This is a genomic window from Sinorhizobium sp. BJ1, from assembly GCF_002531555.1.
In the GTDB taxonomy this organism is placed as follows: Bacteria; Pseudomonadota; Alphaproteobacteria; order Rhizobiales; family Rhizobiaceae; genus Sinorhizobium; species Sinorhizobium fredii_B.
Genome location: NZ_NWTH01000042.1, coordinates 1 through 43,895, shown reverse-complemented (window position 1 = coordinate 43,895; position 43,895 = coordinate 1). Strand labels below are relative to the sequence as shown.

Genomic DNA, 43,895 nt, shown 5'->3' with positions numbered 1-43,895 from the left:
CCTGAAGATGACGGGAGTTTCTGTCTTGTCGTCGATCAGACAGGCAGCCGCGCGCATCCGATCTACATCGTTGAAATTGACACGACGACGAAGGTCAATCCTGTTGAGACTGTAGAGGTGGCGTTTTGACCCGCACGATAATGATAGCCCACGGCAGCGCAGCCGTTCAGGCCGCCCGCATCATTGCGGCGGCTGCGAGAGAGCGGGAGGAGTCCAATATATCTACACAAACATCGGACAGCCCGCCTGTTGCCGAGCAGCAGGTCGGCGAATGGCAGCCGATTGAGAGCGCGCCAGCAGTAGGAAGGAAGCGCCTCCTGTTCTTCACGAAAACAAGAATCGTGGTGGCTGGCTATCGCATCGCCAAGACAAGGCTAGTCGTCAGCGATTTCGGCAGGCAGATTCCGGCGACCCATTGGCAACATCTTCCCGCGCCACCAAGCCCCACTGCCACGCCCTAGCGCGCAGACGGGAAGACCACTTTTTGTATACAATCTTCAGTCACCACACCACACCCCGCCGTGCGCCACCAACGCGCGGTGAGACACCACGCCGCTACTGCGCGGCAATGAAGAGGAGACCATTGCCAATGGGCAATCTTGAGCCAACAGCTATTGTTGGCGGCGCACGGCTGTTCCATGCCGACTGCCGCGATGTACTCAGAAGCCTTCCCGACAATTCCATCGATAGCGTGGTCACAGACCCTCCTTACGCGCTCGTCAGCATCGTCAAGCGCTTTGGCAAGCCGAATAGCGCGCCAGCCAAGGGAAACGAGGCTTACCAGCGCGCGTCTGCCGGCTTCATGGGCAAGCAGTGGGACACTGGCGAAGTCGCTTTCAGCGAGGAATTCTGGGCCGAAGTGCTGCGCGTGCTGAAGCCTGGCGGCCACGTCGTCGCGTTCTCCGGCACGCGCACCTACCACCGCATGGCTGTTTCCATCGAGGATGCTGGCTTTGAAATCCGCGACCAGTTGGGGTGGCTGTATGGCTCGGGGTTTCCGAAGAGCCATGATGTGTCGAAAGACATCGACAAGAGAGGCGGCAACCCTCTAGCGTGGAAGGCTTTCTCCACAGCCTACGCGGCAGCGGTAAAGGCTTCGCGGTTCAATCATTCAGCCATAGACCGAGTTCTTGGGATCAAGTCGTCGTCTTGCTACTGGGCACGAGTTGACCACAGGGGCGGAATGCCGCCGAGACATCATTGGGAGCAAGTTCGCGACCTTCTGGCGTTACCAGAAGAAATGGAGCGGCTATACGATGCGGCAGAACGCGAAGTCGTTGGCCAAAAGACCAGTGGGATTGCGAACAAGGCAGAAGGTCAAAGACACACAATCGGTGCATCCTCATCCGTAGTAGTAGACATAACCGCACCCGCTACAGAAGCGGCCATCAAATGGCAGGGCTGGGGCACGGCCCTCAAGCCAGCATGGGAGCCCATCTGCCTGGCGCGCAAGCCACTCATCGGAACTGTTGCTGAGAACGTGCTGGAGCATGGTACTGGCGCAATCAACATTGACGGCTCGCGCGTACCGGGCGGAAACGAACACGAGCTCGGCCGCTGGCCCGCCAACATCGTGCACGACGGCAGCGACGAGGTGCTGGCGGCGTTTCCTGACACGAAGAGCGGCAGCCTTATGGGCTACCACGGTGCTGACGCAGCGCCGATGCCGGCGATTGAAGGCGATTCCGGCTCCGCCGCCCGCTTCTTCTACTGCGCCAAGGCCAGCCGCAAAGATCGGGATGAGGGGCTTGCCGATTTTGACACGAAGACGGTCGACGTGCTAGCGGGCCACCGTTCGCGCCGGATGGAAGAGGTGAAGCGTCCAGATGGCGCTACGCCCGCCGTCGGTAAAAACACCCACCCAACCGTCAAGCCAACCACCCTCATGCAGTGGCTATGCCGCCTCGTCACACCACCCGGCGGCGTCATTCTGGATCCCTTCATGGGGTCGGGCTCGACGGGCAAAGCAGCCGTCCTTGAAGGCTTTCAGTTCGTCGGCTGCGAGCGCGAAGACGAATACATGCCGATCGCCACGGCGCGCATTGCATGGGCCACCGGCGCTGCGTCGACAGACGAGCGACCCGCGGTTGCGCAGCAACAGCCCGCCGCAGCGAACGACAATCTACCCGTCGACCTGTTCGCAGGTGCCGCATAATGGTGAAACTCCCCGGCAAGCCCGCCCTCCCATTCACGCCCACGACCGACGAACGCGGCAACCCAACCACCTGCCGATGCTGTGGGATGTTGGCTTTTGGCATTGGACGTCCAGACCCCACCGACCGACGCCGCCCACCCGATCCGGGCTTCATGTGTCGCCCTTGCCTAGTCGCAGCAGGAGATTTGACGAAATTGGACAGAGTTTCGCTTTATGAAGTCAAAGCCCTAGAAGCGGGCGTCGAGGCGGTTGGCCGGTGGCTGCAGGAGAAGGGGATCACCGACCTCGCCCTGATGGATGAACTAGACGCCAAGCTGCTTGTGAGGGCGGCTTGGGAAGGGTGCGCGCGTGGGGTGCGTGAAGCTCTGCGGGAGGCGCCTTTCTAGCGTGCAGGTCGCTACCACAACCGGCACAGCAAAACCACCAGGAGACTGAATTGACATACAGAATCAAAGCAATCCCCACTGTTTACAATCATGTGCAGTTCCGCTCGCGTCTTGAGGCGAGGTGGGCTGCATTCTTCGATTTGTGCGGGTGGGAATGGGACTACGAGCCGTTTGATTTGGACGGCTGGGCGCCGGACTTCTTGCTCAAGGGCAAGACGAAGGCGCTTGTCGAGGTGAAGCCGATCGATTTTCGGGGAGATGACAAGCAACTAATCAGACAGGCGAAGGCGAAGGCCAAGAAGGCTTTCGATGCGGCCGAGGCAGTTGCTGGCATCAAAAAGCCAATTGATGAAATGAACGGGGAGGAGTTCGAAGGGTACCTTGCGGGAAGAATCTATCCTCCTGAATACGAAATCCTCGTCATAGGCAATGGTCCGTTTAAGACAGACTGGTGGGCCAAGTGGTCCCTTGGGGTGATGGCACTTCAAGAGTGGAACGTAGCCGATGACATAGCCGATATGTTTTTCGGGGCGGATGGAGGGCCGCATTTCGATTATGCGGCGCGGTGGGGAAGCTACGCATACCGCATTGGCGGCCAGTACGATGGCGATCATCACCTTCATAGTATTGGGAGCGATAGACCAGAAGAACTTTGGCGTGAGGCGGGGAACATCGTTCAGTGGCAAGCAAAGAGGGCGGCATGAAACCTGTTGAAATCGCACTTGAGTACGCATCCAACAACTGGCCCGTCTTTCCTTGCCGCCCCAGGCACGAAACCGTAGTAAATCACGCAGGCAAGCCTGAGGAAAAGAAGCCTAAGAGCCCGCTAACTAGGTTCGGCTTCCGGGAGGCGACAAAGACCTCCCGCATCATCGAGAGGTGGTGGCAAGACAATCCTGATGCATTGATTGGCGTGCCATCCGGCGCGCTTTCTGGCTTTTGGGTGCTTGATATTGATGTGCCAGGCCAAGAGCACGACCATGATGGGAATGTGTGGTTAGCCGAGATGGAGAAGCTGCACGGCAAGTTTCCTCCGACGCGCATGGCGCGCACCGCAAGCGGCGGGACACACTACTATTGGCGACATACAGAAGGAGTTCGCAATAAGGCGGCGATTGCGCCAGGCGTGGACACGCGAGGCGAAGGCGGATTCGTCTGCGTGCCTGGAAGCGTGCTTGACGACGGCACATTCTATGAGTGGCTGAACGACCTGCCGATCGCACCCGCTCCCAAGTGGCTGCTCGATCTCGTCTTGCCGCCACCAGTCACGGCAACCGCCGCGCAGCCGTTCTCATACAAAGCCGGCACCAATGACAGCTACGTCAATGCTGCCGTCGACGACGAGCTGCGCAGTCTGGCCAGCACAGGCAAGGGCGGCCGAGGCTACCAGCTCAACGCAAGCGCGTTTTCGCTAGGGCAGATCGTGGCCAGCGGTGCGCTGTCACGATCGGATGCCGAAGACGGCCTGTACAGGGCCGCGCTGTCCAACGGCCTCGTTGCTACCGACGGCGAACGGGAAGTGCGCGCCAAGATCCGCCGCGGGCTGGAAGCAGGCATGAAGCAGCCGCGTGATATTCCAGAGCCGGAATTCCAGCAGGACAACACGAGGCTGGTGGACATTACGCGGATGATTGCCAACGGGTTGGCGAAGGGCCGCTCGAAAGAGGCGGCAGCCGACGAGCAGCGGGAAGACGTGCCGCCTGCGGATGAGCCCGCAGTCGACCAGCCAGCCGCTAACGACAGCGAACCGCAGCAGCAAGAACCGCAGCAACCGCCCGCCGCCAATGACAACGCGCCTCCTGTTGTTGCCACCGCGTTCAAGTGGATCGATCCTGCCAGCCTGCCGCGGCGCGAATTCGCCTACGGCAGCCACCTGATCCGCAAATACGTGTCGGTCACAGTCTCTCCTGGCGGCCTCGGCAAAACATCACTCAGCTTGGCCGAAAGCCTAGCCATGACATCAGGGAAAGCGTTGCTTGGCACGAAGCCGCCGCAACGTCTGCGCGTGTGGGTGTTCAACGCCGAGGATCCGCGCGACGAAATGGAGCGGCGCATCATGGCTGCGTGCATTCACTACAAGCTGCGTCCGGAGGATATCGAAGGCCATCTCTTTCTGGACAGTGGCCGAGAGCAAGAGCTCGTCGTGGCGGTCGAGGATAAGAAAGCCGGCGTACGCATCCAGCAGCCGATAGTCGAGGCTGTCGTTGAGCAGATCGAGCGTAACAAGATCGACGTCATGATTGTCGACCCGTTTGTGTCAACACACGGCGTCAACGAGAACGACAACGGCGCGATCGATAAGGTGGCCAAACTCTGGGCGCAGATCGCCGATTACACCAACTGTGCGATCGACATCGTGCACCACCTGCGCAAGGTGGCTGACCGCGAGGCGACGGTTGAAGACGCTCGAGGCGCGGTGTCCCTGATCGGCGCGGCGCGATCAGTGCGCGTGCTCAACCGAATGTCTGTCGACCAGGCGAGTGAGTCTGGCGTGTCACAAGAGGAGCGTTTCGGCTACTTCTCCGTCACCTACGGCAAATCCAACCTCACGCCGCTCAGCAGCAAGCTTGACTGGCGCAGGCTCGTCAGCACGCCGCTAGGGAACGGCCGCGGGCTCACCAAGCCGCAGGACTTTGCGCCTGTCGTGACGGAATGGAGATGGCCCTCGGCGGAGGAGGTCGCCAACGAGCTCACCGCAGAGCAGGTGGAGCATATCCGCTCGCTGGTCGATAACGGTCAATACAAGGAATCGCCGCGTGCCAAGAACTGGGTTGGCGGCGCGATAGCTTATGCGCTCGGGCTTGATCTCGATGACGAGACGAACAAGCGACGAGCAACGACCATTACGAAGGCTCTGATGAAAGAGGGCACGCTTGTGAAGGTCGAGGAGCACGATCCTGTGCGGCGTGAAATGGGCACGTTTATCCGCTCTGCGGCGGCATAAAAATACAACCAAATCCGTTCGAAAAATACAACCTGTGATACTGCACGGTAATGGCTGCACAGTAGCGTAAAAATTGCCCATTTATCCGGGCAAACACGCTCTGCTCATTTGCACAGTAATACACCTTGTTACTGTGCATGATGAGCGTGCGGCGCACAGTTGGCCCAGTAGTCTAACTGTGCAACTGGGCACCTCAATCGGCCACCAACCGATGCAACCTGAAACCACCACAGCAGGAGACGGCATGACCAAAGCCACCACCAAGAAAACCACCCAAACGACCCGCGTTAACGGCAAGCGCGTCCGCATCGTCACCACGACATCAGCCAACGGCACGAGCGTCAAAGTCACGGACGCAGCGCCGAAGGAGTGGGAAGGCCAAGCCGCCCAGGTCCGCCGTCTGCGCGCCATGCCCGAATACGGCAAGCTGTTCCTGCTGGCTGGCGACCAGAACAGCGCCAAGCGCGGCCCGCGTGCACAGCAGGAGGCGATCGCGGCAGGCATGACGCCAGGCGAGGCGGATCTGCGCCTGTACCTCATTGGCGGCCAGCTACGCATGATCGAGAACAAGGTTGGGCGTGGTCGCTTGTCGCCAGCGCAGGTCGAGCGACATGCGGCTCTGGCACGGCTGGGCTTTGTCGTTGAGGTGGTTCGGTTCGATACGTGCCACGAGGCTGCGGACAAAGCCGAGGCGTTGGTGCGGGGATGGTTGGCGGAAACTGTGCAGAAAGTTGCATGAGTGGTATTGACAAATTTGTAGAACTACAGTACAAAGATAATCACCAAACGGCACCACAACAGAGCACGACGGCTCGCCGATCTGCTCAGCAAGAGGAACGAGATGATGGCGACGATCAAAGAACTGAAGCCGATGGACAGCCCAGCCTTCAAAGAAGGCGACAAGGTCATTGTCACCGTCGGTCACGAACGCCGCTTAGGCACAATCATGTCAGTCGACAAGATGGGTTACGGCGTCGTGTTCCAGAACGGGCGACGGGAAATCTGTTGGCCTGACGAAGTCTCCGCCGCCTAATCCCCTTCGACCCCCACCCCACCAGAGCAGACGCAAGCCGACTGCTGAAACGAGGCCGCCTAGCACCCGCTAGCGCGGCCTTTTCGTTGTCCTGCACCTTGACAAATTTGTAAAACTAACCTACATTTAGCATCCAACCGCCGACCCACCCACCACATCTTGAGGAGGCCGACTTGGCCAGACATGCGTCGCTTGCCGAGCAACTGTCCGCTTTTCGTCGCTACGTCACAACGCCTGACCACGATCCAGAGCCTATCTCCACCAATTGGACGGTAACTCCTGCCAACGACAACAACCCGGAAGAAGTTGCCGAACTTCGGCACGAGCGCAAGCGCATCGTGACGCCCTCAGTTGCTGAAATTATGCGGCACGTCAAGGAAGGCGATGTGGAGCGCAACGACGCAGGTCAGATCGTGCGTATTGGCAAGCTACGCTTCAGCGACGGAAAACAGACGGAGAAGGCGTACAGGCTGACAATCGACGGCAAGATAGAGCAGTACGATGCCAGGATGCCGACGGGAGCCATGCTAGGAACTCGTGACAAGGTCGATACGGCGCTTGGCGGCGCTGAAAATCCGCAGGAAGTAACCGAGAGTAATATCTACTTTGCCGAAATGCTCGACACGCGCCAGCATAAATACGTTACCGGCAAGAAGTTCAGAGGCGAGCGTGTAAAAACCACTCGCGAAGAAACCAAGCGGGAACTGGCCGAAGCGTACTCCAATACCGACATGACGAAGGTGACGTTCATACACTACCCAGATGGCTTGCCGTGCGGATCGGCGAAGGTTGCCGACAGTTTTCTAGGCATGCAGAAGACGACCTGCTCTGGTGGCGGATCCACGATGTGGCAGGACATCGTAAGCGAGCGGGAAGAGCGCAAGGAGTGGTTAGACGCGGTGGGCAACATGGCAAACGATCACCTGGAAATCCTTACCATGTCAGCCAAGGCCAGCAGCCTGAAGCAGATCGGAATCGCCAGAGGCTACAAAGGCCAATATGCAATTGAGGCTGGCAGGCGCCTTCTTGTTGCGGCGAATGATAACTTCCAACAGGCCATGGAATTGGCCAATTACGCAAAAGACCCCAAGACGACCTGACTTTCTGCAATCTCGGAGAGAGTACAGCGAAGGGGTTCAACAACTATGTTGCTGTGCCCCGCACTGTTCCGTGCGCTATGCGACGGACGCTCGCACATGCTGCACTTCGTTGCAGCCTCTGAGGTGGGCGTAACTATAACGCGGGGTAGAGAAGCGGTCATCTCGCCAGCCTCATAAGCTGGAAATCATGGGTTCGAATCCCATCCCCGACACCAATTGGCAGTTCTAGGGTCTAACCCGCGACATCGCCTCGTTGACCGGCTTCGGTCCTGCGGTGGCTGCCAATCCCCATTGCCGCAGCGCGCCTCCTCTCGCGACGTGGCAATCATGCGCCAGGTTGAGCGGTCTATCTGCTCCCTGGCGCTTTCCTTTTTGCGTGGTGTGTATGGCTGACCATCGCAGCGAAGAAGCAGCACGCTATCGCAAGCTGTACAAGACAGCACGCTGGCGTGCACTGCGCCACTACCAGTTATCGATGCAACCCTTATGCCAATGGTGTCTCGAGCGAGACGAAGTGACCGAGGCGAGGGAAGTTCACCACGCCACCCCACATAGGGGAAACGAAGAGTTGTTCTGGTCAGGCCCATTCGTGTCGACCTGCACCCCCTGCCACTCATCGAGAGGCCAGCTAGAGGATCACGGTAAGACGGTCGTGGTCTATGGGGCAGATGGTTGGCCCCTCTGATGGGGAGGGGTATAGCAGATCGCTAAAAAGCGCGCTTGCAGGGGACCGGCGCGGGCCATTCTTGCACATTTTTTCAATTCAAATGTTGAGGGTATCGCATGGCTAGGCCGCGGACGCCGAAGGCCAAGGCGAAAATTACTGGCCACGCCGACAAACAGAAAACGAAATTCGAGGAGCGCCACGAGCCGGATGTCGCCGAGACCGTCGGCGAGCCATTCGAGTGGCTGAATGAGCACGCGCAGCAGGCGTGGCGCGAAATTGCATCTGAGGTGCCCTGGCTCAACTGGAGCCACCGCGGTCACCTGGCGATCGCTGCGAATATCCGCGGCAGGATGATGAAGGGTGATGACGTTGGCGTGCAAGCCATGAACCTTCTCCGCCAGTGCTACGGCCAAATGGGGGCGACGCCGGCTGATGCCAGCAAGGCTGGAGCTAAACCGGATGGCGAGAGCAAAGACCCAGCGGACGAGTTCTTCAACGACTGACCTGCCTGCACACTTCAACCCGCCATATCCTACTGGCCCGGTGGACGAGTACGCCGAGAAGGTCATCAACGGCACGATCATTGCTGGCCCGCATGTGCGGAACGCTTGCCAACGCCACAAGGATGATAGGCTTAACGGCCCAGCGCGCGGAATCCACTGGGATCCCTTGGCGGCCGATCGTGTTTTGCGTTTCTTCCCTGCGGTTTTGCGGCTCAACGGCGGCCAGTTCGAAGGTCGTCCGTTTCATCCACACCTCTCGCAGCAGTTCAAGATCGGCTCCATCTTCGGGTGGAAGCGCGTTGAGTCTGACGGCGCAATTCTGCGACGTTTCCGGCGCGCCTACATTGAAGAGGGTAAAGGCAACGGCAAGTCGCCCCTCGCGGCCGGAATTGGCCACTATTGCTTGACGGCCGATGGCGAGGCTGCGGCCGAAATCTACGCTGCCGCTGCGAACAAGGACCAGGCTTTCGTTCTGTTCCGCGACGCGGTCGCGATGTACGAGCAGTCACCGGCACTGAAGTCGAAGTTGACGCCATCCGGCGGCAACCCGGTATGGAACCTTTCGTACCTAAAAAAGCGGTCGTTCTTTCGTCCGATCTCGCGCGAAGGCGCGCACTCTGGCCCGCGTCCGTACATCGCTCTCTGCGATGAGATCCACGAGCACCCCGATGGCAAGGTCATCGAAATGCTCGAGCGCGGCTTTAAGTTTCGCCGGCAGCCTCTGCTGTTCATGATCACAAACTCCGGCTCGGATCGTAACAGCATTTGCTGGGACGAGCACCAGCACGCGGTGAAGGTGGCGGCCGGGACGCAGACGCCCGATGACGATTTCACGTACGTCGGCGAAGTCGTTGATGACACGACGTTTTCTTACGTCTGCGCGCTAGACAAAGACGACGACCCGTTTACGGACCCGACTTGCTGGCAGAAGGCAAACCCGCTCTTCGGCGTCACGCTGAAGCACGACTACCTCGCCGGTGTTGTCAACCAGGCTAAGGACATTCCGTCGAAGCGCAACGGCATCTTGCGGCTGCACTTCTGCGTATGGACCGAAGCCGACACAAGTTGGATACCGCGGCCAATCCTTGAAAAGGTGATGGTCGACTTCGACCCTTACGTCGAGCACAAGGGAAAGCCTATTACGGCGGCTGGCCTAGATTTGTCTGGCGCAAAGGATTTGACCGCGGCGGCATTCATTATTGAGACCGGAACCAAGCGCGTGCAGCGCGAGGACGGTACCGAGGCGGACCTGCCAACCTACGATCTATGGATTGAGGCTTGGACGCCGAGAGAGACGATGGACGAGCGGTCCAAGCAGGACCACGTGCCGTATCGTCTCTGGAATGAGACGCATTATCCCGGCACGACATGGCCTTACATCCATGCCCCGGACGGAAAGCGAGTTCGCTACGACCATGTTGCTGCACTTTTCGCACGCCTCAATACCGAGCATGGTATTGGCGTTTTGGCTTACGATAACTACGCCTTCGACAAGTTCGCGGAAGAGCTCGACGCCTATGGCGTGGATATACCGACCGTAAGCCACCCGCAGGGCGGCAAGAAGCGCGCGCAGCCGTCGGCTGAGAAGGTTGCGGCCGCAGAGGCGGCGGGCCTTCCGAAGCCGCTAGGGCTTTGGATGCCTGGCAGCGTTTCGGCGCTGGAAACGCTCATTCTTGAAGAGCGTATCAGGCTTCGCCGGTCTCCGGTTTTGCTCGGTGCCCTTATGGGTGTGGCGATCGAAACTGACCCCCTCATGGGTAACCAGTGGTTCAGCAAGAAGAAATCGACGGTTCGAATCGACCCGGCGGTCGCCGCGGCGATGGCGGTAGGCGCGGCGGTCGACGGAATGCCTGAACCTGTAGTCGTGGCGTCCCCCTGGGAAGATCCTAACTTCAAGATTGCGGTGGTTTGATGTGGCCATTTAATAAAAGGCAGGCCGCCGCGGAAACGCGAGCAAGTCTGGAAAACCCAAGCGTTCCGCTATCAGACGTGGGCGCTTGGCGCTCTCTGATGGATGATTGGCACGGCGTCGCCGGAGTTGTCGTAACGCACGAGACAGCACTTGAGGTGCCCGCTGTGTGGTGCGCAGTCAACTTCATCGCCAATACTATCGCCAGCCTGCCTCTGCAGGTCTATCGGAAGAGCGACGACGGTCGCGATACGGTCGAGAGCGATCCGCTTTACGGCATCCTGCATGACGCGCCGAATGACGAATTGACGTCGTTTATGTGGCGCAAGGGCATGATGATCAGCGTTCTGCTGCGTGGCCGCGGCGTTTCGTTCATTGAGCGGAACAAGGCCGGCCGGGTGATGAACATCTGGCCCCTTGACGCAGACAAGTTGACCATTGAGCGCAAGAACGGCCGCAAGCTTTATCATTATGAGGACGGCACGCGGAAAGTCACATACACCGCAGGCGAGGTCATCGATCTCACCTTCATGCTGAAGCCCGACGGCGTTTCGCACGTCGACCCGGTTACGAAGTTGAAGGGTGCTGTAGGCCTTGCGCTCGCGCTTGACGAGTACGCCCGCAAGTTCTTCGCCAACGGCGGCGTGCCTCCTTTGGCGCTTTATGGGCCGATGCCATCGCCAGCAGCAGCCGCGAGGGCGTCGCAAGATGTCGAGAAGGCTGTGCGAGACGCAAACGCCGAGCGTCGAAACGTCATGATCATGCCTACAGGGCATGAGTTGAAGGCTGTAGGTGTAGATCCGGATAAATCGCAGATGGTGGAATCCCGCCGGATGCAGATCGAAGAGATCGCACGTATTTACGGCCTCCCGCCAGTCTTCCTGCAGGATCTGACACACGGCACATTCAGCAATACGGAACAGCAAGACCTGAACTTGGTCAAACACCTTATATCTCAGTGGGTTAAGGCGTGGGAGCAGGAGTTGAATCTTAAGCTGTTCTCGGCGCGAAATCGCACCAAGTTCTGCGAATTTAATATCGACGGCTTGCTCCGCGGAGACTTCAAGACGCGCATGGAAGGCTACGCCAAGGCGATTCAGAACGCGATCAACACCCCAGACGAGGTGCGCTCCATGGAGAACTGGCCGAAGCACGGGGGAGAGGCCGAGAAGCTTCATATCCAGGGCGCCACGGTGCCTCTCGGCATGCAGAGCACGGCAGCAAAGCCGGCTCCAGCCAACGACAACAATAACGACGAGGCCAACGCCGCATGACTAAGATTGAGAAACGAGGCGGACTCCTCGGCGTAGAAACTCGTGCCGAGGACGAGAAGCGCACGCTAGTCGGCTATGCGGCCGTCTTCAATTCTGACGCTGACATCGGGGGCTGGTGGGTTGAGCGCATCGCCCCCGGTGCATTCTCCGGCACGATCGGCGGCGATATCCGTGCGCTCGTCGACCACGACATGGGCCGCGTCATTGGTCGCACGAAGAGCGGCACGCTTAGGCTGTCCGAAGACAGTAAGGGATTGCGCTGTGAAATTGACATTCCCAACACCACCGACGGCAACGATCTTTGGGAACTCGTCGAGCGAGGCGATATTTCGGGGATGTCGTTTGGCTTCCATGTGACGAAGCAGGAATGGGACGAGACCGTTGATCCGCCCGTTCGCACAATCCAAGCCATTGACCTTGTGGAGGTCAGCGCGGTCGCGTGGCCGGCATATGACGACACGACGATCGGCAAGCGGTCGCTGCAGGAATGGCGCGACGCTCGCTCTGCGGAAGAGCAAGAAATCGAAGATCCGGCGGCAGCGCCGGTAAGCAAGGCTACGCTCACGAGAGCTCGCCTTAAAATGGACCTTGATTTGAAGGTCCGCAGCATGCGCTGACCAAGCGCTGTCACCCACCAGAAACAACCACATCGAACCCGCCGTCGCGGGTTTTTTCGTATGGAGACTCCATGTCCAAAATTACAGAACTGCGCGAAAAGCAGCAGAAGCTTGTCGCAGACGCCCGCTCACTCCTTGCCGACATTAAGGATGACACCGCAGAGGCTCGAGTCGCCGAGCTCGAATCCCAGCACGACGCCGCTATGGCCGAGTATGATCGTCTCGAGGCCCGCATCAAGCGCGAAGAGGCTCTTGAAGAGCGCGAGCGCGAACTGAATGCGGCTGATGAGCGCCGCCCGAGCGCAGATACCCGCGCAACTCCTGGCGTCACTGAAAAGACTGACGCCGAGAAGTATGCGGACGCCTTCCGCACCTTCGTTCGCGGCGGCCGTTCGCAGCTTTCCGCTGAACAGCGCGGCATCCTGAAGTCCTACGAAGAGCGCGCACAGTCGGTCGGCACCAACACCGCCGGCGGCTACCTCGTTCCGGTTATCTTCCAGGAAGAACTGGTCAAGTCGCTTAAGGCTTGGGGCCCGATGATGGATCCGGGCGTCACTCGCATGCTGCAGACCGCAACCGGCGCAGCCTTGACGTTCCCGACGATGAACGACACCGCAAATGTCGGCGCTCTCATCGCTGAAAACACGCAGGTTTCGCTTGCTGAGATCGCGTTCGGAACGAAGACGATCGACGCCTTCAAGTACACCTCCGGCGTTGTTCTCGTCTCTGACGAGCTCCTGCAGGATGCAGTTCTTGACGTCGAGTCGATCATCCGCGACGCCATGGCTGAGCGCATTGGTCGTATCGCCAACACGCACCTGACCACTGGCGACGGCTCGTCTAAGCCGAACGGCATAATCACGGCCGCGACCGCCGTTGAGTCCTCCGACGACGTGACCATCACGTTCGACGACCTCATCGACCTCGAGCACAGCGTCGATCCGGCCTACCGCGCCGACCCGTCTTGCCGCTGGATGTTCAACGACGGCACGCTCAAGTCGCTGAGAAAAATCAAGGATTTGGAAGGAAACTATGTCTGGCAGCCCGCCGATGTGAAGGGCGGCGCCCCGGCGACCATCCTTAACTACGGCTACTCGATCAACCAGGCTATGGCCTCGATCGCAGCATCTGCCAAGCCGGTAGCCTTCGGCGCCTTCAACAAGTACCTCGTGCGCAAGGTGAAGGAATTTGCCATCAAGCGCCTTGTTGAGCGGTACGCGGACTACGGTCAGGTCGGCTTTATCGGCTTTACCCGTTTCGACGGGGAACTGCTCGATGCCGCAGCCGTCAAGGTTCTGCAGAACAAGGCTTCCTAAGCCTAGTTTGGGGCGTCCTTAGTGGCGCCCCACTTTTATTTCAGGAGATCGCCATGCGCGTCAAAATGCTGAATAGCCGTGTTGGCGTCAACGTGACGTTTGATGGCGGGAGCGAATACGACTTGCCTGAAGCGCGCGCTTTGCGCTGGATTGCGGCTGGTTTTGCGGTTTCAGTTGAGGATGTTGCGGAGGCCGCTCCGGCAGAGGTGGAATTCGAGCCAGTGGATGCGGCGCCAGAGCCGGAGACGCCTGTCGCCACCGCACCCGCACCAAGACGGGGCCGCCGTAAATGAACGAATGGACACGGCTGGTAAGAACAGTCGCGCCAGCGGCTCCCGTCGTGACGTTGGTTGAGGCAAAGAGACAGCTTCGCGTAACTTTCGATGACGATGACGCGGAAATCGAGGCGATGGTCTCGGCTGCCACGGCCGCAATCGAAGGTCCGAGCGGAATCGGGATCGCGCTTAGCCCGCAAACGTGGCGCCTGTCGCTTGATCACTTCCCTTGTGAAATCGTTGTGCCCCTTGGCCCAGTCACGTCGATTGCCAGCATTGCATACACGGACGCCAACGGCGACCCGGCCACGGTAGCTTCGTGGCGCGCCGATCTCGACGCGCAGCCGCTCCGCATTTGGCCAGCGCGCGACACCAGTTGGCCTGCCATCGTGTGCGAGCCTGGCGCGGTCAAGGTCACGTTCGTTTGCGGATATCCGACGCTGCCGGTTGACCTAAAATGGGCAGTTTTGCTGCTCGTCTCGCATTTCTACGAGAACCGCGAAGCGGTGACTACCGATGTTAGTGCGGCGGAACTCCCGATGGGCGTCTCGTCGATCTTGGAACGATATAGGGTCGGCCGTGTGGCCTGACTTGGGAGAACTACATGCCGATTCGTGAAATCCACAATGACATCCATCCTGTCCCGCTATTCGCCCCGAAGGCGGCCGTAACTGACGATACGGCGCAGGTCTCTGCCATCATCGACACGCTCGGCTTTGAAGCCTGCGAGCTCGTCTTTGTTACCGGCACTAATGCCGACGCGGACGCAACCTTTGCTGTGCTTGTTCAGGACGGTGACGCCGCCAACCTTTCCGATGCCGCCGCAGTCGACGACGCATACCTCGTCGGCACTGAGGCGCAGGCAGCATACACGTTCGCTGACGATGGCGAATGCCGCAAGATCGGTTATCGCGGGTCCAAAAGGTATGTGCGCATGACAATCACGCCAACCGGCAACACCGGCAACATCTTTCTCGCTGGTGTGGCCGTCCTCGGCAAGCCGGTGAGCACGCCGACCGCGACGCTTTCGTAAGGAGTCTGACTAGTGGCTGATTTGACCATAACCGCCGCAAACGTGGTTTCCGGCGCTGGCGCTGCGATTGAACACGGCACTGCCGGCGCAACCGTGACCGCTGGCCAGATTGTCTATCTCGACAGCACCACCACAGGGAAGTGGCAGCTTGCTGATGCGGACGCCGCAACGGCTGCCGCACGCGGTCAGGGCAAAATTGGTGTCGCCCTCCATGGCGCGGCACTCAACCAGCCTCTAGCGGTACAGACGGCTGGCCCTATCACGATCGGCGCCACTGTCGTGGGTGGCACGGCTTACTACCTGTCTCCGAATCCTGGCGGCATCGCACCGCTGGCCGATATCCTGACGGGAGATTACGTGACGCTGATCGGCATCGCTACGAGCACGTCGGCCATCAAACTCGACTTCCAGTATAGCGGCGTGGCTCTTTGATCTGAGAGACGTTTCGCCTATATAGAAGTTGCTCGGCTAGGGTCGCCCCCGAAAAGCGGTCATCCAGCCGCCTGCCGAGCGCCACATCTGGATAGCAAGAGGGATACTTGCATGAGTGATTTCTATGTGTACGCATGGCTGCGTCCGTGCGGAACTCCTTTCTATATTGGGAAGGGTAAGGGCGACAGGGACCGTGAGACGAAGCGGGCCAATCCCCATTTCAAGCGCATCGTCGATAAAATAAAGCGCTCCGGCAACGAGGCTATCGTCATTAGGGTGTTGGAAAACCTTGATGAAGATGAGGCATTCGAGTTGGAGAAGGCGCTTATCCGGAGTTATGGTCGCAAGAACAACCGTACCGGCATCCTCGTCAACATGACAGACGGCGGCGAAGGTCCGCAAGGTCGCGCGCACAGCGAAGAATCTATTGCCAAAATGAGGCTGGCACACAGCAACATAAGCGAAGAAACTCGCGCCAAGATGAGTGCCGCCCAAAAAGGCAAGAAACTCAGCGAAGAGCATCGCGACAGCATATCAAGCGGGATGATTGGTCGAGTGCTTAGCGATGCGACGCGCGCGAAACTAAGCCGGTCACATACAGGCAAGAAAATGAGTTCTGACGCCCGCGCAAAAATGAGCGAGGGGCGTAGGGGAGTGTCCTTGAGCCAAGCGCATCGCGAAAAGCTAAGCGCGGCTCAGGTTGGGAAGAAAAACAGTCCTGATGCAATAGCCAAAATGGCATCTGCCGCTCGCCTCGCCCCGGCGAAAAAGGGAAAGTTTAAGGGTGTCAATTTCCAAAAATCGAGTGGGAAGTGGCATGCGCAATTATACCTCGACGGCAGGAATAGACATATTGGTTACTTCCAAGCGCAGGAGGATGCGGCAAGGGCGTATGACGCAGCGGCGTTCGCTTCGTTTGGGTTTGATTGCTATCTGAACTTCCCTGCTGAAATTGCATCAAATGACAACGGAGGTGCGGGCCTTGCCAGCCGGGAAGCTAACTGAGTGCGTCTCCCTATACCGACGGGGCGAACTCGACGACGGTTACGGAAATACCGTAACAGATTGGATCCTTCAATTCGATGCCGCAGCCGGTTACACGCATCTGCGCGGCGGCGAGACGGTGATGGCAGCCAGATTGACCAACAGGCATCCGGTTGTCATTAGGATCCGCACCAGCACTGCGGCTCGGCCTGTTACCGCCGAGTGGAAGCTTGTCGATAAGCGGTCTCTCGTTGAGTACGCAATCAAAGACGTTACCCACGACGTCGACCGCAAGTATATAGACTTGCTTTGCGAGCGAGGCGTCGCGGTCTGATGGTTAAAGGCGTATCCGAACTGAACAAAGCACTGGCCTCCATGCCAAAGCGCGTCGAGAACGCATCAAAAAAGGCCATGGCCAAGGGCGCCGACGAACTCGTCTCAATGATGAAGCGCCTGGTTCCGGTAGACCAAGGCGACTTGCGGAACTCGATCGCATGGAAGTGGGGCGAGGCGCCGAAAGGCGCTGTTGTCCTGGCGCAGAGCGAGCCGACCGAGCGCGGCCTTAAGATCACGGTCTATGCGACAGACTACAAGGCCCGCTGGCTAGAATTCGGTACGGTCAAGATGCGCGCGCAGCCTTACTTCTTCACGTCCTACCGATCGCTCAAGAAGCGCATCCAGTCGCGCATCAAGCGCGATATGAAAAAGGCTATTCGTTTCGTCGGGCCGCCTGTAAGGGGTGACGCATGAGCGCATCGGCTGAACTGCAGAAACTGCTTTTCGACACGCTTACCGGCAACGGGCAGGTAATGGCCTTCGCGGGCGGTGTGTACGACAGGGTGCCGGCGGATCCATACAAGGCCAAAACAGCATACATCAGCTTCGGACCATCCGACGTTGTCGATGACAGCGCCGAATGCGTCACATCCGGCGAGCACACATTTCAATTGGATGTGTGGAGCAAGGCAGTGGGCCAGGTCGAAGCCAAGCGGCTCGTCGATCTGATCTACGGCGCGCTGCACGAACAAGAGTTGACGCTCACCGAGAACGCGCTCGCTGAGATCCGCGTCGACTTTCGGCGCGTGTTTCCGGATCAGGATCCGTTGATAACCCACGGCGTCGTCACGGTTACGGCGTTCATTGAGGAATTGTGATGGCTTGGATGCTGGTTCGCAAGGAAGTGAACTGGTCTCGGCCTAAATCGAAATTCTCTTTCAATGCGAAGCCGAAGCCGGATCCGCAATGCTTCCCGCGCGACTTCGTTGAATATGCCGTTTCGACAGGCAGGGCCGAGAAGGTGCCGCCGCCGAGGCGGCAGGACAAACCAAACTAAATCACCGCGATTCACAAGACACAACCGAACCGCCGCAGAAAGTGCTGGCGGTTTTTCTTTGCCATGAAAGGAAAACCAAATGGCGGCACCAGTAACTGGCGCATTCCAGCACCTTGTCGTTGAGATCGAGACGACCCCCGGCTCCGGCGTTTACTCGAAGATCTGCGGCATCACGTCAAGGGGCGTGAATCGCACGAGCAATCTGAGCACGACCGAGGTTCCCGGCGACTGCGACGACGAATCTGTACCTTCGAAAATCGAAAAAGCGGTTCAGTCACAGGAAGTAACCATCTCTGGTTCTGGCACCTGGGCTAGGCAGTCCCATGAGGTAATGCTGGACTGGTGGTATGGGGGCCAAACGCTCAACATCCGTGTTCAGCATGTAAATGCCGCCGTAGGCGATACTGAGTATGAAAGTGGTCCCGCGATCTTGTCCCAGCTTAACCACCAGGTCGAGAAGGGGCAAAAAATCCAGGCTGAAATTCAAGTAGAGTTCGACGGCGTCCCGACCCGCACGGCGAAAGCGTAGTTGGATCTAGGCGTTAATTCGCTTATATAGAAGTTGTTCGGCTAGCTCGACGGAGCGAAAAGCGGTCATCCAGCCGCCTGCCGAACGCCTCATCTGGATAGCAAGAGGGATACTTGCATGAATAATTTCTATGTGTACGCATGGCTTCGTCCATGCGGAACTCCCTTCTATATCGGCAAGGGCGTTGGCAAGCGAGATAGGCAGGTTAAGAATAATCCTATCTTCAAGAATATTCTCAGCAAAATAAAGCGTTCTGGAAATGAGCCAGTCTTGATCAGGATTTTAGAAAATCTTGATGAAGACGAAGCCTTTGAGATGGAGAAGGCGCTCATCAAGAGTTACGGCCGTAAAAACAACGGCACCGGTATACTGGCCAACATGACAGATGGCGGGGATGGCGTGTCTGGATGGGTTGCCAGCGACGAAACTCGCTCAAAGATGAGTGAGTCGCAGAAGGGTAAGGTTTTTAGCCCAGAAACTCGAAAGAAAATAGGCGACGCAAATAAAGCCCGCAGGCAGTCCGAAGGGACGCGAGCAAAACTGAGTGCTTTGCGAACTGGCACAAAATTAAGCGAGGATCATCGCAAAAAGATAGGTGAATCGCTTAAGGGGCGCGAGCGGAGTGAAGAGCACAGGGCTAAGTTGAGTGTTGCCCTCATGGGCAACAAGAACGGTTCGTTTACTAACTTGAACATTTCTAGGGTTGGTCGGCCGCTCGGTGATGAGCATCGAGCCAAGATGACGCTTGCACGCAGGATGGCTCCCGGTCGTCGTGGTTACAAGGGCGTATCTCAGCGTAGCTGCGGGAAAAAGTGGCGCACAGAGATAAACGTCGATGGGGCCATAACTTACTTGGGGACGTACACCAATCCCGAAGACGCTGCGCGCGCTTACGACAAGGCGGCTTACGAAGCTTGGGGATTCAACTGCTACCTTAATTTTCCAGAAGAATTTGCAGTAAAGGAAGCCGCATGAGAGGCGCAGAGGAGATAACATGGGCGGGCGGAACCAACCAGTTCCGCCTCGCCATCGGCGAATTGCGCGCCATCGAGAGCAGGTGCAATGCCGGCGTCTCTGTCGTGCTGATGCGCTTGCTCGGCCAGCAGTGGGGCACGGACGACGTTGTGCAGCCGATCCTACTCGGCCTGACTGGGGCCGGCATGTCGGAAGGCGAGGCCAAACGCTGCCTGGACCGCGCGTACAGCACGTCGAACCTATACGGTCTAGCCATCAACGCCGCATCCATCCTGCAGAAGTTCATCATGTGGGATCCAGACGGTGATGTGCCGGGGGAGTCGCGGGCGGGGGCGGAAAATCAGACCCAAACCCGCTCCCAAACGGACGCACCAAGTGGTCAACCTACGTCGGCACAGGAGCCGTTCTAGGCTTCACCCCTAGGGACGTCGACGACATGACTCTCTGGGAGTTTGCCGTGTGCATGCATGGCTACCAAGAGGCGCACCGCACAGAAGACGCTCCGCCACCTCCGATGCCTGACGACAAACTGGCCGACTTGGGGATCGTGGGCTTCTAGCACTTGAACCGGAATTCATAGAGCGGCTTGCTGAGAAGTTGGCCGCTCGCGATCCTGCAACCGCTGCGGCCAGTATTCGCAAGATGCTGCTGCGCGGCTGCTTTCATTCGAGCCTCCGGCGTCATGCTGTTTGCGAGCCCGAGCGTCGCGCCTTGCACCATGCCGACGGTCATCGTCTTGCCGAGGCTCGGCGCAACCATCAGCGAGTTTTCGGTTTTGTGATCGTACACGCGGTACGTATCGTCGGCCATCCGCACATGATGGACCGGGAATTTGTAGGTAAGCATGCGCGATGTGCTTCCTGCTGTTGCGCACGACGATACGGCGAGCGTTGCGATTGTCAGGGCTGCGGTTGTCTTCAACGTGATTCCTCCTTCGCGGTTAGTTGGCTGCGCCTCAGCTATCGTATAGTTTAACAAATTTGTCAAGGGTGACTAATGGCCGGTGAACAGGACACGGCTCGCCTGCTGGTGAGCATAGAAGCTACACAGGCCAAATTTGAGAAGCAGTTGGCGGCCGTGGCTAAGGCTGCAGAGCGAGCGGCGCGCAACACCGAAAGCGCGTTCCAGAGCGCAAACGACAATATCGGCAAGTCTTTCGAAGGCGCCACACGTAAGGTCGAGCGGTCGACCGGAGCGCAGCGCGCGGCGGTATCTAACCTCTCTGCACAGCTAAACGACATCGGCATGCAGTTGGCCAGCGGCACTTCACCATTTACGGTGATGATACAGCAAGGCAGCCAAGTATCGCAGGCCCTGCAAGGAAGCGGTGGCCTAGTTGGCGCGGTAAAGACGCTCGGCGGCGCGTTTACGCAGTTGGTCAACCCTGTTTCTCTTGCCTCGTTCGCGTTGATCGGTCTAGCTGGCTACGCGGTTCAATATTTTACCAGCGTCAACGATGGCGCAGAGACTTCCGACAAGGCGCTTAAGGCGCATGCAGACCTGATTGCCGCCGTTGCCAAGGAGTGGGGCGACGCCGTCCCGGCGCTTCAGGCTTACGCCAAGGCGGCGCAAGAGGCGCAGAACATCGCGCAGTTGCGCGAAGCAACTGATCTGCACATTGACGACATCTTCAAGCAGGCGCGCGAGCAAGTTACGGGACTTACTGTGGATTTGGTCGACGTGGTCGACCAGTTGCGGGCTGCCGGCGCGAACGAGGAGAGCATTCTTCGGATCCAAGACGCGTTCACCGCCGTAAAGACGGCGATCGACAGCGGCAAGGATTCGACGAAAGAGACGCAAGAACTCACCGCCGCTCTGATTAACGAGTGGCTGAACAGCGGCGTCACCAGCGCGCAGGCTTTTGCCGGTCAAGTCCATAACATTGCGCAGGCATTCGCAGAATATGCGAAGCAGGCGGAGGAGGCCCGGAAGCAGGCGGAGGCCGCCATTCAGGCCCGCCGTGTTGAGGAGATGCAGAAGACGCTGCCTGGCAATCTTGGGCAATTGTCGCCGATATTCTCGGGCGGCGGACGCTTCATGAATGAGGCGGAGGCCATGAATGCGCGGGGTGCCGGCGAGCAATCGCAGTTTCAGCAGGAGCAAGCACGAGCGGCCAGCGCTGCCGGCAAGGTTGCCGATTCGTTCGAAGGGCTGGACGGCGCCGTAAAGCGATACGTCGACAACGTCGTAAAGTCGGAAAGCGGCGGCAACGCCAGCGCCAAGAACCCGAACTCGAGCGCGACCGGGCTTGGTCAGTTTATTGAGAGCACCTGGCTGCGACTGTTCAAGCAGAACTTCCCTGACCGCGCACAGTCGATGGCTGATTCAACCATCCTGGCGTTGCGCAACGATGCGGAAATATCGCGCGGCCTGATCGAAGCGTACGCAAAAGAAAACGCCTCGCTGCTGCGGCAGGCTGGCGTTTCGGTCAATGAAGCGGCGCTGCAGTTGGCGCATTTCCTTGGACCAGGCGGCGCTATTTCGGTGCTGACTGCCAAGAGCGGCACACCAGTTTCGCAAGTGCTCGGAGCGGACGCCATCAATGCCAACCCGTCCATTCTGGGCGGAGGCGCCACGGTCGACGACGTCATTGCGTATGCGCAGCGACGGACGCAGGCAGTGCAGGGCGAGACTGCGGCCGTGCATTCGTTGAATGATGCGTGGGCTGGATTGCGCGCGCCGACAGATGCACACACGCAGGCCGTTAACCAACAGGCGCAGGCATATGACCAATTCGGCCAGATAGCGCAGACCGCGTTCCAAGGACTAGCCAACGCGCTTGCCGACGGCAAGCTTGAAGGCAAGGAGCTTCTGCAGATCGTAATGCAGATCGTGCAGCAGTTGTTCAGCATGCCATCTGGAGGCGGAGGCGGAGGCGGGCTGTTCGGAGGCGGTGGATTCGGCGGCATTCTGTCTGGCATCTTCGGTTCGATCTTCCATAAGGGCGGTGTCGCTGGTGGCCCCGCACCCCAGCGTATGGTTAGTCCATCTGTCTTCGCCGGTGCCAAACGCTACCACACAGGCGGCGTTGCCGGCCTGCAGCCTGGAGAAGTGCCCGCAATTTTGCAGCGCGGCGAAGTTGTGCTGCCACGCGGCACGAAGATGGGCGGCGGGCAGCAAGTGCACGTCACGGTCGGCGTGTCGGCGGACAACAATGGCAACCTCATGCCCTTTGTCCAAGAGGTAAGTCAGCAGACCGTGAATAGCGCGGCGCCCAAGATCGTATCCGCGGCCAATCAGCAGGTTGTCCCGACTATGGCGGCTCATCAAAAAAACAAGGCGGGTGCTGAATGGCGTTGATAATCGAATGGCCAATTTGCGTCCTTCGCCCGCAACAGGCCTCCGCCAATCTCGTGCCATTCACTCGTTCGGGTGGGCGCACGCTCGGCGGTGTCGAGCCGTCGACGCGCACCGACCTCGGCTTTTGGTCGATCGACTACGGCAATATTGTCGTCTCCAACAAAAACCGCGACCAATGGCAAACATGGAACGCGATTCGGCAGAAACTCGGCGGACGCTCCGGCCTGATTGCTGTGCGCGTTCGCTCCAGCCTGTCGGCTCCTTACGCCTCCGGCAAATTCGAGCCGGTTATCGAGACGGATCACAGCGACGACTCGCCTTTTGACGACGACACGCCGTACACGCAGGGCGCCATATCGGTAGTAACCGACGGCGTGACTGCTGTGGGCGCAACGTCCATCAGGCTGCGCATTATCAACGCTGACGCCAACCTCGTTGGGGTGCGATTTTCGTACAATCATGCGCTCTACGAAACGGGGCCGGTCACGTCGATAAGCGGCGATATCTGGACCGTGCCGATTTCGCCTTCGGTGCGCGAGCTCATTCCTGCCGGCGCAGATCTCGAATTCGACCAGCCGACGTGCCTTTGCCACCTGGCGGAGGACCGCGGCATGGATATTGATCAGAACGCTGTTGGGAAATTCTCGTTGCCGTCTGTCTCGTTTGTCGAGGCGGTTGATTATTGGTCGAACCTCTGAGGGAGGGCGCATGTACAAGGTCGTTGATCTTATCGAGGACAAGCACACCACCGTAGAGGCCACCCTGAATGAGTGGGTTGCGAAGGGATATGAGCCTTTCCAAGTGATAAGGCGCGCCACCTATAGCTGGCGGCTGATCTTCCGCCGCGCCGACGAGGCGAACGTCGGGTCGGTAGCCGATGGCAATTAAATCTCTGCGCATCCTGTGCGATGTGGAACTCCCCGACGATACCATTCGCATTTGGGATGGCTCGGGCGGCTCTTTCATCGACATAGAGGGCAACATCTATCGGCCGGCGCAGTTCACGGAGGACGCGCTGCAGTCGATCGAGGCAGCCATCAACGGCGAGGCATTCACTCTTTCGCTTTCGCTGATTTCGATTAGCCAGTCGGCAGCCGACAGCATCTGGGACTACGACGAGACGGCCAGCGTGCAAGGCTCGCCTGTCGTCATCAAGTTGCAGATTCTCGACGAGGACGAGCAACCCGATGGCGACGCGATTGTCGTCTTTACCGGCGAAATCGACAACCTCGACGTTGTGGATGAATCTACCGCGGAGGGCATTCGCTCGATGGTCAATCTGGAAGTGACCAACCGCTTTACGCTGCGCACCGTCACCAACGGCGCTGTTTTGTCTGACGTCGACCAGCGGGCGCGATCTGCCGTGCTCAATCCGTCTGCGGCCGACGACGAGTTCTGCAAGCGGGTGCCGCTGATGCGGGATCAGACGATTAAATGGCCCAACTGGTAGCGGCCGACGAGCTTTTTGCGGATACTCTTGCCGCCTTCCTCGCCGACAACAACACCCGGCCTTGGCAACCAGGCCACGTCGACTGCTGCATGGTCCTTGCGGACTGGGCGATGTGGCTTGGCCATTGTGACCCAGCGCCGCACTTGCGAGGCGTCTACGACAGCGACGGCGGCTTCCGCGCCATCATAGCGGCCCACCAAGGCGCTGTGCCGCTGGTGGCTAGCTGCGCGGCGAACATAGGCGGCAAGCGCGTCCAGCAGCCACAGCGCGGCGACATCGGCGTCATCGGCAGCCCAATCAACATTCATCGCCAGTTCGGCGCCATCCACGACGGCAGTGGCTGGCTTGTCCGCATGCACGGCGGCTTCGGCCGGATGACGGCACGCACGCTAGCGGCTTGGAGAATCTGAATGCCTGGAGTTATTGAGTCGCTGGCGTTGATCGTATCTTCGTTGGCGACAACGACCCTTGCCGCCAACGCCCTCTATCTCGGCACGTATGCGCTCGCGACGGCAGCCTTGGCGTTCGGCGCATCCGCGCTGCAAGGTATGTTCGTCGACAAGCCGAAGGTGCCGAGGCCCGACGACGGCAGTTATAACCTGAAGCAGAGCGTGCCGTCTCTCGCCTACGTGCTTGGCAGGACCAAGAAGGGCGGCGATTACGTCTTTCTAGAGGAGAAGGCGGGAACTGCATACCACGTCATCGTGTGGGCTGGTCATCGCATACAAGGCTTTGTGCAGCACTACCTGCACGACGAGAAGGCCACGCTTGATGTTGACGGATGGGTGACGTCTCCGGCGCACTTTGGTGGCGGCGGCTACAAGATAGTTAGAATCCTGACGCGTCTGGGGCTGAACGCCGAGACTGCTTATTCCGACGTCATCACGGCGTTTTCGACTATCTGGAACAACAACTGCCGCGGCGATGGCCTTGCGTCTGTGCGTATGTCCTGCAGGACGGTCGATCAGAAAGAGTTTCTGGACCGATACCCGAACCAGATGCCGGAGCATTCGGCGGTTGGCGACGGAGCATTGCTCTACGATCCCCGCAAAGACAGCACGCAAGGCGGCTCCGGGTCGCACCGCTACAACAACCCGAACACCTGGGAGTTTTCGACCAACCTGGCGCTTATGCGGCTCTGGCACCTGTGCCATCCAGTCGGCGGCAAGATGGCCTACGAGAACATGTACCTGCCGGATTGGATCAATGCGGCGAACGTTTGCGATCAGAACGTCACGAATCGAGCGGGCGGCACTGAGAAGCGCTATCACGGCGGCTTCTGGTTCCGCGCCAGCAACGACCCGATCGAAGTCGGCCGCATCATGGATGAGGCCGCCGAACTCGTCGTCTACGAGCGCGCCAACGGCAAGATCGGCGTGCATGCAGGTGAGTTCGTAACGCCTGACGTGCGGCTGACCGCGGAGAATGTCTTCAGCATCCGCGTCGACAAGAACAAGCGGCGCGCAGCCACGGTGCTCGGTGTTCGCGGCCGCTACGTCAACACGTCGAAAGACTACATCACCGAAGACGCTGCGATCTACGGCCAGCCGTATGCGGTCGTGGACGATAGCACGGAGCGCACGCGGACTTTCGAAAACGCGGCAATCCAGAGCCACAACCACTGCCAGCGCAAGCAGAAACTGACCTTCGTCAGGGCAAACGCTCGCAAGGTGTCGATCGTTGCCGACTATACGGCTGATGGCGCTCGCAACATTCCGTACCGGCGCTTCGTGACGGTTCATTATCCTAGCCGAGGGCTGGCTGAAGCAACGGTCGAGATCACCTCGAGCGTGCAGATCGACTTGCGCAACATGCGCATTTCGTTCTCGGGCATTCTCGTTAGCTCGAGCCTGTATGCCTTCAACGCCGCGACGGAAGAAGGGGAGCCAGGCGAGTCGGTCGAGCCATTGCCCGACGAAGGCGTGCCTGTACCGACGAGCTTCGTGCCGACGATCCAGACTGAAGTTGTTTCTGGCGGCGCAACGGCGGCATTCATCAATGCGACGTGGGACTTCGTCGACGAAACGCTGACGTATGAAATGGAATACGACCGCACCAGCGGCTCGACGGGCGTGCAGTCGGTGTTCTCTGAAGCGGGTGCCACGCAAGTGCGTTCGGGCTACCTCGTCGACGGCGAGGAGTATCGCGTCAGGTTGAGAGCCTGGGGCGGCGGGTCCAAGTCCGAATGGACCGACTACGTGCTGCTGACGGCGACTGCGGATCCGGTTGCGCCGGGTCCGGTAACGTCCGTCAGTGTTGATGTGTCGACGCCGTCTGAAGCCGAGTTCGGCTGGACCGCGCCCAACTCGTCAAACTACTTCGCCTGCCGCATCTACATCAACACCGTGAACGACTTGGGCACGGCAACGCTTGCGGCGACCGAATACGGGCCGCCGAGCGCTACCGACTTGCGCGTCGTCACCTCGCTAGCGGCGGGCACTTATTACGGCTGGCTGCGGTCGATCAACCCGTCTGGAATTCCAGGCACGGCGGTCGCGACTGGGTCGTTTGTCGTCACGTAACGCGCCGAAAAAACGACAGCACAATTTAAATTTTCCAGCCCGCCCTCGCGCGGGCTTTTTCTTTACATGGAGAAAGCATGGCGACCGCAGCAACCGTGTTTCGCGATTATGAAACTGATGGCGTACCGGCCTCCGGTTCCCACAAAGTAAAAAAGTCTGATGTTCGCGGCCTGCTTACTGGCTACGAAACGATCATCAACGCATTCACGTCGAATGGCGGGCTGGTCTTCACCCTTCGAGCCAGCCTTGACGCCCAGCTTACCTACCCGGTCGGGACAATGGCGTGGGTCATTGGCGATCCGGTGGTGGCGAACAACGGCGTCTATCAGAAGATTGGGGCATCGGGCACTGGAACGTGGAATCGCGTCGCCGATCTGCCGTTCTCGTTCATCATTGCGAGCGACGTCGGCGCAGGCACTGCGAACGCCATCCAGGCGACGACGAGTATTCCTGTTAGTTCGTCCGCGCTCATTTGGATGAACGTCTTTGAGGCGAACACAGCGACGCCCGTAACGGTCTCGTTCAACGGCGGCTCTGCGCTTACAGTCAAGACCAACAGCGGCAACGACGTCTCTGTCGGCGGCTTGACTTCCGGCATGATCGTGCTGGGCATTGTGTCGGGATCGACATTCCGGCTGGTGAGTGATCAGGCGTCCAGCGCGATTCTTGCTGCCGCGGAGGCAGCCAAGGCCGCGGCGGAGGCTGCGCAGGCAGCGGCGGAAGCGGCCGCCGCGAGCGTCAACATCAAGAACGTTGCAACGCGCGCTGCACTGAAGGCGCTCAACACTGCCGTGACCACGCTTGCCTTCCTTGGTGAAGGCGGCCGAAACGGCATCTTCAAGTGGACTTCAGGCGACTTCTCGACGCAAATCGCAGCAGACACCCAAGAGGGCATCTACATCAAGGCAGACGCTATCGCGTCGACCGCAGGCGCATGGGTGCGCCAGTATGATGGCTTGGTCAATGTCAAATGGTACGGTGCGGTAGGCGATGGAGTAACGAACGACACCGCCGCATTTATCGCTGCGGGCTTGCTGACGGGGCAAGAAGTTATCGTCCCCTATGCGTCTGCTGGTTACTTTGTGCAGGGAACGATACCGATCAATTGCCGCCTCGCCGGCGAAGGCAAGCCGACGATCAAGCTGACGACGGCCGGCGGCGTGGACGCAAACGGCGACAAGGGACTCTGGCTTAAGAGCGGATCCAGCATCAAAAATTTCCGCATTGAGCGGACGCCAACGGCCAGCGCGATCAGCGGAGAGTTCAACAACGCCATCGTGGTCGGAGAGTACGCCACGAGCGGGACAAGCTACGCCAATATTGAGATTGACAACGTTGATCTCGTTGGCATTGAAGGTGGCGTTGGTCGCCGCAGCATCATGGGGATTTACGGCAACGTTCGCGACAGCAAGTTTTCCAACATGCGCATCGTCGGCCTTGTCTCCTATGGCATGATGATCCATTGGGGCGGGAACTTTGACCCGGCGCTGCCTGATACAGGCACGGTTACTCAGTCGTGGCACCCGCGCCGCATCACTATCGAAAACGTCTTTATGGATAGTTTCGATCCCGATAACGGCCTCGGGGGGCTCTATCTCTCGGGCGCACATGACATCACCGTGTCTCGCGTTGCTGTACATGATTGCCGCTCGCCGTTCACGGTAGCCGCTGGCGACGTGGGTGGGCTGGTCGCGCAAGGCGAAAGCGCTAACTCGGTCTGCAAGAATATCCGCTTCGAGAATTGCGCCATCAAGAACTACGAAACTGTCGGCCTAATCATCGGCGGCGTCTCAGGCACTCGCGCCGGGTCTATCTGGAATGCGGCAAACGAGGACGTGTCCGTGGTCATCGATGGGCTCACGATTGAGCGCGGGCCACTTAGCACGGCGGGACGTGCGCTTGATTTCCGCATGTTCCAGAACATCGATGTTCGCGGTCTGAGTGTCACCCACCAAAGCGACATGTATTCCGACATCTTCACGCCGGCAGTGTTCGTGCAGGCGTGCAATGCGGTCTATGTGAAGGGCTACACCAACGTGCCGTTCGCGCACGAGGTGGCGGGCGGAACAAACGTCGTCATCGATACCGAAGACTATTGCTTGCGATCCGACTATGATTCCAATTGTATTGGTACTCGCCTGACTGGGCAGTCGGGGGCTCACACGCTGGGCGCTGCAATCGCGCTGAACGACACGACTGTAACCCTCACAGACCTTGACTTTGACGTTGTCGCCGGATCGACCATTACGATATCCGGGTCCACGATGACGATCACGAGGGCGGCGGCGACTTCCGCGACGTCGATCGTGCTGTCAATTACTCCTAGCCTTGTCGCAGCGGCGAGCTCCACGGCCGCAACAGTAGAGAAGGCGACCAAGAACATCGATATCAAGGGATTTGCCGATCGGTTTCAGTACGGCGTTTACTTGATCAACACGAACAGCGGCCATGCCGAGAATGTGAACATCTCTAAACGGTTCTTCCGCTCAGGGTTGCACGACATCTACGTCCGTGCAGCCAGAGGGGTAAAGATCGTCAACTGCGCTTTCTACGAGAGCGGGCAGACAGATGTTGCAGCGTGCAACAATGTCAGAATGATCGACGCGTCCACTGATGTCAGCATTGAAGGCTGCACCTTCGAAGACAACGAGAGCGGCGCTACGAAGGCTCGGCACAACATCTATCTGTTTGGCGATTCCGTCGGCTGCTCGATACGCGGCAATGCGTTCTTTCGGGCGTCCACGTCGGCAATCAACAAGTTCGCCCCATCGACTGGAACGGATATCGACCACAACATCGGTGATAACTGGTTCGGGCCGCTGTTGGCCGCGCGCATTTCTGGGACTTCTGGCATTGCGACGGCCAGCATGGGAGACCGCAAGGTAGGCTTCGGAACGGCAGCCCCGACGACGGGTAGTTGGAGCCAGGGCGATATCATCTGGTCGAAGAGTGCGGCGGCAAGCGGCAAGGCAGGCTGGATTTGCGTGACAGCAGGATCGCCGGGTACGTGGAAGACGTTCGCTGCGATCGATGCCTAAAAGGTAAGTGCTATGGCCGACTTAGAAGATAAGACGCTGAATGAGCTCGTTAGTGGACCTCTGTTGGCGTTTGCCAAAGAATTGCGGCAGGCGGCTGAAACGAGCTCAGAGTGTTCGGCTCAATGGCAGGCGTTCGATTGCAGTGAAATACTGGCAAGGGCTGCCGCACTGCTTGAGAAGCTTGACCGGGACATAGAGTCGGAATTGTACGATCCGAAATATATCGAATAGTGTGTCACAAGACGCCTTCAGGCCGCCATCGCCTGAGATATCCGCCTGAAGGCCGCATGAACGTCAATGCGGTTCTCCGAGTGCGGCTGGATGCGGCTCTCAGCCTTCGCATCTTCGAAAGACGGAAGGAACTCTAACGGGTCCGTCGTGTCCATCCCGGCGAACTGATCGTAAGAGTAGTTCCACCACTCAGAGGCGAGAAGACGCTCAATCAAGGGCTCGGGGAACCGAAACTTCTTGATCTCTGCCGGCGCTCCCGCGACGACGGCATAGGGCGGCACGTCCTTGGTCACGATCGAGCGAGCGGCAATAACCGCACCATGCCCGATCGTGATCCCCCGCTTGATCATGGCCTCTTGGCCTATCCAGACATCGTTGCCGATAACGGTTGATCCGGTATTCACACCCCGCGGCGGCGTCTTCGGCGCCGCATACCCCTTGTCCCGTTCAAATTGGGCAAAGGGCGCAATCGGCGAATAATCGAACCCGGACATGCCAATGCGCCCTTGCGGGTGGTTGCTCGCGATCGGCGCCGCTTTCTCCGCAATGGCGCAATACCGACCGATTGTGAAGCAGTCGGGCGGAAAATAGCTCTTGCTATAGGAGAAGGCTCCGACGGCCGAAATCTTCGGGCCAACATGCACGGCGCTGTACGGCTCGACCATCGCCCTGCCGCCTGCGTTGTAGTTCATGCCGACCCGCAGCCACGTTGAATCGTAAAGCCCGCCAGAGTTCAGGAAAATCCTGTTCTCTCGCAGAAATTCGACATGCTCGGCTGTGATCGTGATCTGCATAGTCCCTCCAATCGGTGACGGCATTTTTCAGCAGAAACAACCGAAGAGCGCAACCCATGCGGCTCTTCTTTCCACCACACAGGAGACACCAATGGATCGCGCGAAATTCTTCGCGGCGGTGCGCTCGCCCCTGTTCGCCGGCAAGATGACCGAAAAGCAGGTGCAGGGCGCTGACGCCATTCTTGACGAGGCAGAGCGGCGCGGCACACCGTTGGCGCATCTGGCTTACATGCTCGCCACGGCGCTGCACGAGACGGCCAAGACGATGCAGCCGATTGCCGAATACGGCAAGGGGGCTGGCCGCAAGTACGGCGTGAAAGGCAAGTACGGGCAGGTTCCATATGGGCGCGGCTATGTCCAGCTAACGTGGGACTCGAACTACGAGCGCGCCGATAAGGAGCTTGGCCTGAAAGGCGCGTTGCTGCGCAACTTCAACCTCGCCATGCGGCAGGACATCGCGGCAAAGATCATGTTCGTCGGCATGACCGAAGGCTGGTTCACCGGCAAGAAGCTGGCGGATTACATCGGTGCGCGGGTGGACTACGTCGGCGCGCGCCGCATCATCAACGGCACGGATAAAGCGAAGACGATCGCCGGCCATGCGACTGTGTTTGAGAAGGCGCTGAAGGCTGCGGGCTACGGCACGCGGGTCGTTGCGCCGGCAAAGGGCGGCTTCTGGGCTGCGCTAGTCAATATCATCATCAAAATTCTAAGGGGTGGAAAATGATTGCCGCCTATACCCGAATCGCGCTCCGCCTCTTCTTCTTCTGGATGGTGATGCGCGGCTACGTTTCGCAGGAAACCGCAGACACCTTTCTTCTTGACGAAGAGATGATCCGCGACGTTGAGACCACGGTCGGCACTGTCAGCTTCGCGCTGGTTGAGCTCTGGCACATCCTTGAAGCCAAGTGGAAGGCGGCTACGGCCGCCAAAGAATAATGCTGGCGCTCATCCGCTGGATAGCCGGCAAGCTTACCGGCGACCTAGTCGGCGCGCTCGAGCGGGCTCACGCAGACCGCCTTGCCGCAGCAAACGACGCACAGCGCATCGCGGCCGACATCAAAATCAAAACCATCGAAGCCAAGATGGCGGCTAGCGCCGAGCAGGCCGCCGTCATCAAGCAAGGCATGCAGCATAAGGTGTTTTGGATACCGTGGCTGCTAGCTGCCGTGCCGTGCGCTGCGTGGTTCGGATGGGGCATGGCGGATAGCCTGGCAAACGGCGCGCTGCCTGACGTGACAGCGCTGCCGCCGCAACTAAAGGAATACGCCGACGTGGTTTTCGCGAACATCTTCTATGTCGGCGGCGGAGTTGCTGGCGCGCAGATACTGGCTGGGGTGCTGAAAAGATGACCGGCGACAACTGGCTTTCCTACGTTGGCCCGCTCGTCGGTCTCTTCGGCCTCATCCTGACAATTTGGTGGAAGGTGGAAGGCAAGATTTCTGCGGCAAGCGACAAAGGCGACAAGGCGATTGCTGACCTAGCTGCCCACAAGCTGCACGTTGCCGAGACCTATATCACGAAGCAGGGGATGCGCGAGGCCACGGAGAGCATCATGGAGGCGATCAGCGGCGTGAAGCTTGCCGTTGATCACATGACTGTGCGCGTTGATCGCATCGTTGAGAATCAATCCAAGTCGCGCACTTCTGCGCGCACTTAACTCCCCGGAGACCTTACTATGGCAACCGAACTTCTGGCGGTCGGGGCGACCGCGGCTAACTCGTCTGATCTGGTGGTTGCTTCTGGCTCCACTGTTACCATCGGCATGAAGGGCGCAACATCTGGCGAGGCGCGCGTGCGCGTCCAGTTGAAGGACGATGCTGGCGGCTACACCGACGTGTCGGAAATCACTCCGTTTAGGCCTGCGCTAGCAATCACGGCGCCGGGCACGTACCGCTTTGCTCGCGTGGCTGGTGCGACCTGCGGAGTTTTCAGTGCTTAATTCGGGTGGCTTGTTTGCGCCGCTATTTAGTCCTGTCGTGCAGCGCGTGCACAGTCGGAGGGGAGTGGCTGCGGGCATAGCCAAAGTGCTCGCACACCGGCTCTACGGGCCTGGATACAACACGGGGTCGGCGCCCCCTACTGGCGACGGCACGCAGAAGACCTACGCGGCCTCGTACGTCAATTTGTCAGGCGTTCCGATGAAGAACGTGTCGGTGGTGCTCCAAGGTTGGACGCTTAGGACGACGGAAGGCACGACGGACACCGGCAACGATTTTACGGTTACGGGCAGCATCGAGTACCCGGTAGGCACGATCATTGCGACAATTCCCGAAACGGTTGTCACGAGCGGCGCCAACGTCGAAGGCGCAGAATTCGAGCTCCCGACCGAAATACCGACAAACGGAACGTGGCGGATCAACCTCGCCTCTACCGTACCGAATGGCCAGAAGTACATCGTCAATCTAGGCTTCGCTGGCGTGCGCGTGCACACGGCCAACCGCGCCGCATTGAAGAAACTGGCGCTGTACGCTGTCGGCGACAGCATCATGACGAACAACAATGGCGCCGCATACAACGCCGCGAACACGCGCTGCCCGTGCTACCAGGCTAGTATTTCTGGCGCTCGGGCGAGCTTCTATGGCGCGAATAGCGCGCAGTTCTTCCAGCGGCAGGCTGATTTGGCTGGGAAGCTAGGAATTACTCACTTCCTGTCCAACTTCGGCACAAACGACTTCGGCGCGCTTTCGACCGTCGCGGACATCCAAGGCTACCTCCTCAACATGAAGGCTGCCGCGTCCGCCAAGGGCGTGAAGTTCGCGCAGGCAACGATGTGCCCGCGCACGAGCAAACTTGCTGCGGTGACGCCAACCTCTGTTACATCTTCTGGCAACAACATTATCTGCGCGGTGGCGGACCCAGCCTTATTTGTCGTCGGCAAACCGTACACCATCGCGGGCGCCACGCAGACCGAATACAACGGCTCCAAGATATGCGTCGCCAAGGATGCGACGACTGTCACATTCCTGTTTCAGGGGTCGGGCACCTCGCCGGCCACGGGCACGATCACAATAAATCCATGGAAGGACACGTCTTCTGCGGAGTGGATGACGGCGTGGTCTGGAAACTCTGCAGCCTTCCAGCCGGGGGGGGACTCACCGCGCGGATTGTTCAATGCATGGGTGCGCAGCGGCGCGGTTGACGACTACGTTGAGTGGGCCGATGCTTGCGAGCCTTCTCGAGACAGCGGACGCTGGCTTGTCGCTGGTGAGAACGCAAACTTGCCTGACGTCCAGCTAATCACGGTCAGCAGCGTCATCAGCACATCCCGGTTCAACTCGAACTACAGCCGGGGCACATCGACGATACCGAATGGCTTCTTGCAGGCCATTACAGGAAACAATGCCGGCCACGTTAGAAGTGGTAACGGCAACACCAACGGCGACGTTACTGCGTCGTCAGCTTGGACAAATACGCAAACCATCGGCGATACGCTATACGCGATTCCCGGTGTTTCCTACATGTCGGATGACGGCACGCACCCGCGTGTGTCGGGTGGCGGCAAGGGCGGCCAGACGCTTTTGGACAACGCGACGGCTGCGTGGATCGACGCCAAACTAGCCTAAACAACAACAAAATGCTGCGGTTCCTTGCCCCTCCATTTCTGGAGGGGCTTTTTTTATGTTCAGCGTTCTTGTTCTCATTTTGTTCTGACGCTATTTCTGGCCTATGGTCGAGACGATTGGCGAAGCATTCAGCCTCGGATGGCAACTCAAGGCGCGGTGCGCGTACGGCAGCCGCGAAGGCTTGAAGTCGGTTCGCCGCTGCACATGGACCTACGATCTCGACATGCTGACGCTCGTTGCCACGCGCGGGAGAGACTTCCCGCTTGCTCTCTTGGCCAGCCGGCTGAGGTGCCCGCGGTGCGGCTCGCGCGCGGTGTCATGCCGCCGTCTGACGAGGGCAGACGGCGAGGCGCAGCGTAGGCTTGACAAATTTGTAAAACACCATTAGTGTGCACTCACGATGCGCTCACCACGCGCACGCCGTCGCAACGGCCACCAACCAGCGGCGCCACCACCAGCAAGAGGAGACCTGCCACGATGAGAAGACTTCTCTACGCATCTGCATTCCTCGCTACAGCCGCCGCTGCGTTCTTTGCGCCGGATGCGGCTGCTTATATCAATCCCTCAAACAAGCCAGCCACGTCCTCCGTCGTGAAGGTCATAGTTAGTGATGGCCACGGATCGGCCGTTCATATCGGCAACGGCTCGTTTCTGACATCCACTCACGTCGTCGAAGGCAAGAAGACCGTCTCGCTGAAGACCAGCAGCGGCAAGACGCTGGGCGCCAGGGTTCTCTGGTCCAACAAGGAATATGAAATCGCGATGCTGACGGCCAACGGGGCCGGCGTCGACGTATCTAATCTCACTTGCCGCGAAGCTGAGGTTGGCGAGCCAATCCGCGCCGTAGGTAATCCGATCGAATTGGAATTCGTGTCCGCATGGGGCCGCATCAGCGGGGCGCGGCGAGAGATCGGGCCGCTAAAGTCAGCGTACGTATCAGACCTGACGACGGTCATGGGAATGTCTGGCGGCCCGGTTTTCGACATGAGCGGCGACATTATCGGCATCAACGCAGCCGTTCAGCTTGCGAGCATTGAAGGAAGCACGACCTTGACTGGCTTCGGCTTCGTCGTGCCATCCAAGGACATTTGCGCCCTTCTCGGGAGGGCAGCATGAACGCCACCACCGCAAAACTCATCGTCCTCAACACCTGCTGGGCCGCGCTCGTCGTCTGGGCAGCCGTGATGGGCTACGTGCAATTTGTCTTCACGCACGACATTAGCGGCCTGTCGTACATCATCTCTGCGCTGCTTGTCGTAGCCATCGCAGCTGCATTCGCAGGCCGCGTCAACTTCCTGCCGCACGCCAAAATCTGGTTCGTGATGCTCGGCCTGATAGGCAACATATGCGGCTTCATCGTCGCGCTGCAGGGTATGGCGGGCGGTTCGCTCACTGACGCCGACGGCCTGATGAAACTCGCGACGGCCCTGCTTGACGGCATGTCGGTTGCGTTCTGTTCCACGCTCGTCGGAGCAATAGCTGCACTGTGGACCAGCACTAACGGCTGGCTGCTTGGCTTGGCGGCAAGCGAATGATCCGGACGCTCATCCAAGACGTTCTGCTGGCCATGCTGTTAGGCGTCGCCGCTGTCATCATGTTCGTGCTGCCTTCCATCAACCCGCCAGCGGCAGCCAAGGATCCGATCGACATTCCAGGCAACCTAGTCGCCACGATCGTCTGGCCGGAAGGGCCGACAGACGTTGATCTCTGGGTCGCCGGCCCAAGCGATAGGGCGGTTGGCTACAGCAACAAGAGTGGGCGTATCTGGTCATTGCTGCGCGATGATCTCGGCACAGCCAACGACAGCACACCGATTAACATGGAATCGGCATTCACACGTGGCCTGCCAGACGGCGAGTACGTCGTGAACGTTCGGTGCTTTGGCTGCGCCGGCCGCGTGCCAGTGCCCGTTAACGTCGAGATACGGCTAGCCGACGGCGCAGTTGTTTGGCGCGGCTTTGTGGATCTCGTCGCGGACAAGCAGGAGCGAACGGCGCTCCGCTGGCTGATGGCGGGCGGCGCCGTTGTGGTCGGCAGTGAAAGCCAGGTCTTCAGGGACATTAGAGGAGAAGGGTGATGGTGGAGTTTGCAAAAAACTTTGTGGTTGGCGCTGTCTTATTCGGCGCCCTGATCGGCGGCATAATAGGCGCAATCTATGGCCTTTTCAGCTTCTTCTATTGGCTTTCTGGTGGCGAATTGTGGGGCTTGCCGCTGTTCGTAGTGGCATCACTTTCGCTGACGGCAGGGGCGTCGTTTGCCGCCCATGAGGCAGCAAAGCAATGACCCCCGCCATCACACTCTGGCTAGCCTTCGTCATCGCCGCTGCGGCAATCGCCTGGTTCGGTACATACCGCCAAGCGCTATGCCTAGCCCTCGTCACCCTCTTAACACTCCCGGCAACCATCCTGCCGCTTGGCCACGCAACGCCACTAGCACCGCCGCAGGGGAGATACGCAGTTCTCGGCGCGCGCATCGACGTTGATGAGGCGATCTGGGTTCTTTTGGACTCTGGCGCAGGGCCGCCGAAATACTACAAACTGCCATTCACAACGACGGCCGCGAACGATCTGCAGAAGGCCATGGACATGGTTGTCGGCCAAGAAGGCGGCTCTGTCAGCATGACGATGGGTGAGGGTGGCTCGCCGGGGTTCTCGGAAGAGACGCCGGCCGGTGAGCCGCCGAAGCAAGCGGAAAGGGCGCTGCTGCCGTGAACGACCTAGCCTGGGAAGCTTTGAAAATCGCCATGTGCGGCGCTGCGGCGTTCGCACTGATCTGCGCCGTTTGCGCGTATGGATGTTATCGGCTGGGGCCGGAGGAGGATTGATGCAAGAACGATACACGATGGCGCAGGACAACGACTGCCACTGGTACGTCATTCCGGTTGCTTCGCAACAGGAATGGAATGAGTGGTGCGACATCCCGTCAGATGATGAGCGGGCATGGGAGCCACCAGAATTCGCGAAGCAAGTGGGCGGCTGCTACAGCCTCGTCACGTTCACAAATCCGGAGATCGCATGAACCTCACCACCGAACAACTCGAGGAAAGAGTCGCCGCCTACAAATCGTACGGCAGCCAACGGCTGGCCGCGCAGGCGCTTGGCATCGGCAAATCGACGATGGGCGACAGTCTCAAAGTGGCTGCGGAGCGGGGGCTGTTGGGGACGAAGCCGGTGTTGCCGGGATTCCGCCTAACGAAAACAACCGCCGTCACTAACGAGCACGGCGACGTCGTGCGAGAGTTCATCCAGCAGCGGCCAGAAGCTGGTGCCGAATTCGAGCTCCCGGCTGGCCACACCATCAAGGGCGTGTCGGCGCTTGTCGATCCTGCCGGCCGTGTGATGCAGCAGTGGGTGAAGACGCGCAACGAATATGCGCCGCAGGACATTGCGGCAATCCTCAAGGACGCCTTCACCGATGTACCGCCAGCCGAGCCTGTCGTCGCCTCGTCGATCGTCTCCAGCGACCTGCTGACGCTCACGCCCCTTGCGGATTTCCACGTCGGACTCTTCTCTTGGGCCGGCGAAACCGGAACCAATTGGGACTTGAAGATTGCCGAGCGGGTCATAGGCGACGCAATCGAAGACTTGACCGATCGCACGCCGCCAAGCGCGCACGCTATCGTTCTGGGTGGCGGTGATCTGCTCCACAGTGACAACAACGAGAACAAGACGGCGCGCTCTGGCAACGTTCTTCAAGTCGACGGCCGTTACCAGAAGGTGCTGATGACGGCCTGCCGCCTTGTCGTGCGGACGATTGACGCCAACCTTAGACGACACGGCCACGTAACGGTGCGCATCCTGCCGGGCAACCACGACGAGCACGCATCTGTCGCGGTCGCCTACTTCCTGCTTGCTTGGTATCGCAACGAGCCTCGCGTGACAGTCGACGTCGATCCGTCGCTATTCTTCTGGTTCCGTTTCGGCAAGGTGCTGCTCGGGGCCACGCACGGCCACACCGTCAAACTGAAGGACATGGCCAGCATCATGGCACACCGTCGCGCCGAGGACTGGGGAGCAACCCGCCATCGGTTCGTTCATGGCTTCCATATCCACCACTCGAGCAAGTTCGCGACCGAAGGCAACGGCGTCATTTCGGAATCGCACCAGACTCCGACGCCGCAGGATGCTTGGCACTTCGGCGCGGGATTCCTGTCTGGCCGCAGCATGCAGGCGATCAGTTACCATCGCGAGTTTGGCGAGGTGTCGCGCGTGCGGGTCGCGATGATGGATGCGGCAAATGACAACGAGCCCGCAGAGCAGAGGAGGGCGGCGTGATAACGCTGATTTCAACTGCTTTGGCGATCATCGTTGTGATGGTCCCGATTGCCATAGGTATCTGGCTCTTACCCAGATGATCTAACCACCACCTGCTGCCGGCTCACCAAACCGGCAGCAACCACCACAGAGGAGACTGAAATGATGATCCATGTAGATGAGCAAGGCCGCGTAACTCCTGCCAACGACAACTACTCCCACGCCGCCGCCATAAACCTGTTTGCGGCCGACTGCCACGCAGCAAGCCGCAAAGCTGGCTGGTACACCGACCCGCACACCGGCAAGGCGCTAGAGCGCAACGTGCCGGAAATGCTCTGCCTGATACACTCTGAGATCAGCGAGGCGATGGAAGGATTCCGCAAGAATCTAGCCGACGACAAGCTGCCCCATCGCAAGATGATTGAAGTCGAGCTCGCCGACGCCATGATCCGGATTGGCGACCTTGCCACGTATCTCGGCTTGGATGTCGGCGGCGCGATCGTCGAGAAGATGGCGTTCAATGCGCAGCGGGAGGATCACCGCTTAGAGAACCGGCTGAAGGCTGGCGGGAAGGCGTTTTGATGAGCATTTCCATATCACCAGAAACGACTGGATCCGGCGACAGACCGCCGCTCCCGCGCGGAGTTATAACCTCTCCGCAAAAAACTTATAACGCCGCAAACGACAACGCACCGCGCCTCGGCGACTTCATGCAGGTTGCCTCCGGCCGCAAGTTCTGGCCGATGGACCCTCGCAGCGACGAAGTCTTCATCGAGGACATCGCGCACAGCCTCAGCCTGCAATGCCGTTATGCTGGCCACTGCCTGCGGTTCTACAGCGTCGCCGAGCATTCGGTGCACCTTGCCCGCCATCTGCGCTGGCAAGGCGTAGACGTGTCGCTCTGGGCCTTGCTGCACGATGCTTCGGAGGCGTACCTCGTCGACGTCCCGCGCCCAGTGAAGCCGTACCTGCCAGGATATAAGGAGGCTGAATCCAGGGTGATGGCGGCGGTGTGCGAGCGTTTTGGGCTTGCCGCTGAAATGCCGCCGCAGGTGCATGAATCCGACAACCGCATCATCGCCGATGAAGTGGCCGCCAACCTCGCGACCATGGACTGGCACGCGCGCTACAACGAGCCGTTGGGCGTAAATATTCGGTGCTGGTATCCGGAGCAAGCCCGCGAGGAATTTCTCGCAACTTTCGAGGCGCTGATGGACTGCAGGGCGAGGGGGATGGAGTGAACATTTACCGTTACCGCTTCAACTGCGTTTGTCCGAGCGACCAAACAACGGTCACTTATGATCTGACGATCACGTCACCCGGCAAGGTTCTGGCGGAGGACATACGCACCATCTGCGATGCTGGCCCATCACACCAAGAGGATTTGGCCGACAAGCTTGCTGCGCTTGGCGGAGAGCAGGTCATAAGAGCCATTCACCAAGGTGTTGAGATTGAAACGAGGCGACCGTGACAATTCACTATCACGGCACGCCGCTAACCCCACGCACTGAATTGTGGAAGATGGCTGGGAAGCACTTCTGTGTTTCCTTCGCCAATCCCGGCGATGCCGATTGGTGCCTGCAGCACGGCCAGTCCGTGATGTGGGACAACGGCGCCTTCACACTGCGCAAGCGCGGAGAGGCTAACTGGCCGAAGTATTACGCATGGCTGGAATCTCGTTTGGGCCACCCGCACTGGGCGGTCATCCCTGATGTTATCGATGGGGAGGTTGAGCAGCAGCGCGAACTCGTTGCGCAATGGCCGTACCCGAAGCACCTCGGCGCGCCGGTTTGGCATATGGCGTTGCCGACAGACTACCTACTGGAGCTCGCCGAAAACTGGCCGCGTGTTTGCTTTGGCTCGTCAAAGCAATACTGGCAGGTAGGCTCGCCAGACTGGGAGCGTCGTGCCGACGAGGCGTTCAACGAGCTCGAAAGAAGAGGACTTAGGCCGTGGGTGCATATGCTTCGCGGCTTGGCAATGTGCGGCGATCGGTGGCCATTCGCCAGTGCAGATAGCGTTAACGTGGCCAGAAACTTCAAGGACAGTTCGACGTGCCCAGAGAGAATGGCTCGCCGGATTGATGCAGTGCAGTGCCCGCCACGGTGGGTAATCAAACCCGCAAACGACAACATAGGAGACCTATTCAATGACATCGCGTGCTAACACTGGCGGCTACGAGCCGCGTTTTACCATCGAACGCACCGACGGCAAGCCGATTGCCGCAGACCGCCGCTATATGGTTCTGTCTTTCGACGGCAGCGACCCTGAGGCAGTCAAGGCTCTCGAGTTCTATGCGGACTTGAAGACCGCTGCCAACCCGGATCTGGCAGCCGACATCCGAGCTAACATCGCCGACCCCGCCAACGCGCCGGCTCAACACCGCTATGCGTAAGGTGGCTCTGCTGGTGGCGGCTTTTGCCGCCACCGTCCCCGCCGCCAATTGGATGATTGGTAACGTCGGGACGGTCTGCATTCAGAGTGGTCCGTGCCTCCTGCCTGTCGGCTTCGGACTGACCGCGCCTTCTGGCGTGTTGCTTGTCGGCCTTTCGCTTGTGCTTCGCGACATGGTGCATGAGGCGGGCGGCATTCGAGCATCACTGCTGGCGATTGCTATTGGCGGTCTGCTGGCATGGTTCGTCGCCCCGACTGCCTTAGTGGTTGCGTCTGTCGCTGCGTTCGTTTTGGCAGAACTTGCCGACCTACTGGTTTACGCGCCGCTGCGTGAGCGTCGTCTTGGTCTGGCCGTTCTAGCGAGTGGCGCAGTTGGCGCCGTGGTAGACAGCGCCGTCTTTCTGACGCTTGCGTTTGGCTCGTTGGACTTCCTTGCCGGCCAGGTTGTCGGCAAGCTCTGGATGAGCCTTGTTGCCGTTATGTTAATTGCTTATCGCAAGAGGGCGGTAGCAGCATGACCTACCAATTCCACGTCGGCCAGCAGGTCGTCTGCATCGATGACAAGGTGCCGCTCGAGGGCGGCGCCGTTGTCAAAGACGCAGCCATCACGGAAGGCCAAGTCTACACGCTTCGGTGGGTAGGAATGGCCAGCCATTACGTCTTCGGCTCGTATCTGGGAGTCAAGCTTGAAGGCGTCGACAGCAAGTTCGGCGAGGCGTGGGGCGTGAAAGACGCGCCGTTTGCCGCTCGTCGCTTTCGGCCGCTCGTCAAGGATCGGATGGCCAGCTTGCGAGCGCTGCAAAACCCAAACCAGCCGATTGCACCCGCGCCGGAAGAGCCGAAACGGCGCGTCACCACAAAGGAAGAGGAGAAGGCATGATCGACAGCGACAACTGGAGCCCCTGGCTCGAAAGCGGCGACCTTACGCACGTTCCGACCTACACCACGCCTTCCGAATTGCGCGCGCTCGGCGCGGCAATCGGGAAGTATCCGGAAATGCAGCAGGTGGGCACGCTCCACCTCCCACCCAGGCCAGCCAACGACAACTACCCCCGCCTGGTGGCACTCACTGGCGCGGCTGGCAGTGGCAAGTCGACAGCGACCAAGTTCCTCGTCGAGCGGCACGGCTATACGCTGGTGAAGTTCGCTGGGCCGTTGAAGCGGATGATGTACGCGCTGGGGCTAAAAGAAGAGCAAGTCGAGGGTGACCGCAAGGAATCGCCTTTGGCGCTGCTTGGCGGCAAGACTCCACGCCACGCCATGCAGACCATTGGCACTGAATGGGGCCGAAACTGCATGGGCGAAAACTTTTGGGTCAATCTTTGGCTGGCCCACGCCGAGACGGCCATTGACGAGGGTGGCCGCGTAGTCGTCGACGACTGCCGATTCCCGAACGAAGCGCAAGCCGTGCGCGAACTTGGCGGCATGATTCTCAAGCTGGAAGGCAGGGGCGGCATTGCCGGCCAGCATGCCAGCGAGGCTGGCTGCGGCCAGCATGACGCGGTTGTCACGAACGACTCGTGTATCACCGAACTCTACGCTGCGGTGGAACAGGAAGTGAAGAGGTGGGCGGCGTGACGGCACTCCGCTGGTGGCTGTTCAAGCAACTCTCTGCGATCGGCTGGCGAATATGCCCCGAGCCTCATAGGTCGCGCCTACAGGACGCCATGCCGACTTGGCAACAGGTCGGCTAACAATCAACCCGTCTGCTCCCGCAGGCGGGTTTTTCTTTTCCACCAACCCCTAAAAAAATATCCCCACCAAACCCAACCGGGCATGCGGCTCATAAAGCAGTGCGGGGCAGTCTCTCGTCGGCGCGTTCGCGTGTCCCTCGCGCTCGCTTGCCGTCGTTTTTAGCGCAGGCCGTTAAACGACATGGTTTCGGCCCACCCATCAGCGCCTACCTGTCCCAAGTCAGCCGGCCCGTGGTCCAGAGACCTCATCATCATCGGGCAGGCGTTTTTCAGCCTGCATCCGAGGCACACCGTCTCAGTTCCCGCCATCGGCACCAGAGCGTCCGCAAGCATCCAGTGGTATCGACGCGGTCCTAATTCGATCTGCCTTACGTGGTATTGCTCCCTGCCTCTCTCAGTCCTGCTTCTGCCGATGACAATCGACGGCATCATGCCGGATCTGTGGTTGACGCATTGGCCTAATGCGAACTCCATTTCGTTTGTGTTCCTTGTGGGTGAGAACAGTAGATAGGAGCGCCAGGATACGCGGCGCGAACTCTAATCATGCAATAATCATAAGTAGTATTTAATCACAGCCCAAACCCCTCAACTCGAATCGGCGATTGGCGCCGAGCCAGGAGTTGAACACTAGCCATCACGACTAGCCGTGCGCCTTTAGCCGTCGCGACGGCCTGGACATACGGCCGCACGTCTGCGGACCGTGCGCACGCGTAACCGTGCACGACGCATCGCTCCTGGCCCAAAAGGCCGAGCGAGTGCGCCAGCCGCTAAGCTGCGCATGTGTTCAGCACACGCGCCTTGCGTGTGCCTAGTGATGGTCAGGGTGTTCAAGCCCGCAACGATTAATACGCCTTTCGGGCTAGCGTGCAACTAGTCCAACCGGACTAATTGCGACGAGCCCGAAAGTGTTGCGGGATGGTTACTGGTGCGTTGGTCGCGAGTCATCGGAGGGGAGATTTTGGGACAGGTGGAAGGGGAACGGGCGCGGAACACACGGTCTTATGTGCTGTACAGCTTTTGTACGTAACCGAGCGTTTTTCGGTGCAATTTCACGCTTTGTTCTGTACGCGCTTGTTGCGCTGCGCTGTCGGCGTAATCACTAAGTAGCTGAATTTATTGGGGCTTTATGGTGCTGCTAGAGAGATTTGAACTCTCGGCCTCTCCCTTACCAAGGGAGTGCTCTACCCC

General features: G+C 59.3%; 54 protein-coding genes and 1 tRNA gene. 53 read left to right on the top strand and 2 right to left on the bottom strand.

Annotated features, from left to right (window positions below; all coding sequences use genetic code 11):
- The first annotated feature begins 589 nt into the window (after nucleotides 1-589).
- From CO676_RS36440 to CO676_RS30345, 24 genes are all read left to right on the top strand, one after another.
- Nucleotides 590-2,155, top strand: a complete 1,566-nt coding sequence (locus CO676_RS36440) for a DNA methyltransferase (RefSeq protein WP_245424559.1) — start codon at nucleotides 590-592, stop codon at nucleotides 2,153-2,155.
- Nucleotides 2,156-2,349: 194 nt separating this feature from the next.
- Nucleotides 2,350-2,541: a DUF6511 domain-containing protein gene (locus tag CO676_RS36435; RefSeq protein WP_245424557.1), complete on the top strand. Its 192-nt coding sequence runs from the start codon at nucleotides 2,350-2,352 to the stop codon at nucleotides 2,539-2,541.
- A 50-nt stretch (nucleotides 2,542-2,591) separates the two neighbouring features.
- A complete protein-coding gene (locus tag CO676_RS30460) occupies nucleotides 2,592-3,245 on the top strand; it encodes a hypothetical protein (protein ID WP_097523827.1) in 654 nt (217 codons plus the stop codon).
- A complete protein-coding gene (locus tag CO676_RS30455) occupies nucleotides 3,242-5,485 on the top strand; it encodes a bifunctional DNA primase/polymerase (protein WP_097523835.1) in 2,244 nt (747 codons plus the stop codon). The genes CO676_RS30460 and CO676_RS30455 overlap by 4 nt, the downstream gene beginning before the upstream one ends.
- Before the next feature lie 244 nt (nucleotides 5,486-5,729).
- Nucleotides 5,730-6,224, top strand: coding sequence for an oxidoreductase (locus CO676_RS30450; protein WP_097523826.1), 495 nt, complete (start codon nucleotides 5,730-5,732; stop codon nucleotides 6,222-6,224).
- Between the two features lie 105 nt (nucleotides 6,225-6,329).
- Nucleotides 6,330-6,518, top strand: a complete 189-nt coding sequence (locus tag CO676_RS30445) for a hypothetical protein (RefSeq protein ID WP_144340225.1) — start codon at nucleotides 6,330-6,332, stop codon at nucleotides 6,516-6,518.
- Nucleotides 6,519-6,691: 173 nt separating this feature from the next.
- A complete protein-coding gene (locus CO676_RS30440; RefSeq protein ID WP_097523824.1) occupies nucleotides 6,692-7,618 on the top strand; it encodes a hypothetical protein in 927 nt (308 codons plus the stop codon).
- Between the two features lie 140 nt (nucleotides 7,619-7,758).
- Nucleotides 7,759-7,833, top strand: a tRNA-Met gene (locus CO676_RS30435).
- Between the two features lie 568 nt (nucleotides 7,834-8,401).
- Nucleotides 8,402-8,788 carry a hypothetical protein gene (locus CO676_RS30425; protein WP_097523822.1) on the top strand — a complete coding sequence of 129 codons (387 nt, stop codon included), beginning with the start codon at nucleotides 8,402-8,404 and terminating at the stop codon, nucleotides 8,786-8,788.
- The gene (locus tag CO676_RS30420) at nucleotides 8,745-10,700 is read left to right on the top strand and encodes a terminase TerL endonuclease subunit (RefSeq protein WP_097523821.1); all 1,956 of its coding nucleotides are present in this window, start codon (nucleotides 8,745-8,747) and stop codon (nucleotides 10,698-10,700) included. The genes CO676_RS30425 and CO676_RS30420 overlap by 44 nt, the downstream gene beginning before the upstream one ends.
- Nucleotides 10,700-11,971 (top strand): phage portal protein, encoded by a 1,272-nt coding sequence (locus CO676_RS30415; RefSeq protein WP_097523820.1) that lies wholly within the window; start codon nucleotides 10,700-10,702, stop codon nucleotides 11,969-11,971. The genes CO676_RS30420 and CO676_RS30415 overlap by 1 nt, the downstream gene beginning before the upstream one ends.
- Nucleotides 11,968-12,588: an HK97 family phage prohead protease gene (locus CO676_RS30410; RefSeq protein WP_097523819.1), complete on the top strand. Its 621-nt coding sequence runs from the start codon at nucleotides 11,968-11,970 to the stop codon at nucleotides 12,586-12,588. Before CO676_RS30415 ends, CO676_RS30410 begins: the two co-directional genes overlap by 4 nt.
- 71 nt (nucleotides 12,589-12,659) lie before the next feature.
- On the top strand, nucleotides 12,660-13,904 hold the full coding sequence (locus tag CO676_RS30405; RefSeq protein ID WP_097523818.1) for a phage major capsid protein: 1,245 nt from the start codon (nucleotides 12,660-12,662) through the stop codon (nucleotides 13,902-13,904).
- Nucleotides 13,905-13,957: 53 nt separating this feature from the next.
- Entirely contained in the window at nucleotides 13,958-14,197 is a 240-nt protein-coding gene (locus CO676_RS30400; RefSeq protein ID WP_097523817.1) for a hypothetical protein, read from the top strand.
- Nucleotides 14,194-14,769, top strand: a complete 576-nt coding sequence (locus CO676_RS30395) for a head-tail connector protein (protein WP_097523816.1) — start codon at nucleotides 14,194-14,196, stop codon at nucleotides 14,767-14,769. The genes CO676_RS30400 and CO676_RS30395 overlap by 4 nt, the downstream gene beginning before the upstream one ends.
- Nucleotides 14,770-14,783: 14 nt before the next feature.
- Nucleotides 14,784-15,212: a hypothetical protein gene (locus CO676_RS30390; protein WP_097523815.1), complete on the top strand. Its 429-nt coding sequence runs from the start codon at nucleotides 14,784-14,786 to the stop codon at nucleotides 15,210-15,212.
- A gap of 12 nt (nucleotides 15,213-15,224) precedes the next feature.
- Nucleotides 15,225-15,644, top strand: coding sequence for a hypothetical protein (locus tag CO676_RS30385; RefSeq protein ID WP_097523814.1), 420 nt, complete (start codon nucleotides 15,225-15,227; stop codon nucleotides 15,642-15,644).
- A gap of 111 nt (nucleotides 15,645-15,755) precedes the next feature.
- Nucleotides 15,756-16,649 carry an NUMOD3 domain-containing DNA-binding protein gene (locus tag CO676_RS30380; protein ID WP_097523813.1) on the top strand — a complete coding sequence of 298 codons (894 nt, stop codon included), beginning with the start codon at nucleotides 15,756-15,758 and terminating at the stop codon, nucleotides 16,647-16,649.
- On the top strand, nucleotides 16,606-16,962 hold the full coding sequence (locus CO676_RS30375; RefSeq protein ID WP_097523812.1) for a head-tail adaptor protein: 357 nt from the start codon (nucleotides 16,606-16,608) through the stop codon (nucleotides 16,960-16,962). The genes CO676_RS30380 and CO676_RS30375 overlap by 44 nt, the downstream gene beginning before the upstream one ends.
- Entirely contained in the window at nucleotides 16,962-17,378 is a 417-nt protein-coding gene (locus tag CO676_RS30370; protein WP_097523811.1) for an HK97-gp10 family putative phage morphogenesis protein, read from the top strand. Before CO676_RS30375 ends, CO676_RS30370 begins: the two co-directional genes overlap by 1 nt.
- Complete coding sequence (locus tag CO676_RS30365) at nucleotides 17,375-17,782, top strand: DUF3168 domain-containing protein (protein ID WP_097523810.1); 408 nt, start codon at nucleotides 17,375-17,377, stop codon at nucleotides 17,780-17,782. The genes CO676_RS30370 and CO676_RS30365 overlap by 4 nt, the downstream gene beginning before the upstream one ends.
- A 258-nt stretch (nucleotides 17,783-18,040) precedes the next feature.
- On the top strand, nucleotides 18,041-18,490 hold the full coding sequence (locus CO676_RS30355) for a phage tail tube protein (RefSeq protein ID WP_097523808.1): 450 nt from the start codon (nucleotides 18,041-18,043) through the stop codon (nucleotides 18,488-18,490).
- A gap of 117 nt (nucleotides 18,491-18,607) precedes the next feature.
- Nucleotides 18,608-19,465, top strand: a complete 858-nt coding sequence (locus tag CO676_RS30350) for an NUMOD3 domain-containing DNA-binding protein (RefSeq protein ID WP_097523807.1) — start codon at nucleotides 18,608-18,610, stop codon at nucleotides 19,463-19,465.
- On the top strand, nucleotides 19,462-19,875 hold the full coding sequence (locus CO676_RS30345; RefSeq protein WP_097523806.1) for a gene transfer agent family protein: 414 nt from the start codon (nucleotides 19,462-19,464) through the stop codon (nucleotides 19,873-19,875). The genes CO676_RS30350 and CO676_RS30345 overlap by 4 nt, the downstream gene beginning before the upstream one ends.
- A 145-nt stretch (nucleotides 19,876-20,020) precedes the next feature.
- Here the strand turns inward: CO676_RS30345 and CO676_RS30340 are convergent, their stop codons facing one another.
- Nucleotides 20,021-20,311 carry a hypothetical protein gene (locus CO676_RS30340; protein ID WP_097523805.1) on the bottom strand — a complete coding sequence of 97 codons (291 nt, stop codon included), beginning with the start codon at nucleotides 20,309-20,311 and terminating at the stop codon, nucleotides 20,021-20,023.
- 150 nt (nucleotides 20,312-20,461) lie between these two features.
- Between CO676_RS30340 and CO676_RS35805 the strand changes: the two genes are divergently transcribed.
- The 8 genes from CO676_RS35805 (at nucleotide 20,462) to CO676_RS30295 (ending at nucleotide 30,006) form a co-directional block, all read left to right on the top strand.
- Nucleotides 20,462-22,765 carry a phage tail length tape measure family protein gene (locus CO676_RS35805; protein ID WP_210202654.1) on the top strand — a complete coding sequence of 768 codons (2,304 nt, stop codon included), beginning with the start codon at nucleotides 20,462-20,464 and terminating at the stop codon, nucleotides 22,763-22,765.
- Nucleotides 22,756-23,463 carry a hypothetical protein gene (locus CO676_RS30325; protein WP_097523804.1) on the top strand — a complete coding sequence of 236 codons (708 nt, stop codon included), beginning with the start codon at nucleotides 22,756-22,758 and terminating at the stop codon, nucleotides 23,461-23,463. The genes CO676_RS35805 and CO676_RS30325 overlap by 10 nt, the downstream gene beginning before the upstream one ends.
- 10 nt (nucleotides 23,464-23,473) lie before the next feature.
- Complete coding sequence (locus CO676_RS30320) at nucleotides 23,474-23,653, top strand: hypothetical protein (RefSeq protein ID WP_097523803.1); 180 nt, start codon at nucleotides 23,474-23,476, stop codon at nucleotides 23,651-23,653.
- A complete protein-coding gene (locus CO676_RS30315; RefSeq protein WP_097523802.1) occupies nucleotides 23,643-24,215 on the top strand; it encodes a hypothetical protein in 573 nt (190 codons plus the stop codon). Before CO676_RS30320 ends, CO676_RS30315 begins: the two co-directional genes overlap by 11 nt.
- Entirely contained in the window at nucleotides 24,200-24,625 is a 426-nt protein-coding gene (locus CO676_RS30310) for a hypothetical protein (RefSeq protein ID WP_179875702.1), read from the top strand. The genes CO676_RS30315 and CO676_RS30310 overlap by 16 nt, the downstream gene beginning before the upstream one ends.
- Nucleotides 24,626-26,737 carry a hypothetical protein gene (locus CO676_RS30305; protein ID WP_097523801.1) on the top strand — a complete coding sequence of 704 codons (2,112 nt, stop codon included), beginning with the start codon at nucleotides 24,626-24,628 and terminating at the stop codon, nucleotides 26,735-26,737. It abuts the gene before it with no gap.
- A gap of 77 nt (nucleotides 26,738-26,814) precedes the next feature.
- Entirely contained in the window at nucleotides 26,815-29,775 is a 2,961-nt protein-coding gene (locus CO676_RS35800; RefSeq protein ID WP_210202653.1) for a right-handed parallel beta-helix repeat-containing protein, read from the top strand.
- Nucleotides 29,776-29,787: 12 nt separating this feature from the next.
- Entirely contained in the window at nucleotides 29,788-30,006 is a 219-nt protein-coding gene (locus CO676_RS30295; RefSeq protein WP_097523800.1) for a hypothetical protein, read from the top strand.
- A 17-nt stretch (nucleotides 30,007-30,023) separates the two neighbouring features.
- Here CO676_RS30295 and CO676_RS30290 read toward each other — a convergent pair whose 3' ends face one another.
- Nucleotides 30,024-30,800, bottom strand: a complete 777-nt coding sequence (locus tag CO676_RS30290) for a CatB-related O-acetyltransferase (RefSeq protein WP_179875701.1) — start codon at nucleotides 30,798-30,800, stop codon at nucleotides 30,024-30,026.
- On the opposite strand from CO676_RS30290, the gene CO676_RS30285 reads away from it, so the two are divergent.
- The 21 genes from CO676_RS30285 (at nucleotide 30,784) to CO676_RS30180 (ending at nucleotide 42,591) form a co-directional block, all read left to right on the top strand.
- Nucleotides 30,784-31,527: a hypothetical protein gene (locus tag CO676_RS30285; protein ID WP_348628081.1), complete on the top strand. Its 744-nt coding sequence runs from the start codon at nucleotides 30,784-30,786 to the stop codon at nucleotides 31,525-31,527. The two genes, CO676_RS30290 and CO676_RS30285, sit on opposite strands and share 17 nt — an antisense overlap.
- Nucleotides 31,524-31,739 (top strand): hypothetical protein, encoded by a 216-nt coding sequence (locus CO676_RS30280; RefSeq protein ID WP_097523797.1) that lies wholly within the window; start codon nucleotides 31,524-31,526, stop codon nucleotides 31,737-31,739. The genes CO676_RS30285 and CO676_RS30280 overlap by 4 nt, the downstream gene beginning before the upstream one ends.
- A complete protein-coding gene (locus CO676_RS35530; protein ID WP_179875700.1) occupies nucleotides 31,739-32,152 on the top strand; it encodes a hypothetical protein in 414 nt (137 codons plus the stop codon). The genes CO676_RS30280 and CO676_RS35530 overlap by 1 nt, the downstream gene beginning before the upstream one ends.
- Nucleotides 32,149-32,460 carry a hypothetical protein gene (locus CO676_RS30270; RefSeq protein WP_097523796.1) on the top strand — a complete coding sequence of 104 codons (312 nt, stop codon included), beginning with the start codon at nucleotides 32,149-32,151 and terminating at the stop codon, nucleotides 32,458-32,460. Before CO676_RS35530 ends, CO676_RS30270 begins: the two co-directional genes overlap by 4 nt.
- An 18-nt stretch (nucleotides 32,461-32,478) precedes the next feature.
- A complete protein-coding gene (locus CO676_RS30265; RefSeq protein ID WP_097523795.1) occupies nucleotides 32,479-32,742 on the top strand; it encodes a hypothetical protein in 264 nt (87 codons plus the stop codon).
- Nucleotides 32,743-32,941: 199 nt separating this feature from the next.
- Nucleotides 32,942-34,366 (top strand): hypothetical protein, encoded by a 1,425-nt coding sequence (locus CO676_RS30260; RefSeq protein ID WP_144340224.1) that lies wholly within the window; start codon nucleotides 32,942-32,944, stop codon nucleotides 34,364-34,366.
- A gap of 477 nt (nucleotides 34,367-34,843) precedes the next feature.
- A complete protein-coding gene (locus CO676_RS30250) occupies nucleotides 34,844-35,482 on the top strand; it encodes a serine protease (protein WP_097523793.1) in 639 nt (212 codons plus the stop codon).
- Entirely contained in the window at nucleotides 35,479-35,901 is a 423-nt protein-coding gene (locus CO676_RS30245) for a hypothetical protein (protein ID WP_097523792.1), read from the top strand. The genes CO676_RS30250 and CO676_RS30245 overlap by 4 nt, the downstream gene beginning before the upstream one ends.
- Nucleotides 35,898-36,443, top strand: a complete 546-nt coding sequence (locus tag CO676_RS30240; RefSeq protein ID WP_210202652.1) for a hypothetical protein — start codon at nucleotides 35,898-35,900, stop codon at nucleotides 36,441-36,443. Before CO676_RS30245 ends, CO676_RS30240 begins: the two co-directional genes overlap by 4 nt.
- Nucleotides 36,443-36,649, top strand: a complete 207-nt coding sequence (locus CO676_RS30235) for a hypothetical protein (RefSeq protein WP_097523791.1) — start codon at nucleotides 36,443-36,445, stop codon at nucleotides 36,647-36,649. Before CO676_RS30240 ends, CO676_RS30235 begins: the two co-directional genes overlap by 1 nt.
- A complete protein-coding gene (locus tag CO676_RS30230) occupies nucleotides 36,646-37,077 on the top strand; it encodes a hypothetical protein (protein WP_097523790.1) in 432 nt (143 codons plus the stop codon). Before CO676_RS30235 ends, CO676_RS30230 begins: the two co-directional genes overlap by 4 nt.
- A 112-nt stretch (nucleotides 37,078-37,189) precedes the next feature.
- Nucleotides 37,190-37,384, top strand: coding sequence for a hypothetical protein (locus tag CO676_RS30225; RefSeq protein WP_097523789.1), 195 nt, complete (start codon nucleotides 37,190-37,192; stop codon nucleotides 37,382-37,384).
- Entirely contained in the window at nucleotides 37,381-38,640 is a 1,260-nt protein-coding gene (locus tag CO676_RS30220) for a hypothetical protein (RefSeq protein WP_245424554.1), read from the top strand. Before CO676_RS30225 ends, CO676_RS30220 begins: the two co-directional genes overlap by 4 nt.
- A 141-nt stretch (nucleotides 38,641-38,781) precedes the next feature.
- Nucleotides 38,782-39,201, top strand: coding sequence for a hypothetical protein (locus tag CO676_RS30215; protein WP_245424552.1), 420 nt, complete (start codon nucleotides 38,782-38,784; stop codon nucleotides 39,199-39,201).
- Nucleotides 39,201-39,860, top strand: coding sequence for a hypothetical protein (locus CO676_RS30210; protein WP_210202651.1), 660 nt, complete (start codon nucleotides 39,201-39,203; stop codon nucleotides 39,858-39,860). The genes CO676_RS30215 and CO676_RS30210 overlap by 1 nt, the downstream gene beginning before the upstream one ends.
- Entirely contained in the window at nucleotides 39,857-40,090 is a 234-nt protein-coding gene (locus tag CO676_RS30205; protein WP_097523788.1) for a hypothetical protein, read from the top strand. The genes CO676_RS30210 and CO676_RS30205 overlap by 4 nt, the downstream gene beginning before the upstream one ends.
- Complete coding sequence (locus tag CO676_RS30200; protein ID WP_097523787.1) at nucleotides 40,087-40,785, top strand: hypothetical protein; 699 nt, start codon at nucleotides 40,087-40,089, stop codon at nucleotides 40,783-40,785. The genes CO676_RS30205 and CO676_RS30200 overlap by 4 nt, the downstream gene beginning before the upstream one ends.
- Nucleotides 40,769-41,014, top strand: a complete 246-nt coding sequence (locus CO676_RS30195) for a hypothetical protein (protein ID WP_097523786.1) — start codon at nucleotides 40,769-40,771, stop codon at nucleotides 41,012-41,014. Before CO676_RS30200 ends, CO676_RS30195 begins: the two co-directional genes overlap by 17 nt.
- The gene (locus CO676_RS30190; protein WP_097523785.1) at nucleotides 41,007-41,531 is read left to right on the top strand and encodes a VUT family protein; all 525 of its coding nucleotides are present in this window, start codon (nucleotides 41,007-41,009) and stop codon (nucleotides 41,529-41,531) included. Before CO676_RS30195 ends, CO676_RS30190 begins: the two co-directional genes overlap by 8 nt.
- Complete coding sequence (locus CO676_RS30185; RefSeq protein ID WP_097523784.1) at nucleotides 41,528-41,893, top strand: hypothetical protein; 366 nt, start codon at nucleotides 41,528-41,530, stop codon at nucleotides 41,891-41,893. The genes CO676_RS30190 and CO676_RS30185 overlap by 4 nt, the downstream gene beginning before the upstream one ends.
- Nucleotides 41,890-42,591 carry a deoxynucleotide monophosphate kinase gene (locus CO676_RS30180; protein ID WP_097523783.1) on the top strand — a complete coding sequence of 234 codons (702 nt, stop codon included), beginning with the start codon at nucleotides 41,890-41,892 and terminating at the stop codon, nucleotides 42,589-42,591. Before CO676_RS30185 ends, CO676_RS30180 begins: the two co-directional genes overlap by 4 nt.
- Nucleotides 42,592-43,895 lie beyond the last annotated feature (1,304 nt).

Excerpts from the sequence above, each read along its gene's own strand:
- CO676_RS30400 (WP_097523817.1), top strand. The coding sequence starts at position 13,958 with ATGCGCGTCAAAATGCTGAATAGCCGTGTTGGCGTCAACGTGACGTTT.
- CO676_RS30195 (WP_097523786.1), top strand. The coding sequence starts at position 40,769 with ATGACATCGCGTGCTAACACTGGCGGCTACGAGCCGCGTTTTACCATC.
- CO676_RS30225 (WP_097523789.1), top strand. The coding sequence starts at position 37,190 with ATGCAAGAACGATACACGATGGCGCAGGACAACGACTGCCACTGGTAC.
- CO676_RS30320 (WP_097523803.1), top strand. The coding sequence starts at position 23,474 with ATGTACAAGGTCGTTGATCTTATCGAGGACAAGCACACCACCGTAGAG.
- CO676_RS30260 (WP_144340224.1), top strand. The coding sequence starts at position 32,942 with ATGAAGAACGTGTCGGTGGTGCTCCAAGGTTGGACGCTTAGGACGACG.
- CO676_RS30355 (WP_097523808.1), top strand. The coding sequence starts at position 18,041 with ATGGCGGCACCAGTAACTGGCGCATTCCAGCACCTTGTCGTTGAGATC.
- CO676_RS30315 (WP_097523802.1), top strand. The coding sequence starts at position 23,643 with ATGGCAATTAAATCTCTGCGCATCCTGTGCGATGTGGAACTCCCCGAC.
- CO676_RS30350 (WP_097523807.1), top strand. The coding sequence starts at position 18,608 with ATGAATAATTTCTATGTGTACGCATGGCTTCGTCCATGCGGAACTCCC.
- CO676_RS30345 (WP_097523806.1), top strand. The coding sequence starts at position 19,462 with ATGAGAGGCGCAGAGGAGATAACATGGGCGGGCGGAACCAACCAGTTC.
- CO676_RS30370 (WP_097523811.1), top strand. The coding sequence starts at position 16,962 with ATGGTTAAAGGCGTATCCGAACTGAACAAAGCACTGGCCTCCATGCCA.
- CO676_RS30340 (WP_097523805.1), bottom strand. The coding sequence starts at position 20,311 with ATGCTTACCTACAAATTCCCGGTCCATCATGTGCGGATGGCCGACGAT.
- CO676_RS30455 (WP_097523835.1), top strand. The coding sequence starts at position 3,242 with ATGAAACCTGTTGAAATCGCACTTGAGTACGCATCCAACAACTGGCCC.
- CO676_RS30230 (WP_097523790.1), top strand. The coding sequence starts at position 36,646 with ATGACCCCCGCCATCACACTCTGGCTAGCCTTCGTCATCGCCGCTGCG.
- CO676_RS30415 (WP_097523820.1), top strand. The coding sequence starts at position 10,700 with ATGTGGCCATTTAATAAAAGGCAGGCCGCCGCGGAAACGCGAGCAAGT.
- CO676_RS30220 (WP_245424554.1), top strand. The coding sequence starts at position 37,381 with ATGAACCTCACCACCGAACAACTCGAGGAAAGAGTCGCCGCCTACAAA.
- CO676_RS30215 (WP_245424552.1), top strand. The coding sequence starts at position 38,782 with ATGATGATCCATGTAGATGAGCAAGGCCGCGTAACTCCTGCCAACGAC.
- CO676_RS30190 (WP_097523785.1), top strand. The coding sequence starts at position 41,007 with ATGCGTAAGGTGGCTCTGCTGGTGGCGGCTTTTGCCGCCACCGTCCCC.
- CO676_RS30280 (WP_097523797.1), top strand. The coding sequence starts at position 31,524 with ATGATTGCCGCCTATACCCGAATCGCGCTCCGCCTCTTCTTCTTCTGG.
- CO676_RS36440 (WP_245424559.1), top strand. The coding sequence starts at position 590 with ATGGGCAATCTTGAGCCAACAGCTATTGTTGGCGGCGCACGGCTGTTC.
- CO676_RS30405 (WP_097523818.1), top strand. The coding sequence starts at position 12,660 with ATGTCCAAAATTACAGAACTGCGCGAAAAGCAGCAGAAGCTTGTCGCA.
- CO676_RS30390 (WP_097523815.1), top strand. The coding sequence starts at position 14,784 with ATGCCGATTCGTGAAATCCACAATGACATCCATCCTGTCCCGCTATTC.
- CO676_RS30445 (WP_144340225.1), top strand. The coding sequence starts at position 6,330 with ATGGCGACGATCAAAGAACTGAAGCCGATGGACAGCCCAGCCTTCAAA.
- CO676_RS30210 (WP_210202651.1), top strand. The coding sequence starts at position 39,201 with ATGAGCATTTCCATATCACCAGAAACGACTGGATCCGGCGACAGACCG.
- CO676_RS30185 (WP_097523784.1), top strand. The coding sequence starts at position 41,528 with ATGACCTACCAATTCCACGTCGGCCAGCAGGTCGTCTGCATCGATGAC.
- CO676_RS30420 (WP_097523821.1), top strand. The coding sequence starts at position 8,745 with ATGGCGAGAGCAAAGACCCAGCGGACGAGTTCTTCAACGACTGACCTG.
- CO676_RS30295 (WP_097523800.1), top strand. The coding sequence starts at position 29,788 with ATGGCCGACTTAGAAGATAAGACGCTGAATGAGCTCGTTAGTGGACCT.
- CO676_RS30395 (WP_097523816.1), top strand. The coding sequence starts at position 14,194 with ATGAACGAATGGACACGGCTGGTAAGAACAGTCGCGCCAGCGGCTCCC.
- CO676_RS30235 (WP_097523791.1), top strand. The coding sequence starts at position 36,443 with ATGGTGGAGTTTGCAAAAAACTTTGTGGTTGGCGCTGTCTTATTCGGC.
- CO676_RS30180 (WP_097523783.1), top strand. The coding sequence starts at position 41,890 with ATGATCGACAGCGACAACTGGAGCCCCTGGCTCGAAAGCGGCGACCTT.
- CO676_RS30450 (WP_097523826.1), top strand. The coding sequence starts at position 5,730 with ATGACCAAAGCCACCACCAAGAAAACCACCCAAACGACCCGCGTTAAC.
- CO676_RS30265 (WP_097523795.1), top strand. The coding sequence starts at position 32,479 with ATGGCAACCGAACTTCTGGCGGTCGGGGCGACCGCGGCTAACTCGTCT.
- CO676_RS35805 (WP_210202654.1), top strand. The coding sequence starts at position 20,462 with ATGGCCGGTGAACAGGACACGGCTCGCCTGCTGGTGAGCATAGAAGCT.
- CO676_RS30375 (WP_097523812.1), top strand. The coding sequence starts at position 16,606 with ATGACAACGGAGGTGCGGGCCTTGCCAGCCGGGAAGCTAACTGAGTGC.
- CO676_RS30325 (WP_097523804.1), top strand. The coding sequence starts at position 22,756 with ATGGCGTTGATAATCGAATGGCCAATTTGCGTCCTTCGCCCGCAACAG.
- CO676_RS30425 (WP_097523822.1), top strand. The coding sequence starts at position 8,402 with ATGGCTAGGCCGCGGACGCCGAAGGCCAAGGCGAAAATTACTGGCCAC.
- CO676_RS30380 (WP_097523813.1), top strand. The coding sequence starts at position 15,756 with ATGAGTGATTTCTATGTGTACGCATGGCTGCGTCCGTGCGGAACTCCT.
- CO676_RS30240 (WP_210202652.1), top strand. The coding sequence starts at position 35,898 with ATGATCCGGACGCTCATCCAAGACGTTCTGCTGGCCATGCTGTTAGGC.
- CO676_RS30410 (WP_097523819.1), top strand. The coding sequence starts at position 11,968 with ATGACTAAGATTGAGAAACGAGGCGGACTCCTCGGCGTAGAAACTCGT.
- CO676_RS30290 (WP_179875701.1), bottom strand. The coding sequence starts at position 30,800 with ATGCAGATCACGATCACAGCCGAGCATGTCGAATTTCTGCGAGAGAAC.
- CO676_RS30270 (WP_097523796.1), top strand. The coding sequence starts at position 32,149 with ATGACCGGCGACAACTGGCTTTCCTACGTTGGCCCGCTCGTCGGTCTC.
- CO676_RS35530 (WP_179875700.1), top strand. The coding sequence starts at position 31,739 with ATGCTGGCGCTCATCCGCTGGATAGCCGGCAAGCTTACCGGCGACCTA.
- CO676_RS35800 (WP_210202653.1), top strand. The coding sequence starts at position 26,815 with ATGGCGACCGCAGCAACCGTGTTTCGCGATTATGAAACTGATGGCGTA.
- CO676_RS30305 (WP_097523801.1), top strand. The coding sequence starts at position 24,626 with ATGCCTGGAGTTATTGAGTCGCTGGCGTTGATCGTATCTTCGTTGGCG.
- CO676_RS30365 (WP_097523810.1), top strand. The coding sequence starts at position 17,375 with ATGAGCGCATCGGCTGAACTGCAGAAACTGCTTTTCGACACGCTTACC.
- CO676_RS30250 (WP_097523793.1), top strand. The coding sequence starts at position 34,844 with ATGAGAAGACTTCTCTACGCATCTGCATTCCTCGCTACAGCCGCCGCT.
- CO676_RS30245 (WP_097523792.1), top strand. The coding sequence starts at position 35,479 with ATGAACGCCACCACCGCAAAACTCATCGTCCTCAACACCTGCTGGGCC.
- CO676_RS30310 (WP_179875702.1), top strand. The coding sequence starts at position 24,200 with ATGGCCCAACTGGTAGCGGCCGACGAGCTTTTTGCGGATACTCTTGCC.